Origin of the sequence: uncultured Arthrobacter sp. (assembly GCF_947493765.1) — a bacterium.
In the GTDB taxonomy this organism is placed as follows: Bacteria; Actinomycetota; Actinomycetes; order Actinomycetales; family Micrococcaceae; genus Arthrobacter_D.
This window is the reverse complement of record NZ_CANLSZ010000008.1, coordinates 1-56294: the sequence shown is the minus strand read 5'-3', so window position 1 is coordinate 56294 and position 56294 is coordinate 1. Positions and strand designations below refer to the sequence as shown.

At 69.8% G+C, this 56294-nt stretch carries 54 protein-coding genes, 3 tRNA genes and 1 pseudogene; 30 read left to right on the top strand and 28 right to left on the bottom strand.

From position 1 onward, the window contains the following. Positions 1 to 31: 31 nt before the first annotated feature. The 4 genes from rplK to Q0747_RS11665 form a co-directional block, all read right to left on the bottom strand. The gene (gene rplK, locus Q0747_RS11680; protein ID WP_298254820.1) at positions 32 to 463 is read right to left on the bottom strand and encodes a 50S ribosomal protein L11; all 432 of its coding nucleotides are present in this window, start codon (positions 461 to 463) and stop codon (positions 32 to 34) included. Between the two features lie 120 nt (positions 464 to 583). Continuing rightward, a complete protein-coding gene (nusG, locus tag Q0747_RS11675; protein ID WP_298254819.1) occupies positions 584 to 1483 on the bottom strand; it encodes a transcription termination/antitermination protein NusG in 900 nt (299 codons plus the stop codon). 79 nt (positions 1484 to 1562) lie between these two features. Next, complete coding sequence (gene secE, locus Q0747_RS11670) at positions 1563 to 1820, bottom strand: preprotein translocase subunit SecE (RefSeq protein WP_298254816.1); 258 nt, start codon at positions 1818 to 1820, stop codon at positions 1563 to 1565. A 145-nt stretch (positions 1821 to 1965) separates the two neighbouring features. Continuing rightward, positions 1966 to 2038 (bottom strand) — tRNA-Trp (locus Q0747_RS11665). Positions 2039 to 2285: 247 nt separating this feature from the next. Between Q0747_RS11665 and Q0747_RS11660 the strand changes: the two genes are divergently transcribed. The 9 genes from Q0747_RS11660 to Q0747_RS11620 all read left to right on the top strand — a co-directional run bounded on the left by Q0747_RS11660 (position 2286) and on the right by Q0747_RS11620 (position 11833). Next, a complete protein-coding gene (locus Q0747_RS11660) occupies positions 2286 to 3521 on the top strand; it encodes a pyridoxal phosphate-dependent aminotransferase (RefSeq protein ID WP_298254814.1) in 1236 nt (411 codons plus the stop codon). Positions 3522 to 3746: 225 nt separating this feature from the next. Continuing rightward, on the top strand, positions 3747 to 4097 hold the full coding sequence (locus Q0747_RS11655; RefSeq protein ID WP_298254812.1) for an NADH-quinone oxidoreductase subunit A: 351 nt from the start codon (positions 3747 to 3749) through the stop codon (positions 4095 to 4097). Next, on the top strand, positions 4088 to 5182 hold the full coding sequence (locus Q0747_RS11650; RefSeq protein WP_298254810.1) for a hypothetical protein: 1095 nt from the start codon (positions 4088 to 4090) through the stop codon (positions 5180 to 5182). The genes Q0747_RS11655 and Q0747_RS11650 overlap by 10 nt, the downstream gene beginning before the upstream one ends. Further along, the gene (locus Q0747_RS11645; protein WP_298254808.1) at positions 5175 to 6107 is read left to right on the top strand and encodes an NADH-quinone oxidoreductase subunit H; all 933 of its coding nucleotides are present in this window, start codon (positions 5175 to 5177) and stop codon (positions 6105 to 6107) included. Before Q0747_RS11650 ends, Q0747_RS11645 begins: the two co-directional genes overlap by 8 nt. Next, entirely contained in the window at positions 6104 to 6673 is a 570-nt protein-coding gene (locus Q0747_RS11640; RefSeq protein WP_298254806.1) for an NADH-quinone oxidoreductase subunit J, read from the top strand. Before Q0747_RS11645 ends, Q0747_RS11640 begins: the two co-directional genes overlap by 4 nt. Continuing rightward, entirely contained in the window at positions 6670 to 6972 is a 303-nt protein-coding gene (locus Q0747_RS11635; RefSeq protein WP_298254804.1) for an NADH-quinone oxidoreductase subunit K, read from the top strand. Before Q0747_RS11640 ends, Q0747_RS11635 begins: the two co-directional genes overlap by 4 nt. Continuing rightward, positions 6969 to 8900, top strand: coding sequence for an NADH-quinone oxidoreductase subunit L (locus Q0747_RS11630; RefSeq protein WP_298254802.1), 1932 nt, complete (start codon positions 6969 to 6971; stop codon positions 8898 to 8900). Before Q0747_RS11635 ends, Q0747_RS11630 begins: the two co-directional genes overlap by 4 nt. Then, positions 8897 to 10393, top strand: a complete 1497-nt coding sequence (locus tag Q0747_RS11625; RefSeq protein WP_298254800.1) for a NuoM family protein — start codon at positions 8897 to 8899, stop codon at positions 10391 to 10393. Before Q0747_RS11630 ends, Q0747_RS11625 begins: the two co-directional genes overlap by 4 nt. Before the next feature lie 15 nt (positions 10394 to 10408). After that, complete coding sequence (locus Q0747_RS11620; RefSeq protein ID WP_298254798.1) at positions 10409 to 11833, top strand: NADH-quinone oxidoreductase subunit N; 1425 nt, start codon at positions 10409 to 10411, stop codon at positions 11831 to 11833. 53 nt (positions 11834 to 11886) lie between these two features. Here Q0747_RS11620 and Q0747_RS11615 read toward each other — a convergent pair whose 3' ends face one another. Further along, positions 11887 to 12561 (bottom strand): response regulator transcription factor, encoded by a 675-nt coding sequence (locus Q0747_RS11615; protein ID WP_298254796.1) that lies wholly within the window; start codon positions 12559 to 12561, stop codon positions 11887 to 11889. Then, positions 12558 to 13949, bottom strand: coding sequence for an ATP-binding protein (locus Q0747_RS11610; protein WP_298254794.1), 1392 nt, complete (start codon positions 13947 to 13949; stop codon positions 12558 to 12560). Before Q0747_RS11610 ends, Q0747_RS11615 begins: the two co-directional genes overlap by 4 nt. Positions 13950 to 14073: 124 nt before the next feature. Between Q0747_RS11610 and Q0747_RS11605 the strand changes: the two genes are divergently transcribed. The 4 genes from Q0747_RS11605 to Q0747_RS11590 all read left to right on the top strand — a co-directional run bounded on the left by Q0747_RS11605 (position 14074) and on the right by Q0747_RS11590 (position 16963). Next, a complete protein-coding gene (locus Q0747_RS11605; protein WP_298254792.1) occupies positions 14074 to 15450 on the top strand; it encodes a PspC domain-containing protein in 1377 nt (458 codons plus the stop codon). Then, positions 15447 to 15797, top strand: coding sequence for a hypothetical protein (locus Q0747_RS11600; protein ID WP_298254790.1), 351 nt, complete (start codon positions 15447 to 15449; stop codon positions 15795 to 15797). Before Q0747_RS11605 ends, Q0747_RS11600 begins: the two co-directional genes overlap by 4 nt. A gap of 42 nt (positions 15798 to 15839) precedes the next feature. After that, a complete protein-coding gene (locus tag Q0747_RS11595) occupies positions 15840 to 16079 on the top strand; it encodes a PspC domain-containing protein (RefSeq protein ID WP_298254788.1) in 240 nt (79 codons plus the stop codon). A gap of 77 nt (positions 16080 to 16156) precedes the next feature. Continuing rightward, the gene (locus Q0747_RS11590) at positions 16157 to 16963 is read left to right on the top strand and encodes a carotenoid biosynthesis protein (RefSeq protein ID WP_298254786.1); all 807 of its coding nucleotides are present in this window, start codon (positions 16157 to 16159) and stop codon (positions 16961 to 16963) included. An 11-nt stretch (positions 16964 to 16974) separates the two neighbouring features. On the opposite strand, the gene Q0747_RS11585 is transcribed toward Q0747_RS11590, so the two are convergent. Beyond that, positions 16975 to 18405, bottom strand: coding sequence for an NAD(P)/FAD-dependent oxidoreductase (locus tag Q0747_RS11585; RefSeq protein ID WP_298254784.1), 1431 nt, complete (start codon positions 18403 to 18405; stop codon positions 16975 to 16977). Continuing rightward, complete coding sequence (locus Q0747_RS11580; protein WP_298254782.1) at positions 18402 to 19268, bottom strand: UbiA family prenyltransferase; 867 nt, start codon at positions 19266 to 19268, stop codon at positions 18402 to 18404. The genes Q0747_RS11585 and Q0747_RS11580 overlap by 4 nt, the downstream gene beginning before the upstream one ends. Before the next feature lie 245 nt (positions 19269 to 19513). Here Q0747_RS11580 and Q0747_RS11575 point away from each other — a divergent pair, with 245 nt between their 5' ends. Both Q0747_RS11575 and Q0747_RS11570 read left to right on the top strand, forming a co-directional pair. Beyond that, positions 19514 to 20539 (top strand): 6-phosphofructokinase, encoded by a 1026-nt coding sequence (locus Q0747_RS11575; protein WP_298254780.1) that lies wholly within the window; start codon positions 19514 to 19516, stop codon positions 20537 to 20539. After that, on the top strand, positions 20536 to 21270 hold the full coding sequence (locus Q0747_RS11570; RefSeq protein ID WP_298254778.1) for a GNAT family N-acetyltransferase: 735 nt from the start codon (positions 20536 to 20538) through the stop codon (positions 21268 to 21270). The genes Q0747_RS11575 and Q0747_RS11570 overlap by 4 nt, the downstream gene beginning before the upstream one ends. 300 nt (positions 21271 to 21570) lie before the next feature. Here Q0747_RS11570 and Q0747_RS11565 read toward each other — a convergent pair whose 3' ends face one another. From Q0747_RS11565 to Q0747_RS11550, 4 genes are all read right to left on the bottom strand, one after another. Then, complete coding sequence (locus Q0747_RS11565; protein ID WP_298254776.1) at positions 21571 to 22041, bottom strand: ankyrin repeat domain-containing protein; 471 nt, start codon at positions 22039 to 22041, stop codon at positions 21571 to 21573. Next, the gene (locus tag Q0747_RS11560; protein ID WP_298254774.1) at positions 22038 to 23126 is read right to left on the bottom strand and encodes a folate-binding protein YgfZ; all 1089 of its coding nucleotides are present in this window, start codon (positions 23124 to 23126) and stop codon (positions 22038 to 22040) included. The genes Q0747_RS11565 and Q0747_RS11560 overlap by 4 nt, the downstream gene beginning before the upstream one ends. Before the next feature lie 79 nt (positions 23127 to 23205). Next, positions 23206 to 23805, bottom strand: a complete 600-nt coding sequence (locus Q0747_RS11555) for an FABP family protein (RefSeq protein ID WP_298254772.1) — start codon at positions 23803 to 23805, stop codon at positions 23206 to 23208. A 221-nt stretch (positions 23806 to 24026) separates the two neighbouring features. Further along, on the bottom strand, positions 24027 to 24755 hold the full coding sequence (locus Q0747_RS11550) for a hypothetical protein (RefSeq protein ID WP_298254770.1): 729 nt from the start codon (positions 24753 to 24755) through the stop codon (positions 24027 to 24029). A 220-nt stretch (positions 24756 to 24975) separates the two neighbouring features. Here Q0747_RS11550 and Q0747_RS11545 point away from each other — a divergent pair, with 220 nt between their 5' ends. From Q0747_RS11545 to Q0747_RS11495, 11 genes are all read left to right on the top strand, one after another. Further along, a complete protein-coding gene (locus tag Q0747_RS11545; RefSeq protein ID WP_298254769.1) occupies positions 24976 to 25683 on the top strand; it encodes a response regulator transcription factor in 708 nt (235 codons plus the stop codon). A 266-nt stretch (positions 25684 to 25949) separates the two neighbouring features. Continuing rightward, positions 25950 to 26906, top strand: coding sequence for a mycothiol synthase (gene mshD, locus Q0747_RS11540; protein WP_298254767.1), 957 nt, complete (start codon positions 25950 to 25952; stop codon positions 26904 to 26906). 86 nt (positions 26907 to 26992) lie between these two features. Continuing rightward, the gene (locus tag Q0747_RS11535) at positions 26993 to 29215 is read left to right on the top strand and encodes an RNA degradosome polyphosphate kinase (RefSeq protein WP_298254765.1); all 2223 of its coding nucleotides are present in this window, start codon (positions 26993 to 26995) and stop codon (positions 29213 to 29215) included. Beyond that, entirely contained in the window at positions 29215 to 30180 is a 966-nt protein-coding gene (locus tag Q0747_RS11530) for an NUDIX hydrolase (protein ID WP_298254763.1), read from the top strand. The genes Q0747_RS11535 and Q0747_RS11530 overlap by 1 nt, the downstream gene beginning before the upstream one ends. Before the next feature lie 67 nt (positions 30181 to 30247). Beyond that, the gene (locus tag Q0747_RS11525) at positions 30248 to 31846 is read left to right on the top strand and encodes a hypothetical protein (protein ID WP_298254761.1); all 1599 of its coding nucleotides are present in this window, start codon (positions 30248 to 30250) and stop codon (positions 31844 to 31846) included. A gap of 80 nt (positions 31847 to 31926) precedes the next feature. Continuing rightward, positions 31927 to 32706 carry a thymidylate synthase gene (locus tag Q0747_RS11520; protein ID WP_298254933.1) on the top strand — a complete coding sequence of 260 codons (780 nt, stop codon included), beginning with the start codon at positions 31927 to 31929 and terminating at the stop codon, positions 32704 to 32706. Continuing rightward, the gene (locus tag Q0747_RS11515) at positions 32703 to 33263 is read left to right on the top strand and encodes a dihydrofolate reductase (RefSeq protein WP_298254760.1); all 561 of its coding nucleotides are present in this window, start codon (positions 32703 to 32705) and stop codon (positions 33261 to 33263) included. The genes Q0747_RS11520 and Q0747_RS11515 overlap by 4 nt, the downstream gene beginning before the upstream one ends. 102 nt (positions 33264 to 33365) lie before the next feature. After that, on the top strand, positions 33366 to 34505 hold the full coding sequence (gene asd / locus Q0747_RS11510) for an aspartate-semialdehyde dehydrogenase (protein ID WP_298254758.1): 1140 nt from the start codon (positions 33366 to 33368) through the stop codon (positions 34503 to 34505). A 236-nt stretch (positions 34506 to 34741) separates the two neighbouring features. Next, positions 34742 to 35170: a hypothetical protein gene (locus tag Q0747_RS11505; RefSeq protein WP_298254756.1), complete on the top strand. Its 429-nt coding sequence runs from the start codon at positions 34742 to 34744 to the stop codon at positions 35168 to 35170. 1004 nt (positions 35171 to 36174) lie between these two features. Continuing rightward, positions 36175 to 36654 carry a hypothetical protein gene (locus Q0747_RS11500; RefSeq protein ID WP_298254755.1) on the top strand — a complete coding sequence of 160 codons (480 nt, stop codon included), beginning with the start codon at positions 36175 to 36177 and terminating at the stop codon, positions 36652 to 36654. A gap of 262 nt (positions 36655 to 36916) precedes the next feature. Then, a complete protein-coding gene (locus Q0747_RS11495) occupies positions 36917 to 38035 on the top strand; it encodes a N(5)-(carboxyethyl)ornithine synthase (protein ID WP_298254753.1) in 1119 nt (372 codons plus the stop codon). Between the two features lie 208 nt (positions 38036 to 38243). Here the strand turns inward: Q0747_RS11495 and Q0747_RS11490 are convergent, their stop codons facing one another. The 7 genes from Q0747_RS11490 to Q0747_RS11460 all read right to left on the bottom strand — a co-directional run bounded on the left by Q0747_RS11490 (position 38244) and on the right by Q0747_RS11460 (position 44182). Further along, positions 38244 to 39332: a UDP-N-acetylmuramate dehydrogenase gene (locus Q0747_RS11490; protein WP_298254751.1), complete on the bottom strand. Its 1089-nt coding sequence runs from the start codon at positions 39330 to 39332 to the stop codon at positions 38244 to 38246. Continuing rightward, a complete protein-coding gene (locus tag Q0747_RS11485) occupies positions 39329 to 39769 on the bottom strand; it encodes a MaoC family dehydratase (protein ID WP_298254749.1) in 441 nt (146 codons plus the stop codon). Before Q0747_RS11485 ends, Q0747_RS11490 begins: the two co-directional genes overlap by 4 nt. A 2-nt stretch (positions 39770 to 39771) precedes the next feature. Then, positions 39772 to 40221: a MaoC family dehydratase N-terminal domain-containing protein gene (locus Q0747_RS11480; RefSeq protein ID WP_298254746.1), complete on the bottom strand. Its 450-nt coding sequence runs from the start codon at positions 40219 to 40221 to the stop codon at positions 39772 to 39774. A gap of 77 nt (positions 40222 to 40298) precedes the next feature. Continuing rightward, on the bottom strand, positions 40299 to 40529 hold the full coding sequence (locus Q0747_RS11475) for a hypothetical protein (RefSeq protein ID WP_148599375.1): 231 nt from the start codon (positions 40527 to 40529) through the stop codon (positions 40299 to 40301). 54 nt (positions 40530 to 40583) lie between these two features. Then, positions 40584 to 41600 (bottom strand): DUF2797 domain-containing protein, encoded by a 1017-nt coding sequence (locus Q0747_RS11470; RefSeq protein WP_298254743.1) that lies wholly within the window; start codon positions 41598 to 41600, stop codon positions 40584 to 40586. Positions 41601 to 41647: 47 nt separating this feature from the next. Beyond that, positions 41648 to 42697, bottom strand: coding sequence for an ATP-dependent DNA ligase (locus Q0747_RS11465; protein ID WP_298254741.1), 1050 nt, complete (start codon positions 42695 to 42697; stop codon positions 41648 to 41650). Between the two features lie 156 nt (positions 42698 to 42853). Continuing rightward, the gene (locus tag Q0747_RS11460) at positions 42854 to 44182 is read right to left on the bottom strand and encodes an ATPase (RefSeq protein WP_298254739.1); all 1329 of its coding nucleotides are present in this window, start codon (positions 44180 to 44182) and stop codon (positions 42854 to 42856) included. A gap of 201 nt (positions 44183 to 44383) precedes the next feature. On the opposite strand from Q0747_RS11460, the gene Q0747_RS11455 reads away from it, so the two are divergent. Further along, positions 44384 to 45013 (top strand): bifunctional 2-polyprenyl-6-hydroxyphenol methylase/3-demethylubiquinol 3-O-methyltransferase UbiG, encoded by a 630-nt coding sequence (locus tag Q0747_RS11455; RefSeq protein WP_298254737.1) that lies wholly within the window; start codon positions 44384 to 44386, stop codon positions 45011 to 45013. Between the two features lie 45 nt (positions 45014 to 45058). After that, positions 45059 to 45727, top strand: coding sequence for a hypothetical protein (locus Q0747_RS11450; RefSeq protein WP_298254735.1), 669 nt, complete (start codon positions 45059 to 45061; stop codon positions 45725 to 45727). A gap of 136 nt (positions 45728 to 45863) precedes the next feature. Here Q0747_RS11450 and Q0747_RS11445 read toward each other — a convergent pair. The 5 genes from Q0747_RS11445 to Q0747_RS11425 form a co-directional block, all read right to left on the bottom strand. After that, positions 45864 to 45937, bottom strand: a tRNA-Met gene (locus Q0747_RS11445). A gap of 54 nt (positions 45938 to 45991) precedes the next feature. Beyond that, positions 45992 to 46063 (bottom strand) — tRNA-Thr (locus tag Q0747_RS11440). A 131-nt stretch (positions 46064 to 46194) separates the two neighbouring features. Then, positions 46195 to 48123, bottom strand: a complete 1929-nt coding sequence (locus Q0747_RS11435) for a DEAD/DEAH box helicase (protein WP_298254733.1) — start codon at positions 48121 to 48123, stop codon at positions 46195 to 46197. Positions 48124 to 48482: 359 nt separating this feature from the next. Further along, positions 48483 to 49139 (bottom strand): MOSC domain-containing protein, encoded by a 657-nt coding sequence (locus Q0747_RS11430; protein WP_298254731.1) that lies wholly within the window; start codon positions 49137 to 49139, stop codon positions 48483 to 48485. Next, the gene (locus Q0747_RS11425; RefSeq protein WP_298254729.1) at positions 49136 to 50446 is read right to left on the bottom strand and encodes a glycosyltransferase 87 family protein; all 1311 of its coding nucleotides are present in this window, start codon (positions 50444 to 50446) and stop codon (positions 49136 to 49138) included. The genes Q0747_RS11430 and Q0747_RS11425 overlap by 4 nt, the downstream gene beginning before the upstream one ends. 173 nt (positions 50447 to 50619) lie before the next feature. Here Q0747_RS11425 and Q0747_RS11420 point away from each other — a divergent pair, with 173 nt between their 5' ends. Together Q0747_RS11420 and Q0747_RS11415 are read left to right on the top strand one after the other, a co-directional pair. Then, positions 50620 to 51789, top strand: coding sequence for an amidohydrolase (locus Q0747_RS11420; protein ID WP_298254727.1), 1170 nt, complete (start codon positions 50620 to 50622; stop codon positions 51787 to 51789). Between the two features lie 7 nt (positions 51790 to 51796). After that, positions 51797 to 52213: a hypothetical protein gene (locus Q0747_RS11415; protein WP_298254725.1), complete on the top strand. Its 417-nt coding sequence runs from the start codon at positions 51797 to 51799 to the stop codon at positions 52211 to 52213. Positions 52214 to 52310: 97 nt separating this feature from the next. On the opposite strand, the gene Q0747_RS11410 is transcribed toward Q0747_RS11415, so the two are convergent. From Q0747_RS11410 to Q0747_RS11395, 4 genes and pseudogenes are all read right to left on the bottom strand, one after another. Continuing rightward, entirely contained in the window at positions 52311 to 53900 is a 1590-nt protein-coding gene (locus Q0747_RS11410; RefSeq protein WP_298254723.1) for a type I restriction-modification enzyme R subunit C-terminal domain-containing protein, read from the bottom strand. Positions 53901 to 53939: 39 nt separating this feature from the next. Then, positions 53940 to 54776: a LuxR C-terminal-related transcriptional regulator gene (locus Q0747_RS11405; protein ID WP_298254721.1), complete on the bottom strand. Its 837-nt coding sequence runs from the start codon at positions 54774 to 54776 to the stop codon at positions 53940 to 53942. Positions 54777 to 54856: 80 nt separating this feature from the next. Next, complete coding sequence (locus Q0747_RS11400) at positions 54857 to 56023, bottom strand: toll/interleukin-1 receptor domain-containing protein (RefSeq protein ID WP_298254719.1); 1167 nt, start codon at positions 56021 to 56023, stop codon at positions 54857 to 54859. Positions 56024 to 56103: 80 nt separating this feature from the next. Beyond that, positions 56104 to 56294, bottom strand: a pseudogene (locus Q0747_RS11395) (transposase); the annotation flags it as partial.

Here is a 56294-nt window from a genome sequence, read left to right as displayed (position 1 = left end):
CGATGTCACGGCCCGCGCAGGTGAGGGTCTGTCAGCCCTCGACGGTGATGCCCATGGAGCGGGCCGTACCGGCGATGATCTTCGCCGCACCCTCGACGTCGTTGGCGTTGAGGTCCTCCATCTTCATGGTGGCGATCTCCTCGACCTGGGCGCTGGTGAGCTTCGCGACCTTGACGGTGTGCGGCGTACCCGAACCCTTGGCGACTCCCGCTGCCTTCTTGATCAGCTCGGCCGCCGGAGGCGTCTTGGTGATGAAGGTGAACGAGCGGTCCTCGTACACCGTGATCTCGACCGGGATGACATTCCCGCGCTGGGATTCCGTGGCCGCGTTGTAGGCCTTGCAGAATTCCATGATGTTGACACCGTGCTGTCCAAGGGCAGGACCGATGGGAGGAGCCGGGTTGGCGGCGCCCGCATTGATCTGCAGCTTGATGAGTCCGGTGACCTTTTTCTTGGGGGCCATGAAAGGGTCCTTCTCTTGCAGTGTGGTTCGCCGGGACAGGAGCGTCCCGACGGTGGTGGCCGTCATGGCGTGACGGCCCTTGCGACGCTCCCGGCCGAGGAGGCCGGAGGCGTCGAAGCTTTACTGGATCTTGGTGACCTGGCTGTAGGACAGCGTGACCGGGGTCTCGCGCTCGAAGATCGACACGAGCACCACGAGCTGCTGGGACTCGTGCTTGATCTCGGAGATGGACGCCGGGAGGGTCTCGAACGGCCCCTCGTTGACGGTCACGGACTCCCCGACCTCGAAGTTCACCGTTGCCGGCGTGAACTGGGGCTGGACGGGCTTGCCCGACTCGGCGTCCATGTGCACGATGGTGTGCTCGAGCATCGAGAACACCTCGGCCAGGCTCAGCGGGACCGGGTTGTGCGCGTTGCCCACGAAGCCTGTGACGCCGGGGGTGTGCCGCACGGCTCCCCACGACTCGTCGGTGAGCTCCATGCGGACCAGGACGTAGCCGGGGATGCGCACGCGGTTGACGATCTTCCGGGTGGTGTTCTTGATCTCCACCACTTCTTCCATCGGCACCTGGATCTCGAAGATGAAATCCTCCATGTCCAGCGTCTGGATGCGGGTCTCCAGGTTCGCCTTCACACGATTCTCGTACCCGGCGTAGGAGTGGATGACGAACCAGTCGCCCTCCTGGCGGCGGAGCTTGGCCCGGAAGTCCGCGACCGGATCCGCAGCGGGCTCCTCGTCGGTGACTGCGTCGGCGTCCGAGCTGTCGGTGGGGTCGTCGTCCGTTCCGTCGACCTCGTCCGAGCTGTCGGTGGAGTCGTCGTCGCCCTCCGGTTCGGCCGGCGTTGCCGCACCGTCCTCGTCCGCACCGTCGTCGTCCGCACCGTCGTTGAATGCTGCCCCGGAGTCGTCAGCAGGCACGCCGGGCTCGGAGGCCGCCGCGACGGTCCCTTCCCCTGCGTGCTCCTCGTTCTCCAGACCGTCCTCGGAAGTGATCTGCTGTTCGAGTTCTTGCTCGGACACCTAGCCCTGCTTTCTGACATTCTTCGGAAGTTGTCTTGCTTGTCTGTTCCGGGCTCCTGACGGGCGGCCGGAACCGTGATCAGCCGTCGCCGAACACCCAGACCGCGCCGGCTCCGAACAACAGGTCCAGGCCGGTGACGAGAAGCATCATGATGACCAGGAAGATGAGGACCGTGATGGTGAATCGCACCAGTTCGCGGCGCGTCGGCGTGACGACCTTCCCGAGCTCCGCGAACACCTGGCGGACGAACAGGATGATGCGTCCGAAGAAGCCGCGTCGGGGAGCCTTGCTGTCCCGAGACCCGCCCCTGGAGCTGCTCGCAGCCGTGTCGGTCACCGTCAACCTCATCAATCTGTGTGGGTGCCAGCGGGACCACCGCGCGGCGCCCCAGCTGATCATGTCTACCGCCGACCGCGGACGCGCCGGATCTTCGTGATCTGTTTCTGCCGCGTCCCCACGACTCTTCCGTGGGGACCACGCGCAGGGCAGACAGGACTCGAACCTGCAACCTGCGGTTTTGGAGACCGCTGCGCTACCAATTGCGCCACTACCCTTCGATGCCGGACCGTACCCACTCGGGACCACCCTGTCCGGGCACGATCCATCATGGTGTCCAACACCAAGGGTCAAGTCTACGCATTGCGCCGCTGAACGTCGAACCCGACGGCGCGCGCGGCCGCCGGGCGCCCGTGCCCGGTGCTGACCCCGAGCCCGGGCCCGCGCGATCGCGCGGATATGAGGTCCCGCGGCATGCACCGCATAAGCTGGACGCATCCATGGAACCTCACTGAACGGGGCACGATGAACGCGACGACCGACGACTCCCTCCGCGCAGCGCTCCCCCGGATCTCGGAGCGGATCGGCTCCATCGCCGAGTCCGCGACCCTGGCCGTCGATGCGAAGGCGAAAGCCCTGAAAGCCGCCGGTCGTCCGGTCATCGGCTTCGGGGCCGGGGAGCCCGACTTCCCCACCCCGGACTACATCGTCGAGGCGGCCGTCGACGCGGCCCGGCAACCGCGCTTCCACCGCTACTCGCCCGCGGGCGGACTCCCGGAGCTCAAGCAGGCCATCGCGGAGAAGACACTGCGTGACTCGGGATACGCGGTCGATCCGGCCCAGGTCCTCGTGACCAACGGCGGCAAGCAGGCCGTGTACGAGTCCTTCGCCGCTCTCCTCGACCCGGGGGACGAGGTGCTCCTCCCCACCCCGTTCTGGACCACCTATCCCGAGGCCATCCGTCTCGCGGGCGGCGTGCCCGTCGAGGTGTTCGCCGGCCCCGAGCAGGGATATCTCGTCACCGTCGACCAGCTCGAGGCGGCGCTGACCCCCCGCACGAAGGTGCTTCTCTTCGTCTCCCCCTCCAACCCGACGGGAGCGGTCCATGCCGCGGAGGCAGTGCGCGAGATCGGCGAATGGGCGGCCGCACGCGGTCTCTGGGTCGTCACGGACGAGATCTACGAGCACCTCACGTACGACGACGTCCCCTTCACCTCCATCGCGACCGCCGCGCCGTCGCTGGGGGACAAGGTGGTGATCCTCAACGGCGTCGCGAAGACGTACGCCATGACCGGCTGGCGCGTCGGCTGGATGATCGGCCCGCAGGACCTCGTCGGGGCGGCCACCAATCTGCAGTCCCATGCCACCTCGAACGTCTCCAACGTGCCGCAGATGGCGGCCCTCGCGGCGGTGTCCGGACCGCTCACCGCGGTGGACGAGATGAAGGTGGCGTTCGACCGCCGCCGCCGCGCCATGGTTGCCGGGCTGAATGCCATCGACGGCGTCGAGTGTCCCACCCCGCACGGCGCCTTCTACGCCTATGCCGATATCCGGGGCCTCCTCGGCCGCAGCTTCGACGGCGTCCGGCCGGGGTCCTCGGCCGAGCTCGCCGCGCTGATCCTGGAGAAGGCCGAGGTCGCCGTCGTCCCCGGTGAGGCCTTCGGGCCCAGCGGCTACCTCCGGCTCTCGTACGCGCTCGGCGACGAGGATCTCGCGACGGGTGTGGCCCGGTTGCAGGAGTTCCTCGGCTCCACCCGCTGAAGCAGCACCCGCGCGTCCGGCGGCCCGGTCGGGCGACCGAGGGATCCCGGGAGGAACCCCTTCACGTATACCCCCATAGGGTATAGTCTCGACGATCTGTAGCCCTTCCTCGCGGAGCCACCGGGCGGCGGCGCGTTCGGGTCGCGCGGCGGGTCGTGGACCTGTGCGGGACGGGACCGATCAGCACAGCCGTCGTTGCAGCTCGTCGACCAGCAGGAGGCCGTCGTGTCCGGATATCTGAACATCCTCGTCATGCTCCTCGTCGCGCTCCTCGTCGCGGGGTGCCTGTACGGCGTGGCACGGCTCGTCACCGTGGCGCGGGACCCGCTGACGAGCCTGCCCTTCCAGTCCGGCTGGGAACCGTCCGAGCACGCGCTGTCCCGCTACCACGCGCGGTACTATCCCCTGGCCATGCTCTTCCTGGCCTTCGACGTGGAGATGCTCTTCATGTATCCGTGGGCGGTCATCGTCGCCGATACCGGGATCGGCGCCGTCATCGAGATGTTCGTCTTCCTGGGCGTCCTGATGGCCGGCGTCGTCTGGGCCTGGCGCGAAGGGGCACTCCGGTGGACCTGACGGCCGTCGTCGCCCGCATGGCTGTCCGGCGCCCCCATGTCCTCGTCGTCGAGGTCCCGGGATGGGGCCGTACCCGGATGACCGCCGAGCGTGAACTCCGCCGGCGGGGCTGGGTACCCGCGAACTCACCGGCCGACGCCGACATCCTGCTCACCTGCGGGACACCGGGCCCGGAGTTCAGCGAGATCGTCGACCCGGTCTGGGACCAGCTGCCCGGTCCGAGAGTGCGCATCGGTGCGACGGAAGGGGATCAGGTGCCCGGGCTGCTCGACGGGTCCCGGCGAGCGCTGCTCGACGGCACGGTTCAGCGCGAGGACGCCGAGGCCCGGACCGCAGCAGCCGGTGGGACTCCCGACGAGCACGGGGACATGGACCACGAGGACATGGACCACGAGGACATGGACGACGGGGACATCGACATGCCGATGCCCGGGGGGATCGGTCTGGCCGAGGGAGGAACCGACCGGGACGGCCTCGACCTGGATGTGCTGCAGGTCCGGCTGGGTCCGGTCCTGCAGCACTGGCCCGCGGGACTCGTGGTGCGCTGCTCGCTCCAGGGCGACGTCGTCACCGACGCCGCCGTGGAGGTCCTCCCTGCCGCCGGGTGGCACCTGGACCGGACCCATGACGGTGCAGGGGCACTGCATGGCACCGCGCGGTCCGAGAGCGCACGGTACTGCGATCAGGCGGCCGGCGTGCTGGCTCTGCTGGATCTCGAACGGCTGTCGCTGCGGGCGATCCGCCTTCGGGACGCGGTGCTGGACGACGTGCCGATCGGGAAGGTGGCGGCGGAGGTGGAGCGTCTCGGTGAGCGGCTCCGCCGATCCCGGACGCTGAGCTGGTCCGTCCAGGATCTGCCGGGTGTCCACGAACGGCTGATCGCCCTGCTGGACGGCGCCAGGACCGCACTGCTCGGCGATGCCGACACCGCGGCTCCCCTCCGCTCCCCCGCTGCCGAGACCGAACGCCTGGAGCGGATACCGGGGTTGATCACGGGTCTCGACGTCGCGGGCGCACGGCTCGTGATCGCGTCCCTCGGACTGGACACGGCGGTTGTCGCCGCGGAGGGTTCCGATCGTGGCTGACGGCATCCTCCAGGTGGGTCCGCTGGGCACCGTCATCGCCACCGTGCTCCTCGGGGTCGTCGCTGTGCTGGCCGCGGGCTTCGACGGCGCCGTGGGTGCGCGGCTCCAGGGTCGACGTGCCCTCCCGGGAGCAGCTGCACCGGTGTGGGAGGGTGCCCGGCTGCTCAGGCAGCGGCGCCGGACGATCGTGGCCGCCGACTCCCTGCTGTGGCGGATCGGCGTCGTGGGCCTGCTCGTGGTGGCACTGCTGAAGGTCGCGGTCGTCCCCCTCGGCGCCTGGACCGTCGCCGATCTCTCCGTGGGCGTGGTGTGGTTCAACGCCATGGACGTCATGGTGTGGGCTTTGGTGTGGCTCGTGGGGTGGGGAGCGAACAGCGCCCACGCACTGATCGGCGGGTACCGCTTCCTCGGACAGGCGCTCTCGTACGAACTGCCGCTGATGTTCGCCCTGACCGGCCCGGCCATTGCCGCCGGGAGCCTGCGGGTGGGTGAGGTGGTCGCGGCCCAGGAGGAGCTCTGGTTCGTGGTCTGGATGCCGGTGGCCTTCCTCGTCTTCTGTGCAGGAGTGGTGGCCTTCTCCGTCTGGGGGCCCTTCGGTGCGGCCGCGGGCGGGGACATCGCGGGCGGTGTCCTCGCCGAGCTGTCGGGCGTCGACCGCCTCCTGCTGCTGGCGGGCCGGTACGCGCTGCTGAGCGCCGGGGCCGGATTCGCCGTCGCCCTGTTCCTCGGGGGCGGATCCGGTCCGTTCGCCCCCGCGTGGGTGTGGACGCTCGTGAAGACCCTCGCCGTCCTGGCGATCCTCGTCGGGGTGCGGCGGCTCCTGCCCGTCGTACGGCCCGACCGTCTGGCGGAGGTCGCCTGGATCGTCGTGCTGCCCGCAGTCCTGCTCCAGCTCCTTCTCGTCAGTGTGGTGGTGGTCCGATGAGTCCCGTGCTCGATGCCGTCTTCTGGGTCCTCGCCGTGATCTCCGTCGCCGCGGGCATCGCCGTGTTCCGGGTGGATTCGATGGCCCGGGCCACCTATGCCCTGGCGGTCTCCTTCGTGGCCGTCGGCGCCATGCTGTTGCTGCTGAACCTCGAGTACATCGGGGTGATCACCATCCTGATGATGGTCATGGAGATGGCGGTGATGGCCATCTTCATGATCATGTTCATGGGCATGAACCCGGCCCTCATGCCCATGAGCATGGTGCACAACAGGGTGGGATCGCTGGTCCTCGCCCTCGGGGTGTTCGTCGTCCTGGCGGGGGGCGCGCTGCTCGTCGACTGGCCCGAACGCCGCGGTGAACCGGCCGGGGAGCTGACCCGGTCGCTGGGGGAGGCCGTCATGGGCTCGAAGATGCTGGTCATGCTCACCGTCAGCCCGCTCCTGTTCGCCACGCTCGTGGCCGCGCTGGTCCTGGCCAACCCGCGCGGACGCTACGACAGATTCGGCGACGACCTGCGTGCGACGACGCCGAGGGGTCCCGGCGAGCGGGGTGAGCAGGCATGACGCTCGATACCGTCCTGGTGATCGCGGCCGCCCTGTTCTCCGTCGGCGTCTACGGGGCGCTGTCCCAGCAGGTCGTCGTCATGGTGATGATGGGCCTGGAGCTGATGCTCAACGGCGTGATCCTCGCCGCGGCGGGTCTGTGGTGGTTCCTCTCGCCGGCCCCCGACGGTCAGGTCCTCCTGCTGGTGGTCATCGCGGCGATGACCGTGGAGATGGCCATGGGCTTCGCCGTCGCGACGCTGCTCAACCGGTCCAGGAAGTCCGACATGACGGACATGGCGACGGACCTGAGCGGATGAGCGTGCTGCTGTGGTCCCTCGTCGGCCTGCCGGCGCTGGCCGGAGCGGTGCTCTGCCTGGGCGGGCGCCGCCTGGCGACGTCGGCCGCCCCCGTGTCCGTGTCGGTGGTCTCGCTGGTCCTCGTGCTGTCCGTGGTGGCGGGGGCGCGCCGTCCGGCGCTGGAGCTCCCCTTCATCGGCGGCGCCGGCTTCGGCCTGGCCGTCGATGCCCTCTCGGCCCTCGTCCTCCCGTCGGTGGCGCTCGTGGCCCTGCTGGTCCTGATCTTCGCCTCGGCCTCGGGCACGGCGGCGGAGGTCTCGCCGCCGGCAGGGTTCCACGGACTGATGCTCCTCTTCGTCGCCGCGGTGGTGGTGACGGTGACCGCGACCACCCTCCCGGCCCTCCTCTTCGCCTGGGAGCTCATGGGCGCCATGTCCTACGCCCTCATCGGTTTCCGGTGGCAGGACCAGCACCGGGTGTCGGCGGGACTGACCGCTTTCCTGACCACCCGGGCGGCCGATCTCGGGCTCTACGTGGCGGCAGGAGCAGCGCTCGCCGCAGGGACAGGTGCCGCCTTCCGGGAGCTGTCCGCCGCCCCCGAGGGCTGGAGGACCGTCATCACCGCCGGGATCCTCCTGGCAGCCCTGGGCAAGGCGGCCCAGCTGCCGTTCAGCTTCTGGCTCTCGCGGGCCATGGAGGGCCCGAGTCCGGTGAGCGCCCTGCTCCATTCGGCGGCCATGGTCGCCATGGGCGGCTACCTGCTGCTGCGTGTGGCGCCCCTGCTCCAGGCGACGGGATGGGCCGGCCCGGTCACCTCGTGGGTGGGCGTCACGACGGCGCTGGTCCTGGGGGTCGTCGCCGTGGCGCAGAAGGACCTCAAGCAGTTGCTGGCCGCGTCGACGGCGGCGCAGCTCGGTTTCGTGGTGCTGGGCGCGGGCCTCGGCGCGGTGGCCGGCGGGACGGCGCACCTGATCGCCCATGCGGCGACGAAGGCCCTCCTGTTCCTGGTCGCGGGCGCCTGGCTCTCCGCGCTCGGGACGAAGAAGCTGAGGGGCCTGCGCGGGGCGGGGCGCCACTGGCCCCTGGTGGGCGTCGCCTTCAGCCTCGGTGCGCTGAGCCTGGCCGGGGTGGCTCCGCTCGCCCTGTGGGCGACCAAGGACGGGGTACTCGCGGCTGCACTGGAAGCATCACCGGCACTGTACGGCGTGGGACTCGTGGCGTCGGCGCTCTCCGCGGCGTACGCGGGCAAGGCCCTGGTCCTCGTGTGGCGTCGCCCCGGGCCGGGTACTTCCGGCACCTGGGACACCGAGGAACGGGGCACCCGCCGGATCGGCCTCCGGCAGCGGATCCCCCTGGTCGTCCTGGCCGTCGGTGCGGTGGGTCTCGGCGTCCTGGCACTCCCCCCGCTGGCCGACTCCGTCCGTGCCGCCCTCGGGGACGGGGGCTCCCCCGCAGCCTCCCGGGGAGAACTGATCCTCTCCGCCGTGCTGGCGCTGATCGTGCTCGCCGTCGTGGCCCGGTTCGGCGTGGTGGAGCCGCGGTGGGCCCTCCGGTGGTTCGGCCTCGAGACCGCGGTGCACGCGCTCGTGGTCCGTCCCGTCCTCTCGCTCTCGGTGGCCCTGGCACGCTTCGACGACCGCGTGGTGGATCGCGGCGTACTGGCCGGCGCACTCCTCGCTGCACGAGCGGGACGGGGGGCCGCCCGCTTCGACGACGCCGGGCTCGACCGGGCCGTGGCGGCGGCCTCGCGCGGTGGGCGCCGGAGCGCCACGGCGACGGCACGGATCGATGCCGATGGCGTCGACGCCGTGGTGCGGGCGACGGGTCGGGGCGCGCGCCGCTTCGGCGGTCTGGTCCGCCGGCCCCAGACCGGTCAGGTCCACCACTACTATGCCCAGGCCACCGCGTTCCTCGTGGCGGCGCTCGTCCTCCTGCTCCTCGTGAGGTGACCGTGCTCAGTCTCGTCGTTTTCCTGCCCCTTGCCGCCGCCCTCGTCCTGGCGGCCCTCCCGCGGATCCCGGACGCTGCGGCACGGTGGGCGTGGGTGGCGGTCACGGCCGTGGAGGCGGTTCTCGTCACTGCGCTGTGGGCGGCGTTCGAGCCTCCGGGCGACGGCGGTGTGGCGTTCGAGGAGCAGGTGGCGTGGATCCCGACGGTGGGCAGCAGCTATCACGTGGGGGTGGACGGACTGTCCCTGCCCTTGCTGGCCCTCACCGCCGTGGTGTTCCTCGCCTGCGCCGTCTACGCGGTCCGGGAACAGGACAGGCCACGTCCGCAGGCCGCCCTGTTCCTGTTCCTGCAGACCTCGTGCCTGGGGGTGTTCGCCGCACAGGACCTCATCCTGTTCTTCCTCTTCTTCGACCTGTCGATCGTGGGGATGTACTTCGTGATCGCGGGCTGGGGGCACGACAATGCCGCCTCCTCCGCCCTGAAGTTCTTCCTGTACACCTTCCTGGGATCCCTCGCCCTGCTCCTGGGCTTCATCGGGCTCTACCTCGCCTCGGAACCGCGGACCTTCGACATGGTCGAGCTGGCCGCAGCGGCACCGCTGGACGGCAGTCCCCTGGCAGGCGGGCTCGTCCTCGGGGCGATCCTGCTCGGGCTGGCCATCAAGACCCCCACCTTCCCCTTCCACACCTGGCTCCCACCCGCCCACACGGACGCACCGGCGATCGGATCCGCGGTCCTCGCCGGGATCCTGCTGAAGCTCGGCACGTACGGCTTCGTCCGGATCGCGATGCCCATGCTCCCCGAGGCCTGGCGGGACTGGGCCTGGGTCATCATCGTCGTCGGGATCGTCTCCGTGCTCTACGGAGCCCTGGTGGCCCTGGCCCAGACCGATCTCAAGCGGATGATCGCCTACACCTCGGTGAACCACATGGGCTACGTGGTCCTCGCGGTCGGAGCCGCCGGGGTGGCCGGAGGGACCGATGCGCAGGCGCGGCAGGTGGCGGTCACGGGGGCACTCACCCAGATGGTGAGCCACGGACTCATCACGGCCGCCCTGTTCCTGCTGGCCGGGGTGCTGCGGGGCAGGGCGGGGACCTACCACATGGGGTCGTTCGGCGGGATCGCCGCGGTGGCACCGAAGTTCTCCGTCCTCTTCGCCGTCGGGGCGTTCGCCTCCCTGGGCCTGCCGGGTTTCAGCGGGTTCATCGCGGAGTTCCAGATCTTCGCCGGGGCGATCGGTACGGTTCCCTGGACCGCACTCGCGCTGCCCGGCATCCTGGTCACGGCCGCCCTGTTCCTCCTCGCCACGCAACGCCTCCTGACCGGGCCGGTGCGCGGCAAGGCCTTCGACGTCACGGATCTGCGGGCACCGGAGCTGCTGTCCATCGGCCCCCTCCTGCTCCTGTCACTGCTCATCGGCATCTTCCCGCGCCCGCTGCTGGACCTCGTCGAGCCGGCGGCGGCAGCCGTCGTCGAGCTCGTGGGACGCTGACCCGTGGATGCCGGCATGAGCATGGACGCGGACTTCGCGGCCCTCCTCCCGGAGATGATCGTGCTCGCCGGGGCGATCACCGCCCTGCTCGCGGGCTCCTTCCTGCCCCGGACCCGGCAGGGCCTCACCCGCCTGATCGCGCTCACCGCGCTGGCCGGGGGTGCGGTCAGCGCCGGGGCCGGACTGTCCGGGACGGCGCGGACGGTGTTCGAGGGCAGCTTCGCGCTCGACACCCCCACCGCCGTCGCGCGCCTGGTCATCTGCTCGGCGACGCTCCTGGTCATCTGCCTGGGAGGTGACGAACTCGGCGGCACCCCGAGGGAGAGCGAGACGTACGCGCTGATGCTCCTCTCCGCGCTGGGCGCCATGGTGCTGGCAGGGACCGACGACCTGCTGATCCTCGCAGTGGCCTATCTGCTCGCCAGCATCCCCCTCTACGCCCTGATCGGCATGGGCCGCTCACCCGGCGCCGCCGAGGCCGCCCTGAAGACCTATCTCCTGGGCGCCTTCCTCGGGATCGCCCTGCTCCTCGGCGCCACCATCCTGTACGCCCTCGCCGGGGCGAGCGCCTACGACCAGCTGCGTGCCGGGCTGGTCGACGTACCGTCGGGCGCCGTCGCCGCGGGTCTCCTCGGAGTGCTGGCCGGGATCGCCTTCAAGGCCGGTGCGGTGCCGGGCCACTTCTGGGTCCCCGATGCCGCGCAGGGCGCGGGGGTCGCCGTGGCCGCGTTCCTGACCACCGTGCCGAAGATCGGGGCACTCGTCGCGGCCTACCGGCTCCTCACCACGATCCCTGCCACCGTGGACGCAGCCCTGCTGATCGCCGTCCTGGCTGCCGCCAGCATGACCATCGGCAACTTCGCCGCCTTCTCCCAGACCGACGTCCGCCGCCTGCTGGGCTGGTCCACGGTCAGCCAGGCGGGCTACCTGCTGGTCCCCGTGGCCGTCGTCGGGACCGGTGCGCTGGCGCTTCCCTCCCTGCTCTTCTACCTGGCCGCCTACGCCGTGTCGAACCTCGGCGCCTTCGCCGTCGTCGCCGCCACCGGACACGACGAGCTCGGGCGGTACCGGGGCCTCGCGCGGAGGAGCCCGTGGCTGGCCGGCGTCCTGGTGGTCTGCCTCCTGAGCCTCGTCGGCACGCCACCCACCGTCGTGTTCGTCGGGAAACTCACCACCTTCACCGCGGGCTGGGACGGCGGTTTCGCCTGGCTGGTCGTGGTGGCGGCGCTCAATACGGCAGCGAGCCTGTTCTACTACCTGCGCTGGCTCGCCCCCGTCTTCCGGCCCGCGGAGTGCGATCAGGACGCGCCCGGGCCCGGTCCGGCGCCTCGGCGATGGCCGGCCACCGTGGCCCTCGTCGCGGGAGGCGTCGTCCTGGTGGGCGGTGTGGGGGCCGGCGCTGCCTGGCCGGCCCTCGAGGGGGCCCTGGCCGGCCTGTAGTCACGCAGGATCGGCACGATGCGCCGCCGGGGTCCGGGCGCACGGACCCCGGCTCAGAGGAGCCGTCGCTCCGAGGCCCAGCGGGTCAGCTCGTGGCGCGAGGAGAGCTGGAGTTTGCGGAGCACGGCGGACACATGGGTCTCGACCGTCTTGATCGAGATGAACAGTTCCTGCGCCGTCTCCCTGTAGGTGTAGCCGCGGGCGATCAGGCGCATGACCTCGAGTTCGCGTGCGGAGAGGCGGTCGAGTTCGTCGTCGACGGCGACCGCTGCGGTGCCGAACGCATCGAGGACGAACCCCGCGAGTCGGGGTGAGAAGACGGCATCGCCCGTGGCGACCCGGTGGACGGCGGCCGTGATGTCCGGCCCGGAGATGGTCTTCGTGACGTAGCCGCGAGCGCCGGCCCGGATCACGGCGACCACGTCCTCCGCGGCGTCCGAGACGCTCAGGGCCAGGAAGCGGGACCCCGCACCGGACGCGGCGCACCGGAGGATGACCTCCGCCCCGCCTCCCCCGCGTCCGCCCGGCAGGTGGACGTCGAGGAGCACGACGTCGGGCTCGGTGGCCCGGACGACCGCCTCGGCCTCCTCCACCGTGGACGCCTCACCGAGCACGTCGATCGTCGCGCCCAGCGTGGCGCGCAGGCCGGACCGGAAGATGCCGTGGTCGTCGACGATCACCACGGAGACGCGCGCGCCGCCTGCCGGGCCCGTCGGTTCCCGGGTCATCCGGCGTCCCTCCCGCTCCCCGCCCCGGAGGCTCCGCTCCGGTCGGTACCGGCGGCGGTCCGCGGGAGCCGGAGGTGCACCTCGGTGCCGTCGGGACCGGTCCTGAGCTCTGTCGAGCCGCCGTAGCGCAGCATCCGGCTGCGGATGGAGTCGCGGATCCCGGCGCGGTCGGCCGGCACCTGGTCGGGATCGAAGCCGCGACCACGGTCCCGGACGAACACCTCGATACTGTCCGGGCCGGCCTCGAGGTACACCGAGACGGCCACGTCCGCGTGCTTCGCGGCGTTCAGCACGGCCTCCCTCGCCGCCTGGGAGAGGGCGTCCTCGGCGGGTCCGAGGGCGGCATCGCCCACGGCGACCACCGAGACGGGATGGCCGTAGAGATCCTCGATCTCGCCGGCCGTCGCGCGGAGGCGCTCGGACAGGCTGCCCGGGTCCCGGGAAGGATCGGCGAACAGCCATCGACGGAGTTCCCGCTCCTGGGCCCGGGCGAGGCGCAGCACGTCGGTCTCGGAGTCCGCCCTGTTCTGGATCAGGGCGAGCGTCTGCAGCACCGAGTCGTGCAGATGGGCGGCGATCTCGGCCCGCTCCGCCTCCCGCACCCGCGATGCCCGTTCACTCTCCAGATCGCGCCAGAACTTCAGGCCCCAGGGGGCGAGGACCAGGCCCACGCCGGCGAGGACGGCGACGACGGCGATCAGGGTGGTCATCGTCAGGGACAGCGACGTGCTGCTGGACAGTGCCACGAGGACACCGGCGACGACGAGGACGATGCCCGCCCCGAGGCGCACGCCCCAGCCGGGCCTCCCGGCGCGGGCCTGGCTGACCAGCCGGGCCCGCCGGGCGTCGTCGAGCTGGGACCAGGCGAGCGCCGCGCCGATGACGACCACGGAGACCGGGACGAGGAACGCCCAGTCCACCTGCACGCCGAGCACCTGCGCCAGGAGCACCGCGGCCGCGATGAGCAGTCCCGCGCCGAACAGGATCTCCCGCCGACCGGCCCGGCGCGCCCGCTCACCCCAGGATTCCGGCTCGCCCGGACCGGGCTGGGTCGGCGTCGGGCGTGATTGCGGCGGCCCCGGTGCTGTCGCGCCGGCGCCGGCGTCCCGTCCCGCGACCTGCCGCCCACCCGGAGGCGTGACTGCGGCGGGGCCGGCGTCGCGCATGTACGAGGCAGGGCCGCTCCGGCGGTCGAGGTCCGCCCGGTCGGCGGTGGTGGGGACGAAGAGCCACAGCCAGCCGTAGAGGACCACGCCTGCCCCGGACGCGAGGGTGAGCAGGACCATGGCGAGGCGGATCCAGCCCGCGGCGATCCCCAGGTGGACGGCGAGTCCGGCGCACACTCCGGCGATCACGCCGTCGCGCCCGCGCACCAGGGGTGGTCTCATCACTCCATGAGACCACGCGGGCACGCAGGCGGCACGGCACCCGGAGCAGAATCAGGGGCAGCTCAGGGTCCACTCAGGGCAGTCCCCGATGGCACCCGCGCGCTCCCGGCGGAAGGATGGAGGCATGAACCCATCACCGGGCGGGCCGGCCGAGCAACGGGAACCGGACCACGCCGATCAGCACCACCCTCCCGCCTCGTCCGCGTTCTTCCGCTGGATCCGGGGCCTGCACGTCGTCCGGACGCAGGATCGCTGGGTGGGAGGTGTCGCCGGTGGCGTGGCCCGCCGCACCGGCCTCGATCTGGCCCTGGTTCGCGGGCTGATCGTGGTCCTCGTGATCTTCGGCGGCATCGGCGTGCTCCTGTACGGCCTCGCGTGGGCGCTGCTGCCCGAACCGGACGGGCGGATCCACGTGGAGCAGGCGGGGCGTGGTTCCTGGACCACCGGCCTGACGGGAGCCTCCGTCCTGGTGGCCCTGGGGCTGCTGCGGCCCGACCTCCCCGGCCTCGGGGACGACGGGAGCGGGCTGCTGTGGGCCCTGTTCTGGATCGGCGCCGTCGTGCTCTTCGTGTACTGGGTCGTCAACCGCTCGGGCAGGTCCGGGCCCCGGCCGGGAGTGCCGGACCGGGCGGACGCGGCGCCGGAGGACCGGCCGGCGCCGCCGGAGGACCTGCCCTATCCGCTGCCCTACCAGCCCGGTCAGGGCGCCTGGGCCGGCTCGTCGTTCGCATCCTCCGCCGGCAGCCCGGGTGGACCGCTGCGACAACGGACCGATCCGCTGCCGCAGCGGCGGCGTCCCCTCCGTCCGTCCGGGCCCGTCACCGCGCTGCTCGTCGGTGGAGCGATCACCGTCGCCGCCCTCGTGCTCGCCCTGGACCACACCGGTGTCCTCCGCTTCGCCGACGCCCCGGTCGTGGCGCTCGCCACCGCCGCGATCATCCTGGCGCTCGCCGTGATCGCCCTCGGGGTGCGGGGCCGGACCTCCGGCCTCGTCGGCGCCACGGCGGCCGTGGCGGCGATCGGCGCACTCGTCGCCTCCTTCGCGGTCGTCGGCGGGACCCTCGCCCTGGCCCAGCAGACCATCGCCCGGCCGGGGTCCCCCGAGACGGCGGCGCAGGGGTACGGCAATGTCGCGGCAGCGAGCACCATCGATCTCACCGGCCTCCCCGCTCCCGAACGGGACCTCGTCGTGCCGGTGAACTCCCTCGCCAGCGAGGTCACCGTGCGGGTCCCCGAGGACGTGGCGGTCGAACTGCGGGGAGGCATGCCGTTGAGCAGCGTGAGCGTCCGCGGGCCCGACACCACCGCACGTTTCGCCGACGGCGACGTCGGAGCCCTCGATCTGGGCCGGGACGAGGTGACACCCGATACCGCCGGTCCCGCGATCGTCCTCGACCTGGGCGGCGCGCTGAGCGACGTGACGCTCGTCAGGGTGCCGGCCCCCGTGGATCCCGGACCCCCCGCGACCGTCGACCCGACCCCGACAGGAGAGACCCCATGAGCACCTCCCTCACCCCGCCGGAACCCAGCCCACGCGTGACGACCGTCGTGTGGGGGACGGTGCTCCTGATCATCGCCGCCCTGGTCCTCGCCGGGCAGTTCTTCGCCCTCTCCATCGATCCGGTGATCCTCACGCTCGGCCTGCTCGTGGGCGTCGGGCTGTCCCTCGTGATCGGCGGCATCCTCTCGCTCCGCTCGCGCCACCTCTCCGGGGCGGACCGGGACGGCGCCGACCGGGACCGCTCGGACCCGGACCACGCCGACTGGGATCGCTCGTACCTGGACCACTCGGACCCGGACCGTTCAGACACTGGGACCGACGGGAGTCCGGGATACTGGAAGGGCTAGCTCCCCTCCCGTCCCGGGCACCCCCTCATCGAAAGGCAGACCATGCAGACCTTCTACCGCGTCCTGCGCTCCTCCCCCCTCAAACGGGCTCCGGGAGGTCTCCTCGGCGGCATAGCCTCCGGTATCGCCCAGCAGTTCGGCTGGCGCGTCTCCTACGTGCGGATCGGGATGCTGCTCAGCTTCCTCCTCCCCTTCATCAGCCTCCCGCTCTACGGGGTGCTGTGGCTCCTGCTCCCAAAGACCGACGGGACGATCGCCCTCGAGACGCTGCTGAACCGCTGACACGCGAGCCCGGCGCATACGGAGTGCTCCAGCGCCGGATGCGCCCTCGCCTCCGGGCACCTGAGAGGATGGGTGCCGTGCCGAAGACCCCAGCCGCCCGTCGCTTCCCCCGCCTGCTCATCGCGGCTGGCGTGTTCCTGTTCGTCTCCGGCTTCTTCCTGGTCCGGTTCCCGGATGTCGAGGGGGCGAGCTACGCGTCCTACGGCTTCAATCTGCTTATCGCCCTGCCCGCCTTCGTCGCGATCGTCCGGCAGTTCGGCCCCGCCCGCGGTGTGGGTGCGCTGGCCGCCGTGTCCGTCTTCGGGTATCTCATCGAGGGATTCGGCGTCGCGACCCACATGCCGTACGGCGAGTTCTACTACGGGGACCCGCTCGGTCCCACCATCCTCGGACTCGTTCCCTATCTGCTGCCGCTGTCCTACGTGCCGCTCGTCATCGGGGCCGTCGCCGTCGTGTCCGGCAGCGGTACCGCGCTGCGCAGGATCGTGCTCGGCGGGCTGCTGCTGGTCGTGATCGACGGCGTCCTCGACCCGGGAGCCGCGGCCCTCGGGTTCTGGATCTGGCCGGGCGGCGGACCGTACTACGGGGTCCCGCTCTCCAACTACGGCGGATGGCTGATCTCCGGGCTGATCGCGTCCGCCCTCGTGACGTGGATCGGAGGGCGGCACCTCACCGAGGTACCCCTTCGCCCGGGACTGCTCGACAGCCTGCTCGTCTCCATGGTCCTGTGGCTGAGCGTGTGCATCTTCTCCGGCCTCGTGGTCCCCGCCGTGCTCGCTGCGGCGCTGATCGTCCTGATCGCTCGCCGCCGGCTGCAGCTGACCCGGTCCCGGACCGCACCCACCGGTGCGGTCGAGGCGCAGGACGCCGTCCGCAACCCCTGAGCCGCTCGCGCTCAGCGCACGGCGGGGCCGAGCCCGGCCAGGAGCTTCTGCGTGGACATCATCGCTCCGCCGAGCACCGCGGGCAGGCCCCCACCCGGATGCACCGAGGCTCCGACCCGCCAGAGCCAGGGGCGCAGCGGGTCCGCGTAGGGCGGCACGTGGAACGGGCCACTCATCCACACCGGGTGCACCGCCCCGTACAGGGCACCTCCGGCGGAGCCGCGCTCGCCGAAATACCCGGGGTCGAGGATCTCGTGGGACGCGAAATGGTCCTCGAGGGGCTCCTGCAGCCCCAGCACGCGTGTGGTCCGCTCGAGTTCGCGCCGCACGAACGGGTCCTCGAGGGAGTAGGTCCGGCCGTTGCCCGGAGCGGTGAGGAGCAGCGCCAGGGTGGCCGACGCGTTCGGATACACCTCGTGGGCCGGGTAGTAGTTGGCGAAGGCCATGGTCTGCTCGGGCTCCCTGCCCGCCTCGAGGGCCGCGTAGAGCTCCGCGGGGTCGTCGGGCATGATCACGCCGTGACGCGCCGTGCCCGCCGGCAGGGGCCGGGACAGCACCGCGTAGATCCCGACGGCGGAGCAGGTGAGCTTCCGCGGCGTCCTGGACGCGCGGCCACCCAGCAGGCCTGCCAGGCGGTGCGCGTCGAGGCCACTGACAACGGCGTCCGCCGGGTAGGTGCCCCGGTGCGTCACCACCCGGTGCCGCCCGATGCGCTGCGCCGATTCCGAGGTCCGGATCTCCACACCGGCGTCGAGCGCGATCCGTTCGAGGGCCAGCACCAGTTCGAAGATGCCACCCTCCGGGATCCAGACGCCGTCGTGGGCCATGATCGCCGGCATGCTGGCATAGAGCGCCGGTGTGCGGGTGGGGCTGACCCCGGCGTTGAGGGTGTGGATGGCGATGACCTCCCGCAGCCCGTCGGGCAGCCAGGCGAGGCTGTCCAGGTAGCTGCGCGTGGTCAGCCGCGGACCGTACAGGCCCGCCAGCCGTGCGAGCGCCGGGTACGAGCCCGCCTCCAGCGGGCCGGTGGTCAGCAACCGGGCCACGTCCGGACCGAGGATGCCGTGCTCGGCGGCGAAACGGGTCCAGGCCGCGTGCCAGGGGTGGCCCTCGGGGACGGGCAGCGAGCACTGCTCGCCACGGTAGAAGTAGGTCCCGACCTCCGCGAGCCGTTCCAGGCGCAGATCCGCGACCTCCGCGGCGCTCCGTGCGCCCCGCGGCCCTGCGGCATCGAGCCGGCGCAGGAGCTCGTCCCAGACGCCCGGGAACGTGAACAGGGACGGACCGGTGTCGGCCCGCTGCCCCGCCAGGTCGATGCGGCGACTCTTGCCGCCCACGCGGTCCGCTGCCTCCAGCACGGTCACGCGGTGCCCGGCACGTCCCAGCAGCGCGGCGGCCGTGAGACCGCCGATCCCCCCGCCGACGACGACGACGCGGCTCACGGCAGCAGATCCAGGGTGAGGGCGACGACGAGCTGGACCCCGGCGACCGTCCCGGCCACGTACGGGAACGCGATGGAGTACCGGTACAGGCGGTGCCCGGTCTCGGGCCGGGGATCCCGGGACAGGGCGAGCAGCAGGCCTCCGGCGATCACCGCGTTGACCACGGCGACCGGGATGTTGACGAGCGCGAAGCAGACGGTGGACGCGAGCCACCATGCACCGCTCCAGGCGACGACGCCGCGGGCGCCCAGCCGGACCGCCGTCGTCGTGATCCCCACCGATCTGTCCTCGTCGATGTCCTGGACGGCGTCGAACGTGTGCTTCGCGGCACTCCAGGCCATGAGGCCGAGGGCAGCCGCCCACACCGGAGCGTCCCCGAGCGCGTAGGGCACGATGACGAGCGGGAAGGCGTAGGCCGCGTTGCTGATCGAATCGAGATAGGGGCGGGCCTTGAAGCGCAGGGGCGGTGCGGAGTAGAAGACGAAGACGAGAGCGTAGGCCGCGATCCAGGCCAGGGCCGCCGGGGGCAGCGTCAGGGCGAACCAGACCAGGAACGGCACGTTGGCCACGAGCACCGAGATCCAGATGGCGCGCACCTCGGTGGCCCTGATCAGGGCGCCCTCGAGGGAGCCCTTGCGGGGGTTGAGGGCGTCGGTGTCCTGGTCGAAGATGTCGTTCACGCCGTAGATGAGCAGGTTGAACGGCAGCGTCAGCCAGATCAGGAGCACCAGGGCGTCGGCCCGCCACAGGCTCCCGGTGAGCCAGAGCCCGATCACGCCGGTCCCCAGGGCGTTGATCCACAGCACCGGCCTGGAGATGTGGACCATGCGCAGCGCTGCCGGCGCGGAACCTGCCTGGGGCACGGTCGATGTCCTCCTCGGACGGGCTGGGCACGCGCGCGTGGGGACCTCGGTCCCCCGTGCGCAGGATGGCACCAGCCTACGTGCTCCCGCCGACGCCGGAGCACCCGCAGGACGCCGCCGGTGCGGTCGGTCCGCACCGGCGGCCGGGCCCCCGGGGAGCGCGGCGACCGCTGAGTCTAGACTCGTGGGTGGGCCCGACGGCGTGCTCGCGATGGACCCAACCTCGTCGTAAGGAACCAGGACACATGAAGATCGGAATCCTCACCAGCGGGGGCGACTGCCCCGGACTGAACGCCGTCATCCGCGGCGCCGTGCTCAAGGGCATCAAGGTGCACGACCAGGAGTTCGTCGGCTTCCGCGACGGCTGGCGGGGCGTGGTCGAGGGCGACGTCATCGACCTGCCCCGTCACGCGGTGCGCGGTATCTCCAAGCAGGGCGGCACCATCCTCGGCACGTCCAGGACCAACCCCTTCGAGGGGAACGGCGGCGCAGAGGCCATCGCCGCGAACCTGGAGCGCCTGGGCATCGACGCGATCATCGCGATCGGTGGTGAGGGGACCCTGGCTGCGGCGAAGCGCCTCACGGATCTCGGGCTGAAGATCGTGGGCGTGCCCAAGACCGTCGACAACGACCTCGACGCCACCGACTACACGTTCGGGTTCGACACCGCCGTGCAGATCGCCACCGAGGCGATCGACAGGCTGCGCACCACGGGTGAGTCCCACAGCCGCTGCATGATCGCCGAGGTCATGGGCCGCCATGTCGGCTGGATCGCCCTGCACGCGGGCATGGCCTCCGGCGCCCACGCCATCCTGATGCCCGAGCAGCGGACCAGCATCGAGCAGATCACCGAGTGGGTGTCCATGGCGAACTCCCGCGGGCGCGCTCCCCTCGTCGTCGTCGCCGAGGGGTTCGTGCCCTCGCACCTGGAGCAGGCGCACTCCGAGCGCGGGCTCGACACCTTCGGCCGCCCCCGGCTGGGCGGTATCGCGGAGCAGCTCGCCCCCGAGATCGAGGCCCGTACCGGTATCGAGACCCGCGCCACGATCCTGGGCCACATCCAGCGCGGCGGCGTGCCGTCGTCGTTCGACCGCGTCCTGGCCACGCGCCTGGGCATGGCGGCGGTCGACTCCGTCATGGACGGACTCTGGGGCACCATGGTTGCGCTGGAGGGCACCGAGATCGTCCACGTGGGCTTCGAGGCGGCGCTCGGGAACCTCAAGCGGGTCCCGCAGCACCGCTACGACGAAGCCGCGATCCTGTTCGGATGAGCGAGCTGGAGCTCGAGACCGGCACGGTGGCCATCGTCCGCTTCGCCTGGGCCAGGCTGCTGGGGCTCGACGACGACGCGCTCGGCGACGGCAGCACGGACCGGCTCCGGCATGCCGACGACGACGCCACGGTGCTGACCTTCGTGACCCTCTTCGGCCGGGAGATCCTCTCCGGCCCCGGCTGGGCCGTGGACGCCGCCCGGGACCTCCCGGGAGCCGAGCTGAGGCAGCACTCCACGCTGCTCGCCCTCAGCCGCGACCACGGGGGCCGGGGACTCGGGGAGGCCCAGCTCTATTTCTGCGACACACTGCCTCACCTGGAGGGGGCGCCGGCCGTCGTGTCCTCCGAGGCGGCCCTCGTCCGTGCGCTCGAGCAGCGGTGCCCGCCCGACGACGTCGCCGAGGCGAACCTCGCGCGGATGGAGAACGCCGTCGTCCTCCTGGGCGAGGACACTCCGGAGGACGACGCCTCACCGACGCCGCTGGCCGGCGCGGGGTACGACCTCTGGGAAGGCATCCTGGCACACATGGCAGTCCTCACGCCGCCGGACAAGCGGGGCAGGGGTTACGCGCAACGCATCACCGCCGTCGCGGTCGAGGAGGCGATGGCCGCCGGGCTCGTGCCCCAGTGGCGTGCCCGCACCGACAACACCGCATCCCAGCGGACGGCGCGCAGGGCGGGCTTCGCGTACGCGGGCACCCAGACGTCGGTGGCCCTGCCCCGGGACTGAGCCCGGTACGGGATGCGCCGGTCCGGAGTCTTCGGTGCCGGTGCGGGGTCTTCGGTGCCCTGGAGCGTCATAGATCCGGGGTCTTCGGTGCCCTCAAGCGCGTGTCGGGACGCGACACACCGGGCATTGGCATCCCTGCTCGGGCAATCTCCCCGGATGTGTACCGTTCGACGCCGTATCGGTTCGAGGTCGCAGCAGTTCGAGGTCGCACCAATTCGAGGCCGCAGCAGTTCGAGGCCGCACCCGCGGCGGAACAATCACCACGACGGCGGCACAGACCCCGCGCGGCAGACGTGAGAGCTACCGGTCGAAGAGCTCCACCATCTCGGTCCGGCCGAACATCTCCGCCGTGGCGCGGGCAGAAGGCGTCCCCGCGTCGGGGTCCGCCCCGGCCGCCGCCAGCAGCTCCACCACGTCCGTGTAGCCCTTGAACACCGCGCCGGCGAGGGGCGTCTGACCGCGGTCGTTCGCCTGATCGACGGCGGAGCCGCGGCGGAGGAGGTCCTCGACGATCGCCGCATGTCCGTTGTAGGCCGCGAGCATGAGGAGGCTGTCCCCGGCCGCCGTCGTCAGGGTGATCGGCACCCCGGCGTCGAGATACCGCACCAGCATGCCGCTGTCCCCGTTCCGGGCGGCATCGAAGAGGGCGTGGGCCAGGGCGATGGCCGCTGCGGCGTCGTCGTTCTCGGTCGTGCTGGTGGTCCCGGTCGCGCGGTTTCTCCCGGCCGCGCCGTTGTCCTCGCCGGTCACGCCGTCGTTCCCGGCGCTCATCGCGGTGCCCGCAGGAAGCCGGTGGCCCGGCCCACGACCTGGCCGGCATCCGGGGTGACGATGACCTCCTGCGCGGCGGCGTAGGTCTCCTCGCCGTCCTGCACGAGCAGTGCGGCCGCCGGATCGACGGACCGCTTGAGGACGGCGAGAGCGATCGGGCCCATCTCGTAGTGGTGCGCCACGGAGGTGACCCTGCCCACGGTGCGTCCCTCGACGACGACGGCACTCCCTCCGGCGGGCAGGGTGTGCTGGCTGCCGTCGAGGTGGAGGAACGTCAGGCGGCGGGGTGGATGCCCCAGGTTGTGGACCCGCGCGATGGTCTCCTGCCCCTTGTAGCAGCCCTTCGCGAGGTGGACCGCGGTGCGCATCAGATCGAGTTCGTGCGGGATGGTCTTCTCGTCGGTCTCGAAGCCCGGACGGGGGCGCCATGCGGCGACCCGGAGGGCCTCGGCCGCGAGGGTACCGGCGAGCGCCAGACCCGTCGAGCTCACGGCGTCCTCGACGCCGTCGCGGGGTACGAGGTACTCGAACCACGGCCGCTCCGCACCGGGGTGCTCGTCGTCGGCGACGCCCGAGTAGGCGTATCCACCCACCCCGACGGACGGCCACGGGTCCTCCCACACGACCGTGTCGCCGAGACCGGGCAGGGCGCGCGTGGCACCGAGCACCGACCAGTCCTGCGACACATCGGTCACCTCGACGCGCAGCGTGAACTTCATCCTGTCCAGCCAGCCGGCCATCGGGGCTGCCTCGCCGCCCTCGGTGATCAGCCAGGTGGTGGCGCCGTCGTCCACCACGTGGGCCCAGTGCTCGATCCTGCCCTGCACGGTGAGCAGCAGCGTCTCCGAGCCCTGCCCCGGCTGCAGGCCGAGGAGCAGCTGGGAGGAGAGGGTGTTGAGCCAGCTGAGCCGGTCAGGACCGGAGATGGTGACCACGCCGCGCTGGGAGAGATCCACCACCGCCTGTCCGTCGGCGAGGAGCCGCTGCTCTCGGAAGGGGTCGCCGTAGTGGGAGGCGACGCCGGAATCGGCCCCACCGCCGGCCACGGCGCCGGGACGTTCCAGGAATGGGCTCTGTGAGGTCATATCCGTATAACGCCTTATGGGAGGGACTATTCCTCCGGCCGCCGGCCCGGGAGCCCGGGAGGTCCTGCGCCCGCTGCGGTCAGGAGGCCTTGCGCAGGATCGCGGAGGCGTGGGCCTCGAGGGATCCGCCGTCGGCCGCGACGTCCCAGCGCCAGTAGAGATCGCCCTCCACGAGGCCGAACAGGCGGGTGGCGGCGGTGTACTCCTTGGACTGCTGTCCGCGCATCACGAGGTCGGTGCTGAGCTGGACCTGCGGACCCTTGATGCTCCCGTAGTACAGCTCCGCGATACCGCCGGGGTGGACGACGGTGGCCGTGATGTCGAAGCCCCCGGCATCGTTGCGGAACTGCTCCACCTCGTCGGCCGTCTTCAGGGCCGGCACCATGTCGGCGGGCCTCAGCCCCGGTCCGACGTCGGCGTCGTTCAGCTTGCGGTCGAGCGCCCAGAAGCCCGTCTCGACGGACAGCGGCCGCAGGTGTACGTCGTGCTCGTCCACGAGCCATGATTCGGCGCTGTACCGGAGATAGGGCAGGCCGTTCTGGGTGAATTCGACCCGCTGGAAGAAGCGTTCCGATCCTGCGGTCCCTTCACCGAGCATGCCCGTACCCTCCCAGGTCCCGAGCAGCCAGGACAGGGGGACGAGCTCGGGCGTGAGGTCGGTGGGTAGATCGATCGACATGGGGAGTCCGGGCCGACCGGCTACTTCTGGCCCTTGTACAGGCGGGCGATCACGAGGGCTGCGAAACCCGCCATGCCGAGACCGGCGACGACCAGCAGCGAGATGAAGAAGATTTCAAGAGCGAGGATGGACATGCTGTCATCCTAACGTGCACCTCCGACAGCGCGGCAACGGATGTCCCGGGCGCCGCCCTCCCCCGGTGCGGGCCACGCGGGAGCTCCTCAGGCGAGGAAGAGACCGTCGAGGAAGTAGACGACGGCGCCGACGGCGAGCACGGGGGTGAGACCCGCGGAGACCGCGGCCAGCACCGGCAGCGGCGTCCCTCGCGCCACGAGGAGCCGCCGGGTCGCGGCGATCACCGCACCGCAGACCAGACCCACGACGGCCGCGGCGAGCGCCGGCACATCGGTGAAGAGCAGGGCACCCAGGGGGCCCGCGAGAGCGGCGAGGGCGACGGCGGCAGGAGCGATGAGGCGGTCCGGGAACGGCAGGAGGGACACGGCGATGGCCACCAGGATGCTGACGCCGGTCACGAGCGTCATGCCTGAATCGGTGGCGTTGGCGGTCAGTCGCTCGGTGGCGACCCAGCCCGAGCCCATCCCCACGGCGACCACCCCGGAGCTGGCCCCGAGCGTCGACTCGAGGCGGAAACTCTGGCCCGTACCCCGCACGAGCTGGATCATGAAGACGGCCCCGACGCCGAGCGCCACGCAGGCGGGGAACCATGCCAGGAAGGACGGAGCCGGGACGAGAGCGGTGAGGCTCACGGCGAGGAGTGCGCTGAGCCCGATCGCCGCGGACTGGCTCTTGCGCGCCGGCACGCCGAGGAGATGGGTCCAACCGATGGCGGCGAGGACGCACAGGGCTCCCACCGAGAGCGCCACAGCGGTCAGCGAGAGGTACGACGCCGCAACCACCAGGGCGGTGGCTCCGGCTGCCGCGACTGCCACACTCGTCCTCTTCACCCTGCAATACTGCCCTACGCGCAGGGGGCAAGGGACCATCCGCTCCCCGCCGGCGGACTGCGGCGTGGGGTACGTCACACGCCGGCGTCTATACTCGTGGGAGCGTGTCCCGCTTCTCACCGGGCAGGACGACGCCGTTGCCCGATGATGCGCACTCCTGATCCCTGCACACCCGACCCGTGCACTCCTGATCCATGGAGGACCCATGCCGCACATCCTCATGCTCACCAACAGCACCGGATCCTCCGTCGACGTCCTCCCCGCGCTCGAACTGCTCGACCACAGGGTGCACATCCTTCCCGCGGAGCCCGCGGCGCTCCTGACCACCGAACCCTGCGACGTCGTGCTGGTGGACGCCCGCGAGGACCTGCGCGGTGCGCGGTCCCTGACACTGCTCCTCCGGGCCACGGGACCGGGCGCACCGCTCGTCCTCGTGCTCACCGAGGGCGGCCTGGCTGCGGTGACGGCGGCCTGGGAAGCGGACGACGTCGTGCTGGACTCGGCCGGTCCGGCCGAGGTGGAGGCCCGGCTGCGGCTGGCCATCGGGCGCTCCCGGGCCGCGGTGAGGGAGACCGACACCGCCATCCGTGCCTCCGGCGTCGTGGTCGACGACGTCGGCTACACCGCGAAGGTGGACGGGGAACCCCTGAATCTGACGTACAAGGAGTTCGAGCTCCTGAAGTACCTCGTGCAGCATCCGGGACGGGTGTTCACGCGCGACCAGCTTCTCCAGGAGGTCTGGGGCTATGACTACTACGGCGGCTCACGCACGGTCGATGTGCACGTGCGGCGCCTGCGCGCGAAGCTCGGAGCCGACCACGAGCAGCTGATCGGCACCGTGCGCAACGTCGGGTACAGGTTCACGCGCAACCGCTCGGGCGAGGAACGCACGGCGGTGGGGCAGGACGCCTGACAAACGTCGGTCCGCTCACGGATGGGGCTTCACCGACCGGGCCCGGACACGGGCCGGAATCCGAACACCCACCCCGGACACGACGAAGCCCCCGCCGGCGGGCGGGGGCTTCATGACCGGACGAACCGGTTTCGTGGTGGAGGACATACGGGTCGAACGTATCGCGGGCACCCCACTGGTGCATCCCCCTCGAGCAGTTCACGACACTACCGCAGCCGCGGCCACGGGCCAAACCGGTGCCGCGGCGCGGGGACTAGGCTGGGCGCATGACGACCGCGCAGCATGCTCACACCTGGTCCATCGACAGGATCTCCGGCGCACCGGAGCAGGCCGTCCTCGGGGAGATCCTGGATCTCGCCTCCGCGGCCGCCGAGTCGGACGGCAATCGTCCCTTGTCCGAGCAGACACTCGTGACGCTCCGCGACCGTGAGGCCGGGGAGCGGCTGCTGGTCCTGACCGCGCGCGTCGCGGGCCACGAGGACAGCGACCTCGCAGGGGTCGCCGTGATCACCCGGGGCGAGGACGCAGCGGTCCTCGAACTCGTCGTCGGGCCGGACTGCCGCGGCGAGGGAGCCGGGACGGCGCTCATCGAGGGGGTCCTCGGGGAGGGCATCAGCGATCTGCGCGGCTGGTCGCACGGCAACCACTCGGCCGCGGCGGACCTCGCCGAGCGCTTCGGCTTCGAGCCGGTCCGCGAGCTGTGGCGCATGCGCCTGACCCGCGCCGCCGTCGAGGAATCGGTGCCCGCGCTCCGGTTGCCCGCGGGCGTGGCCCTCAGGTCCTTCGTCCGCGGGCAGGACGAGGACGCGTGGCTGGCCACCAATGCGGCCGCCTTCGCGGACCATCCGGAACAGGGCGCCACCACCCGCGCGGACCTCGAGGCACGCATGGACGAGGACTGGTTCGACGCCGACGGCTTCCTGCTCGCCGTCAGCGAGGAGGACGGACGGCTGCTGGGCTTCCACTGGACGAAGATCCACGCGGGAACCGGTGACCGGGCGGCGATGGGTGAGGTCTACGTGGTGGGCGTGGCGCCGGACGCGCAGGGCACGGGACTCGGCAAGGCCCTCACGATCGCGGGCATCGAGCATCTGCACGGCGCCGGGCTGCAGGCGATCATGCTGTACGTGGACGCGGACAACACGGCCGCCGTCGCGCTGTACCGGAAGCTCGGGTTCACGCGCTGGGACGTGGACGTGATGTACGCCGGCAAGGCGGCCTGAGCCACCTTGTAGTGTTTCATCGGGGCGCCCCTGCCGTTCGGAGCAGGAGACCCGCCCTGCCCGTGCCCGCTGCTGGAGGAGACGCAATGGATTCGAAGACCACCCGCCGCACCGCGTCGCTGTACGGCTCGTCCGAATCGACCCCCGCGCGGGCCACCCAGGACCGCATCGACATCCCGGACTTCCCGCCGAGCCTCGTGCCCGAGGGAGAGGTCGGCCCGGACCGTTTCCTGGACCGCGAGATCAGCTGGCTGGACTTCAACGCCCGGGTCCTCGAACTGGCCGAGGACCCGAATCTCTATCTGCTCGAGCGCATCAACTTCCTGTCCATCTTCGCGTCGAACCTCGACGAGTTCTTCATGGTGCGCGTGGCAGGGCTGAAGCGGCGCATCGCCACCGGACTCGCCGTGCCCTCGGCCGCCGGGCTCAGCCCCATCGAGCAGCTCGAGAAGATCATGCACGACGGCTACGTGCTGCAGCAGCGCCACGCCGCCGTGTTCACCGAGCACATCCGCCCCGCCCTCGCCCAGGAGCAGATCCACCTCACCTCGTGGGACGAGCTGGACGACGCAGCGCGGGCCGATCTGCACACGATGTTCGCCGAGAAGGTCTTCCCGATCCTCACGCCGCTCGCCGTGGACCCTGCGCACCCCTTCCCCTACATCTCCGGACTGTCGCTGAATCTCGCCGTCGTGGTGCGCAACCCGATCAGCGAGAAGGAGCTCTTCGCGCGCCTGAAGGTCCCCGACCAGCTCCCGCGCCTGGTGTCCGTCGACGGGCCCCGTGCGGGGAACGTCGCCGGACGGATCGCGCGCTTCATCCCGCTCGAGGAGGTCATCGCCGTCCACCTCGACCAGCTCTTCCCCGGGATGGAGGTGCTCGAGCACCACCTGTTCCGGGTCACGCGCAACGAGGACCTCGAGGTCGAGGAGGACGACGCCGAGAACCTGCTCCAGGCCCTCGAGAAGGAACTGCTGCGCCGCCGGTTCGGCCCGCCGGTCCGCCTCGAGGTGACGACGGACATCAACCCGAGCATCCGCGCGCTGCTCTCCCGCGAGCTCGGGGTGGAGGAGGACGAGGTCTACGCCCTCCCGGCCCCGCTGGACCTGCGCGGTCTCAGCGTCATCGCCGCGATCGACCGCGGCGACCTGCACTACCCCAAGCACGTCCCGCACACGAGCCGGCACCTGAACGAGAGCGAGACCTCCAAGGCCGCCAACGTCTTCGCCGCCATGCGCCGCCGGGACATCCTGCTGCACCACCCGTACGACTCCTTCTCGACGTCGGTCCAGGCCTTCCTCGAGCAGGCCGCAGCCGACCCCAAGGTCCAGGCCATCAAGCAGACGCTCTACCGGACGTCGGGCGACTCCCCCATCGTCGACGCGCTGATCGACGCCGCCGAGGCGGGCAAGCAGGTCCTGGCCCTGGTGGAGATCAAGGCGCGCTTCGACGAGCAGGCCAACATCTCCTGGGCACGGAAGCTCGAGCAGGCCGGCGTCCACGTGGTGTACGGGATCGTGGGCCTGAAGACGCACTGCAAGCTCTCGCTCGTGGTGCGGCAGGAGATCAACGGGCTGCGGCGGTACTGCCACATCGGCACGGGCAACTACCACCCGCGCACCGCGAGGTACTACGAGGACCTGGGCCTGCTCACCGCGAACGACCAGGTGGGCCTGGACCTGTCGCGCCTGTTCAACCAGCTCTCCGGGTACGCACCGAAGTCCACCTTCAAGCGGCTCCTCGTGGCGCCGCGGTCCGTCCGCTCGGGCCTGATGGAGCGGATCGAGCAGGAGATCACGAACAGCCGGGCGGGTCTGCCGGCGCGTGTGGTGATCAAGGTCAACTCCATCGTGGACGAGGCGATCATCGATTCGCTGTACCGCGCCTCGCAGGCCGGCGTCGCGGTGGACGTGATCGTGCGCGGCATCTGCTCCGTGCGCCCCGGTGTTCCCGGCCTGAGCGAGAACGTGACGGTACGCTCAGTCCTCGGCCGCTTCCTGGAGCACTCACGGGTCTTCGCCTTCGCGAACGGGGGTGAGCCGGCGGTCTTCATCGGCTCGGCCGACATGATGCACCGCAACCTGGACCGCCGGGTCGAGGCCCTGGTACAGCTCAGCGCCCCGGAGGACATCTCCTACCTGATGAATCTCATGGACCGCTACATGGATCCGTCCGTCTCCAGCTGGCACCTCGACGAGACCGGGTGCTGGACCCGTCACCACCGCGACGACGAGGGCGTGCCCCTCGAGGACATCCAGTCGTGGCTGCTCGCCTCCAGGACCCGTCAGCAAGCGGTGTCGCGCCGCTGATGGCCTCCTCGACGAAAGACCCGGCCTCCGGCATGCCGTCGGGCGACCCCGCCGTGATCGCTGCCGGCACCCTGTGCTGGCGGATCGAGAAGAGTCGGCTCGAGGTCCTGCTCATCCACCGGCCGCGCTACGGGGACTGGTCCTGGCCCAAGGGCAAGCTCGACGAGGGCGAGACCACGCCGGAGTGCGCGGTCCGCGAGACCTTCGAGGAGGTGGGTCTCCAGGTCGAGCTTGGGATCCCGCTCGCGACGATCCGGTATGCGGTGAACTCGGGGGAGAAGGTCGTCCAGTACTGGGCGGCAGGCATCCGGCGCCTCTCCCCCGTCCCGGACGGCAAGGAGGTCGACCGCGTGGAGTGGGTGACCCCGCAGAAGGCCCGCACCATGCTGAGCAACCCCTCCGACGTCGAACCCCTGGACGCCCTCGTCGAGGCGCACGACTCCGACGACCTCCAGACGTGGCCGGTGATCGTGGTGCGGCACGCGAAGGCGAAACCCCGCTCCTCCTGGAGCCTGGCCGAGGGCGACCGCCCGCTCGCAGCCACCGGCAGGCGGCAGTCCGTCGCGGTGAGCCGCCTGCTGCAGGCGTGGAATCCGGAGCGGGTGATCAGCAGTCCGTGGGTGCGCTGCGTCCAGACCGTCTCGCCCTATGTGAACCGGCGCAGCGCCAAGCTCAAGCTCGTGGACGCCCTGACCGAGCGCGACGCCGCGCGGAAGCCCGGACGGACCAGGGCCGCCGTCGAGCGCGTGCTCGACAAGCGCCGTCCCGTGGCGATCTGCACGCACCGCCCCGTCCTGCCGCTGGTCTTCGACGTCCTGGAGGACCACCTGACGAAGCGCCTGCGGGCCCTCCTTCCCACCGAGGACCCCTATCTGGCGCCCGGCGAGGCCCTGATCTGCCAGGTCAGCAGCGCCGACCCCGGGCGGATCGTGTCCGTGGAGCAGTACCGGGCGTACGACGACTAGAGCCTCGGGGCTTGACGCCGCACTGCCGGTGTCGAAAGCTTGGGGGAGCATCCGGGGGGGAGAGACGATGACCACAACCGGGATTGTCGTGTCGACGGGCGTGGATCTCCTCATAGGCGCCCTCCCGGTGTACGCGGTGCTTCGCCTGGCGCTCCGCACCGGCCGACCGGAGAGACCCCCGATGCGCGCGGCCAGGCGCCATGCGATGGTGGCGGCCTTCCTCGCCCTCGCGGCCGGTGGCGTCCTCGGGCCCCCACCCCTGCACGCGTTGGCCACGCCCTGGCCGCCTGCGTCCGGGGCAGCCCGGGGTGCAGTGTTCTCCCTGGACCTGACCGACACCCTGACGCCCCTCCTCTCGATCGTCGGCATCTATCTGATCGCGCAGTTCACCGGTCCGCGATGCGCCGGAGATCACGACGCCGACCGGAGGGCGAGGCACGTGCGCGAGTACCTGCCGCGCTACCTGACGGCGTTCACGGGGATGCTGGTGCTGGTCGGCTTCGCCGCGATCGCCCTGACGGTGCCCGTTTCCCCCCTCGACCCGCAGGACGCTCCGGTCGGGGGGTTCGCCCCCTCCACCTCGCGCGTCCCGGGACCCTACTTCGCCTCGATCGCCGGCATCTCCTACACCATGCTGATCGTCGGCGTGGTCCTGACCCTGCAGGTGATCGTGCGCCGTCGGCGTGTGGCCGCCCTCACGCAGATGGAGGACATCATCATGCGCGGCGTGTTCGTCAACCGCCTGCTGCGGACCACGGCCCTGGTCACGGTGCTGGTGGTGGGCGCCTGCCTGGAGTTCGCGGCTCCGCCGAGCGCAGGGCCGGCCTGGGACCCTCTCCGCTTCGGAGTGGGACTTCTCTCGGTGACGACCCTCCTCATGGTCATCGCGGCCCGGCCACGCTTCGAGCCTCCCCACCTCCCCGACGCGGACCGGCCCCCGGCACCCGCCGGGTCGCTCCCACGAGCCCGGAGCCTGGTCGGCAGCGGGCAACGCATCGGCTACGCGGTGTGGTGTCTCGGCGTCGTGCCGCTGCTGTTCTCCCTCGGTGTGCCACTGGGTGGCCCGCTGCAGCTCGGCATGCTGACCGTTGCCTATCTCGCGTTCCTCGGTGTCCAGCTGTGGGCCGAGGTGATCCTGCTGCGGAACCACGGGCTGCCGTCGGCTCAGCGCGTCCGGCCGCGACTGCCGGCGGCGCTCCTTGCGCTCGGCGTCCCGGCACTCGTGATGGTGATCGGCACGGCCTGGCTGGCGCTCTGGGTGGGGTCGCTGCCGGGTGCGTCGACCCTGACCGCTCCCTGGTGGGTGTCCTTCGCCCTGCTCCTGACCGGCTCCGTCGCCGTGCTGTTTCTCACGCTGACCCGGCCTCGGCTGCGTCTAGCTTCCGAGACCGAGGACCGGTCCCTGCGCGCGGCGGTGGCGGCGCGCACCCTGCTCATGACCGTCTCCGGCATGCTCGCCCTCGCTGCCTTCGTCCTCTCGGACAATCGTGCGGCCCTGGTGCCGGACGACGCCCTCATGCAGGCAGTGCCCTATTCTCCGGGAGCGGGCCAGCTCAGCGCCCTCGTGATCGCCCTGTTCCTCGCCGCCGTCGTCGTCGCGGTGCTGCCCGTGAGGTCACCCGGAGCCAGGCGCCCGGTGGCTCCGGAGCAGGTGTCGGCGTCGTGAGCACCTGTCCCGCCGATCGCTAGACTGTCCGGGTGAACACTCCCCTCCCCACGCCGTACGAGGACCTGCTGCGCGACGTCATGGACAACGGCATCGCCAAGAGTGACCGGACGGGCACCGGCACGCGGAGTGTCTTCGGGCGCCAGCTGCGCTTCGACCTGACCGAGTCCTTCCCCCTGATCACCACCAAGCGCGTGCACTTCAAGTCCGTGGCGCTCGAGCTGCTCTGGTTCCTCCGCGGCGACTCGAATGTCCGTTGGCTCCAGGAACGCGGTGTCTCCATCTGGAACGAGTGGGCGGACGACGACGGCGAGCTCGGCCCGGTCTACGGCGTCCAGTGGCGCTCGTGGCCCACGCCCGACGGCGGCCACATCGACCAGATCGCGCAGGTGGTCGAGGCGCTGAAGGACACACCCGATTCGCGGCGCCACCTCGTCTCGGCATGGAACGTGTCCGAACTGGAGTCCATGGCCCTGCCCCCGTGCCACGTCTTCTTCCAGTTCTACGTGAGCCCCGGCGTCGACGGCGCGCCCGGCAGGCTCTCCTGCCAGCTGTACCAGCGCTCCGCCGACACCTTCCTCGGCGTACCGTTCAACATCGCCTCCTACGCCCTGCTGACCCTCATGGTGGCCCAGCAGACCGGTCTGGAGCCCGGCGAGTTCATCTGGACCGGCGGCGACGTGCACGTGTACGACAACCACGTGGAGCAGGTCCGCGAGCAGCTCTCCCGCACGCCCTACCCCTACCCGCGCCTGGAGCTGGCCCGGAAACCCGCGAGCATCTTCGACTACACCCTGGAGGACTTCGCCGTGATCGACTACCGGCACCACCCCACCATCAAGGCACCGGTGGCCGTATGAGTGCAGCGGCCGACAGCCTGAGCGTGCCCGACGCCGTCGGGTCCTCCCCCGTGATCGGCATGATCTGGGCGCAGACCGAGGCCGGCGTGATCGGTCGGGACGGCGGAATCCCCTGGCACGTGCCCGAGGACATGGCGCACTTCAAGGCCACCACCATCGGCCATCCCGTGATCATGGGCCGCCGTACGTGGGAGTCCTTTCCGGAGAGATTCCGGCCGCTGCCCGACCGCACCAATATCGTCATCTCCGGCTCCGAACCCGGTGCGTTCCCGGGCGCCGTCGTCGTCGGATCCCTCGAGGCCGCCATCGAGGCCGCCGGGGCGAGCCCGGGAGCGGAGGAGATCTGGATCATCGGGGGCGGACAGGTCTACGCCGACGCCATGGCGCTGGCCAACGCCGCACTCGTCACCGTCATCGAGTCAGCCGAGGACGGCGACACGATGGCGCCGTCCCTCGACGCCGACTGGGCGCTCGCCGCACTCACCCCCGAGACGGGCTGGCTGGAGTCCTCGAGCGGCTCCCGGTACCGCATCAGCCTCTGGACCCGCCGGCCGTAGCCGCGCCGTCGTCCGGCCCCGGTCGAAATCCGTCAGTGCCCGGCCCTCCGTCCCTCCGTCATAAGGAGGGTAGGACCGGGCGTCACGCCTAAGCTGGTGCCCATGACTTCAGTACCCGCGACCTCCGCCCTGCCGTCCGTCGGGTTCGTCGGCTGGCGCGGCATGGTGGGCTCCGTCCTCATGCAGCGCCTCCAGGACGAGAACGACTTCGACCGCATCAACCCGATCTTCTTCTCCACGTCCGCTGCCGGTGGTGCCCCGCCGTCGTTCGCCGACGGTGCCGGGGTGCTGCAGGACGCGTACGACGTCGAGACCCTGGCCACCCTGCCGATCATCGTGACCGCCCAGGGCGGCGACTACACCGCAGAGGTCCATCCCCGGCTGCGTGCCGCCGGGTGGGACGGGCTCTGGCTCGATGCCGCGTCGACGCTGCGGATGGACGAGCAGAGCGTGATCGTGCTCGACCCGGTCAACCGGTCCGTCATCGACGCAGGCCTCGCAGGCGGTGTCCGCGATTTCGTCGGCGGGAACTGCACCGTCTCCTGCATGCTCATGGGTCTGGGCGGGCTCTTCCGCAACGGCCTCGTGGAGTGGGGCACCTCCATGACCTACCAGGCGGCGTCGGGTGGAGGCGCCCGGCACATGCGTGAGCTGCTGAGCCAGTTCGGCGCCCTCCACAGCAGTGTGGCCGTGAATCTCGACGACCCCGCCTCGGCGATCCTCGACATCGACCGGGCCATCCTCGCGAAACAGCGCCACCCGAGCCTCGACGCCACGCAGTTCGGGGTGCCGCTCGCCGGGTCCGTGATCCCGTGGATCGATGCGGATCTCGGCAACGGGCAGTCGAAGGAGGAATGGAAGGCCGGAGCGGAGACGAACAAGATCCTCGGGACGGACACGCGCATCCCCTTCGACGGCCTGTGCGTCCGCGTCGGCTCCATGCGCTCGCACTCCCAGGCCCTGACCCTGAAGCTCACGCAGGATCTGCCCGTCGACGAGATCGAGGAGATCATCGCGGCCGACAACGAATGGGTCCGGGTCATCCCGAACACGAAGGTCGATACCGTGGCCGGTCTCACCCCCATTGCGGCCACGGGCTCGCTGGAGATCCCGGTGGGCCGCATCCGCAAGCTCGAGATGGGGCCGGAGTACATCAGCGCCTTCACCGTGGGGGACCAGCTGCTGTGGGGAGCGGCAGAACCGCTGCGCCGCATGCTGCTGATCGCGACCGGGAACCTCTAGGCGGCCGGACCGACGGAACGCGGGCCGGTCCGTACTTCGAGGCAGCCGGGCCGGCACGGGACTGTGCACCGAGGCCCGCAGGGCGATGACGTCATCCGGGCGGCCGTGGACCCGAAGCTGCAGGGCCGCCGAGGATGCGGCGTCGGCGCCTCGCACCGGTCCTGGTGGCCCGGCCACCTGAAGTTCCGCCACGGCTCCTGGAGCAAAAGGTCGGTGGGCAGCGGCAGGATGACCGCATGGATCCCGTGAACGCAGACACCATCCTTCGGCGCTTCTTCGCGTCGAGTTCCCACGTCCGTCATCCGGAGAGTCTGCTGCGCTACGAACGGGTCCAGGACCACCTCCGGGTATATCTCGAGGACAGCGCCCGGACCCGGTTGACCGTCGAGGACCAGGACCTGCTCGCCCTCGAACGCCAGTTCGGGACGGCCTGCCCCTTCTCCCAGGTCATGGGTGCACCGGCGCTGCTGCATGCGTTGCCCGATTTCCTCGCACAGCCGCACCTCCTGCCCGACTTCCACGATCGGCTCGCCCAGATCAGCGTCGCTTCGCGCCTGGCCCAGTGGTTGTGCTCCCGCCAGCTCGTCGAGCGCGAGTTGAGCTGGGACGACGTCGTCCTCACCCGGGCCGCCGCTGAGCAGGCCCGCCGCACCCCCGCGATCTAGCCCTACGGCCGGTCCGTCGGAGTGCGGGTGGCGTATTCCGTGCGGTGGCGCGCCTGTCGGAGCTCTCGTTCCCCCCTGCACGACCCCCGATGCCGGGGTGGGGTGATGGAGGGGCTCCGATCCCACCCATCGACGCCCATCGCTGGGGAGGACCAGTGGGAGGGCGCTCCTTCCCACTGCACAACCCCGAACGCTGGGATAGAGCGCTCACCCCCACCCAATGGCCTCGACCAGTGGGAGGGAGCGGCGGAAGGAACAGCGGAGGACCTTCGATCCCACCGCAGGGTCCCCAACGCTGGGAGGGAGCGGTGAAGGACCTTCGATCCCACTGCACAACCCCGAATGCTGGGATTGAACGCTCACCCCCACCCCATGGCCGCGACCAGTGGGAGGGAGCGGCGGAAGGAACAGCGGAGGACCTTCGATCCCACTGCAGGACCCCGAGCGCTGGGAGGGAGCGGTGAAGGACCTCTGATCCCACTGCACAACCCCGAACGCTGGGAGGAAGGGGCGGTAGCGGAGGAAGGGGCGGTGGAGAACCGCCGATCCCACCAACCGACGCCCATCGCTGGGAAAGAGCAGAGAGAGCAGCGTCTATCCCACTGCAGGACCCCGAACGCTGGGATTGAACGCTCACCCCCACACCAGGACGCCGAACAGTGGGAGGGAGCGGCCGGCGGAAGGGGTGTGGAACAGCGGAGGACCTTCGATCCCACTGCACAACCCCGAACGCTGGGAGGGAGCGGTGAAGGACCTCTGATCCCACTGCACAACCCCGAACGCTGGGATAGAGCGCTCACCCCCACATCAGGACGCCGAACAGTGGGAGGGAGCGGCCGGCGGAAGGGGTGTGGAACAGCGGAGGACCTTCGATCCCACTGCAGGACCCCGAACTCTGGGAGGGAGCAGCAGCAGGCCGGGAGGGAGCAGCAGGAGCGACACGCACACACGACCACGAGGCCTTCCTGGTGGACGCGGCAGGAGTCCGTCACCAGAATGAACACATGGACCAGGACCAGCAGAGGGCCGCCGAGACGTTCCACGTCGGAATGCCGCTCAAGTATCGGATAGGGTTCCTGGTCCTGGGGGCCGCGTCCACCATCTCGGTCACCGCAGGCATGATGGCGGGCGGACTGAACGGGATCGGACTGATCCTCGGGGCCCTCATGGCACTGCTCTTCGTCGCGACGGTCATGATGCAGGCGGTGGTCCGCCTGGACGCCGAGGAGCTGAGCATCAGCGTTGCGCGCACCTTCAGGACCTCCATCCCCTACCACCGGATCGACGGCGTGCAGCCGGCGAAGGCGACCGGACTGGGCTCGGGCATGGGGCTGCGCATCATGCCGAACAGCACCACCGGCTATCTGGTCGGCGGACCGGCAGTGCGCATCTCGACCGGTAGCACCAGTGTCCTCGTCTCCACCGACGCCCCCACGGAACTCGCCGCGGCCATCGAACGACGTCGGTCTCGCCGGGTCAGCTGACGGCCGTCGAGCCGCCGACGACCGCAACAGCTCACCGGCAGCTCCCCGGTACCCACCCGGGCAGCCCGATACCCCGCCGGTACCCACCCGGGCAGCCCGGTACCCCCCCCCCGATACCCACCCGGGCAGCCCGATACCCCGCCGGTACCCGCCCGGGCCGCCCAGGCAGTCCGACGCATGAGACGCTCGTCTGCTTCGCCCCGACGTGCTAGACAGGGGGTAACCAGAAGGAGCACGCGTGAATCAGCTCAGCCTCGGAATTATGGCGCATTCAAGCAAGACCAATGAGCGCCGGCTGCCCATCCACCCGCACCACTTCTCCCGGATCGACGACGATCTGCAGCAGCGGATCCGGCTGGAGCACGGGTACGGCGATCGTTTCGGGGTGCCGGACGAGCAACTCGCGCCCTTCGTGGGCGGCTTCGCGACGCGCGAGGAGCTCATCGCGGAGAGCGACGTGATCCTGCTGCCCAAGCCCCTGGCGTCGGACGTCGCGCAGCTGCGGGAGGGCCAGGTGCTGTGGGGGTGGCCGCACTGTGTCCAGGACGCCGAACTCACCCAGCACGCGATCGACCGCCACCTGACCCTCATCGCCTTCGAGGCCATGAACCACTGGACCGCAGCAGGCGCGTTCAGCCTCCATGTCTTCCACAAGAACAACGAGCTGGCCGGCTACTCCTCCGTGCTGCACGCCCTGCAGCTCGTGGGCTCCACGGGCGATTACGGCCGGAAGCTGAACGCCGTGGTGATCGGCTTCGGCGCCACGGCGCGCGGCGCGGTCACGGCGCTGAACGCCCAGGGCATCCACGACGTCGACGTCCTCACCGGACGCGGGGTCACGGCGGTCGGGTCCCCCATCCATTCGGCCAGGATGCTGCAGGTGGAGCACGACGCCGCGGACTCCCGCAACAGCGTGGTGCTCGAGGAGAACGGCCCGGTACCGCTGGCCGGCTTCCTCGCCGGGCACGACCTGATCGTGAACTGCATCCTGCAGGATCCCAACGAACCGGTCATGTTCCTCGTCGACTCCGACCTGCCGTCCCTCGCCCCGGGCACGCTCATCGTGGACGTCTCCTGCGACGAGGGGATGGGGTTCAGCTGGGCGCGGCCCACGTCGTTCGACGATCCGATGTTCCGGGTCGGCAACAACGTCCGTTACTACGGCGTGGACCACAGCCCGTCGTACCTGTGGGACTCCGCCACCTGGGAGGTCAGCGAAGCGCTCCTGCCCTATCTCCGGACGGTCCTCGACGGACCCACGGCGTGGGAGAACGACGACGTCCTCCGGTACGCGGTGGAGATCAGTGAGGGTGTCATCCGCAACCCGAGCATCCTCGCCTTCCAGGGCCGGACTGCGGAGTATCCCCACCCGCGGAGCTAGCTCCTGCGGCACGACCCCCGTATCCGGCGAAGATGGGCCCGACCACCCAGCAGCGCGCAAGTCCACGGACACCGTGCCGGTCAGCAGCAAGCCCCGGCCGGCGGGCGCCGGCCAGCGAAGGACCGCGCCAGTACACGGGCGCCGCGCCGGCCAGCGGCAGGCCCCGGCCGGCAGCAGGCTCCGAGCGGCGGGCGCCGCCGACGGGTGGCTACAGCGCGCAGTTGATGAGCAGCGGCTCCGGCTCCAGCCGGATCCCGAAGACCCGTTCGACGCCGTCCCTGACGAGCCGTCCGACAGCCAGCAGATCGTCGGTGGACGCGCCGCCGCGGTTGGTCAGGGCGAGCGTGTGCTTCGTGGACAGTGCTGCCCGCCCGTCCGCGGCGGCATAGCCGTCGTCGTCGGCCAGGCCGAAGCCCCTGCCGAAGCCCGCGTGCTCGATCAGCCAGGCGGCGCTGAGTTTCACCCGGTGCTCCCCGGCGGGGAATCGCGGTGCATCCGCCGACAGTCCGGCAGCCACGTCCTCGGCGACGATGGGATTCGTGAAGAAGGAACCCGTGCTCCAGGTGTCCGGGTCGGGGGCGTCCAGCACCATACCCTTGCCCCCGCGCAGGCGCAGCACCTCGCGGCGCACGTCGTTGGAGTAGGCCCGCTTGCCCGCCTCGACGCCGAGTACCCGCGCCAGTTCCGCGTACCGGATGGGTGCGCTCATGCGGCCCAGTGCCAGCTGGAACTCGACCGAGAGCACCACGTAGCGCGGTGACCCCTCGACGGTGCTGCGCTTGAGGAGGGAGTCCCGGTAGCCGAAGCCCAGTTCGAAGTTCGTGAAGCTCTTGATCCGGTCGGTCCGGCGGTCGAACGTGCGCACCGTCGCGATGGTCTGGGACACGTCGGATCCGTAGGCGCCGACGTTCTGGACGGGGGTGGCACCGGTGGAGCCTGGAATGCCGGAGAGCGCCTCGAGCCCGGAGAAGGCGTGCAGCACGGTGTACTCCACGAGCTCGTCCCAGTCCTGGCCGGCCTGCACCTTCACCATGACGCCGCCGCACGTCGCGTCGTCGTCGTTGACGGTGAAGCCCGTCGAGGTGATGTGGACCACCGTGCCGTTGAAGCCGTCGTCGCCGATCAGCAGATTCGACCCGCCGCTGATGATCAGCAGGGGGCTGCCGGCGGCATCGGCGGCGCGGACGGCGTCGACGATCTCCTGCTCGGTCGAGGCCTCCACGAGCGTGCCCGCGGGACCGCCGACACGGGCGGTGGTGAGATCGGCGAGCCGCGTCCCGGTCGTCGAGGCACTCATGGCAGCCTCACCACGGCCTGCGCCTTCACGAGCACCTTCTGGCCGGCCGCGGTCACCGTGAGGTCGATGCGCGCCGTCGACGCGTCCGTGTCGATCGCACCCACCGTCCCGGCCACCTCCACGACGGCTCCCGGCTCGCCCGGTTCGGCGGTGGTGTCCTCGACCACCACCGGCTTGGTGAACCGCGTCTGGTAGTCGACGACGGCGGCAGGGTCGCCGGCCCAGTCGGTGACGAGCTGGACGGCGGCGCCCATGGTGAACATGCCATGGGCGATCACCCCGGGAAGGCCGACCCCCTCGGCGAAGGACTGGTTCCAGTGGATCGGGTTGAAGTCCCCCGACGCACCGGCGTAGCGCACGAGATCCTGCCGGGTGACGTGGACGGTGGTGGAGCCGATCGACTGACCCACCTCGAGCGTGGTGACTGACACGGTCATGACTACTGGCCCTCTCCGCGGACGAGGATGGATGAGGTGGACGTGGCCACGGGCGCGCCGTCCACGGTGGAGATCTCGGCGCGCGTGGTGATCATCGCTCCCCCGCCCATCGCGCGCACATGGTCCACGTGGAGCTCGGCGACGAGCTCGTCGCCGGCGAGGATGGGGCGGTGGTGGATGAAGCGCTGGTCGGCGTGGACCACGCGGGTGAAGTCGATCCCGGCGTCGGGATCGGCGATGAGCTGCGCATCGGCGCGCTGGGCGACGATGATCGCGAAGGTCGGGGGTGCGACGAGGTCCGCGTGGCCGAGGGCCGCGGCGGCAGCGACGTCGAAGTGTGCGGGGTGGGTGGCCTTCACCGCGCGGGCGAAGTCGCGGACGGATTCCCGTCCCACCGAGTAGGGCTCTGCCGCCGGGTAGCTTCGTCCCTGCAGGTCCGGGGCGATGGTCATGGGTCCTCCGATGGGAACGATGTGATGCTGGGATCGATGGTGGTGCTGTGAATGATGGTGCGGCGTCCGACGCGGGGTCAGCCCCGGTTCTTCATGCGGCGCCTGAGGTCGCGGGACCGGATGACCATGCCGGCCACATGACAGCTCATACCCACCACGATCACCGCGATACCCGTGTAGACCAGGTTGTTCCGGGCTGTCCCGGCACCGACGACGGCGACGAGGATGCCGACGGCCGTCGTGACGAGTGCGGAGACCACGAGTTTGCGGTACAGGTCCGAGCCGGTCTCCCAGGGCGTATTCAGCATGGCCCGATTCTACCGTCGTCGTCCCGCGACCGTCCCGGACCTTGCGCGTGCTGCTCAGAACAGCGACTCCTGGACGGCGGGAACCCCGGTGGCGAAATCTCCGAAGGCCAGACGCCGCCCCTTGAGCTGGGCGAGATCGGCGACGAACACGAGCGCGGAGCCGTCGATCGAGACCAGGGCGGAGGGGCCGAGCACCTCGCGGATCGTGAAGCCATGGCGACCCGTTCCCAGCGGCTCGGGGTAGGGCTGCAGTCCGCTGTGGCCGAGGACGACGTCGGCCACCGGCGGCACGAACTCCTCCCGGACCACCTCGAAGCCGTCCACGTCGATGCCTCCCGCGAGCAGTCCGCGGGCGGCGAGCGCGAAACCGTCGTTGATGTCCTGGAGCTGGGCGGCGGGTAGCGGCGCGCAGAGCGCTGCGGCCTTCGCCCCGGAACGCACAGCCTGCTGCAGCCCGACGGAGCGCGTCACCTCGTCCTCCAGGATCCGCACCACGCGGCCGTCTCGCGCATAGGCCACGTACTGCGCGAGGACCGCGCCCTGCTCCACGAGCCGTGCCTGCTTCCGCAGGTGCGACGCCGTGCCCACCTTCGACGCCCCGTCGGCGAAGGTCGCGACATAGAGCCAGTGCGGCTGGTCCAGGTAGCGCTTGAGACCCGCCGGTGCGATCCCGGAGCGGTGGAAGTCGTGCATGAAGCGGAGGTCGTCCTGCGCGAAGCAGCGCCCGCACTGGTAGCCGCGCTCGGCCGGCAGCTGGTCCTCGCACGGCACCTGGGTTCGCTCGTCCCGGTCGTGGACCCGGTGGAACCCGAGGCAGAATCTGCCCTCGGCCGCGATCTCGAACGCCACTCTGACGCCCGGTGCGAGCGACAGACCGGCCGCGGTCCGCTCACCCGCGGTGTGCCCGGCCGCGGTCCGCTCACCCGCGGTCGGACCGGCCGCGGTCTGCTCATCCCCGGGCTGCCCGGCCGCACCCGTCGGGGCGGTGCGGGCCGGCAGGATCTGGTGCAGGGAGAGGACGGGGGCGTCGGCACGCCAGTCCACGCCGCTGCAGAGGTACGTCTGTTCCATGTCCCCAGCGTAGGGGCGCCCTCCCCCGTCCGGACTCCGCGTGGGGTTCAGGCCAGCACCTCGCTGAGGTCGTACGCTGCGGGGATCTCCAGCTGCTCGAAGGTGCACGAGCGCGCCTCGCGGTCCGGGCGCCACCGCTCGAACTGCACGGTGTGCCGGAAGCGGGCGCCCTCCATCTGGTCGTAGCGCACCTCGACGACGCGGCGCGGCTGCAGCCGGACGAAGGAGACGTCCTTCGCGGACGCGAAACGATTGCGCTCCGTGGCCCCGCGGACCACCTCGCCGTCGTCGTCGCGCATCACGTCGGGCTCGAGCTCCTCGATCAGGGCGAGCCTCCGCGCGTCCGGGAACGCCGAAATACCGCCCACGTTGCGCAGTTCGCCGTCGTCGTCGTACAGGCCGAGCAGCAGCGACCCGACACCCCGCCCGGAGGTGTGCACACGGTAGCCGAGCACCACCGTGTCGGCGCTGCGGTGGTGCTTGATCTTGAGCATGAGCCGCTTGTTCGCCTCGTACGCCGCGCCGAGCGGCTTGGCCACCACTCCGTCCAGGCCGGCTCCCTCGAACTCGACCAGCCAGCGCCGCGCCAGCCCGACGTCGCGCGTGGTCTGCGACAGGTGGACCGGCGCGGAGAACGCCGCACCCACGCGTTCCAACGCCTTTCGCCGCTCGGCAAAAGGGACTGCGGTCAGATCGTCGTCACCGAGGGCCGGGAGATCGAAGGCCACGAACGACGCCGGCGTCTGCTCGGCGAGCAGGCTGATCCTGCTCGCCGCGGGGTGGATGCGCTGGGACAGGGCCTCCCAGTCGAGCCGCTCGGCTCCCGGGTCGCCCTGCCGGATGACGATCTCGCCGTCGACGACGCACCGGTCCGGAAGATTCCGGAGCAACGCCCCGACGAGTTCGGGGAAGTACCGGGTGAGCAGCTTCGAGCCTCGGCTGCCGATCTCGCAGGTGCCGTCCTCGATCTTCACGATCGCCCGGAACCCGTCCCACTTCGGCTCGTACACCAGACCGCCCGCAACGCCGTCCGGCTCGGGGACGTCGCGGACGGCCTTGGCGAGCATGGGTCTGAGGGGGAAGGGCAGATCGGTCATGTGCTGATCCTGCCGCATCCCCGCTCCCTCCGGGCCCGACCCTCGTGCGGACCCTCCGCGATCTCCGCACGGAGCCTGTCGTTCCAGGCCTCGAGGTCACCGGGATCGCGGCTGGTGAGCAGCCCGTGTCCAGGATCGCGCAAGCCGGGGACCGCGTCAGAGTCCCTCCGCCACGGCGGCCCCGGCCTGCAGCCAGGCCCGCTGCGTGACCGGCCTCAGGGCGCTGAAGCGGATGCGCCCCTTGAGCAGCGCGACGTCGAACGGGATGATCACCGAGCGCCGCGCGAGCTCGTCGAACCCGTCCGCCATGGCCCGGCTCCGGGCCGGACTGCCGTTCTTGTCCGACTGGCTGACGATCACCACGGCCTGCCGTGCCAGGTCGCCGTAGCGACCTCCGCGATCCCGCAGGGCCTCGAGCAGGAGCGCTCCTGCCTCTGCATGCTCCTCGAGCGTGGTGGTCGCGATCACCAGCTGATCCGTGTGATGGATCATGCGCAGCCACCGCTCGGCCGTCTCGTCGTTGCCGGAGTCGACGACGTTGAGGCGGAAGTACTTGGAGGCGACCTCGTGCAGGGCATCGAAGTCCGCTGCCGTGATCTTCTGCTCGGAGGCCAGCACGGCGGGCTTGGACCGGAGCACGTCGAACTTGTCGGCCGTCTGATGATGCACGTACCGCGCCAGGAGGGCCGACTGGGCGGACGGGGCCAGCAGGGCGTCGGTCTGCGGCAGGAGATCGAGGACGGTGGCCTCGTGCGGCCCCTGCTCGGTACGCCAGCCGAGGGTCCCCCGGGTCTCGTTGTTGTCCCAGGCCAGCACCGGTCCACCACCGTTGCGGGCGAAGACCGCCGCGAGCAGCACCGCGGTGGGGGTCTTGTTGGCCCCTCCCTTGCCGTTCACCACCGCGATGGTGCGCGGACCCGGCCAGTGCCGACTCACCGCGGCGATGTCCGCCCTCACCGCACGCTCCCTCGCCGAGGGTTGCAGCCGGATGCCGAGCCCCGCCAGGAAGCCGCGCAGGCCCGTCTCGGCGGGGACGACGACGTCGTCGGGGGCGAGGAACGACCGCCGCCCCTCCCTGGGGCGCAGGCCGGTCGGGGCTGTGGCCGGAGCCGTCGAAGGTGGATCGTCAGGGTGCGCTCGAAGCGCAGGGTCGGGCTGCAGCGGTGCCACGACGTGCAGGGAGCCGGCGGTCCGGGTGTCAGGGGACGGTGCCTCTCGGCCCGGCGTATCGGCCGTCGGTGGCGCTCCGGCCGGCGTATCCCGGACCGGCGGAGCATCGGCCGTCTGCCGGCCAGCGAACGGTGCAGCATCGGCGGGTACGACGGCGCGTACGACCTCGGGCACGTCGTCGGGCACGGGACTCCTCCCGCCCTCCCCGTCCGTGAAGCGATCCGCGAAGCGTGGCGGATCGCCGTCGTGGCTCCTCCGTCGCCGTGCGGCGCCAGGTGGGTCCTCGGTCGTGCGGACGGACTCGTCGTAGGTCATCGCGGCTGCTTCCCCGTCGGGGCCCGTGCACCGGGCGCGCATCGATAGTCCGCTCATCCTAGGTGGCAGCATCGGGCTACGTGTAGGGGTGGAGGGGAAACTTCTCCGCGGATCCCCCGACGCACCGCGGAGGGGCCATGATGGAGCGGAGCAGGCCGCGGAGGGTTCCTGCGGACGGGGACCGCCGAGGAAGGACACACCATGCAGCTCGGAGCCACACAGGAGTTCTGGGACGACCGCTATCGGCAGCGCCCGCAGGTGTGGAGCGGTGAGCCCAACGGGCAGCTCGTCGCGGTGGCGGGAGATCTTAGGCCGGGGACGGCGCTCGACGTCGGGTGTGGAGAGGGAGCGGACGCGATCTGGCTCGCCACGCGCGGCTGGGACGTCCTCGGCATCGATGTCTCCGACGTGGCGCTCTCCCGTGCCCGTGCGCACACCGGGGAGCTGGACCCGGCCGTCGCCGACCGCCTCACCTGGCGCCGTGTGGATCTGTCGGCCTCCCCCGACCTCCCGACCGACCTCGATCTGGTGTCCGCGCAGTTCCTGCACCTCGCGGATCCGGAACGCTCGAGCGTCTTCGGCGCGCTCGCCACCCTCGTGGGAGTGGGCGGCTCGCTCCTGGTGGTCGCCCACCATCCCTCGGATCTCGAGACCGGCATCGGAAGGCCGGCGCGGGTCGAGCTGTTCTACACTCCGGACCAGATCGCCGGGCTCCTCGACGACGCCTGGGACATCAGGATCAGCGAGTCCCGGGCGCGCACGGAACGGGGGCCGGACGGGCAGGCCGTGGACGTCCGCGACACAGTGCTGCACGCCGTCCGCCTACGGTGAGCGCCGCACCGTCGGAGCAGGAGGACCGGCCGCTAGGCTGGCGCCATGGACGTCCTGACCGCCACCCTGCCGCCCGATCCGATCACCGTGGAGATCGTCACCGGGGGCCCGCAGTGGTGGGAGATCGTCGGAGCCCTGGCGCCCCTGGCCGTCCTGCTCGCCGCGGTGCTGGCTGCGATCACCGCCTTCGCGACACTGCGCCAGCGGGCCATGGCGGATCGCGCGGCACTCGAGCAGAGGAGGCGGGCCGACGACCGCGCCGAGTGGTGGCGACGCACGCAGTGGGGTATCGACGCGGCGACCTCCCTCGATCCGGTACGGCAGGAAGCAGGTGTGGAGGCCCTCCTCCGGCTGTCCCACAGCGAGCTCGCCACGGAGGAGGACCGCCTGATCCTCGATGCCATCTGGGCGCGCGACCCGCTGGCCGATCCCGTCGCCGTGCTGGACGGCCCGACGACGGTGCCGGACACCGGGGGCGGCACGCAACAGCCGAAGGGCATGGCGATGACCGACACAGCGCATGCACGACCAGCGCCGAACGGGCAGCCCGGCTACCGACGACCGGCCGACACCCCGCGCGTCAGCGCCGCCAAGGCGCGGCTGCGCGTGGCACTCGACGAGCAGCTCGGTCGCGAGACACCGCAGTCCGTCAGGGAAGCGGCAACGTCAACGTCGACGTCGAAGAGCAAGCCCGCTGCGACGAGCGATCGGTAGCGGGTTCCCCCGCACCCGATACAAGGCACCCGATACAACGCACACCGTGGAACACTCACCATGGAAGACTCACCGTGGAACACTCATCATGGAACGCGGAAGGCCCCGGAGCACGAGCTCCGGGGCCTTCCCTCTGTAGCGGTGCCGGGACTCGATCCCGGGACCTCACGATTATGAGTCGTGCGCTCTAACCAGCTGAGCTACACCGCCGTAAATGAGGGTGCCCGCACCGATCCGAGGATCGTCACGGGCCTCTCATTCATGAGCCCCCCACCGGAATCGATCCGGTGACCTCGTTCTTACCAAGAACGCGCTCTACCACTGAGCTAGGGGGGCAACAGCACGTTACGTTACCAGTTCTCCGCCGGTGGAGCGAAATCGCGGGCCGCTCCGAGGGAGGGGCCCGCGGGCCGTGCGGAAGCTGCGTCTCTCACGGCTTCCGCACGGCCCAGCCGGCGTCGTTCCTGCTACTGCTCGGACTGCGCGCTGGAGCGGCCCGTGCCGGCGCCGGCACCCTTGCCCTGACGCGGCTTGCGGGTGGCGTCGCCCGAGAACCGGGTGTCGCCGTCGCGCTTCGGGTAGTCCTTCCGAAAAGGCTTCTTGAACTCGCCCGCACCGCGCCCGGCGGCGGGCTTGCGGCCCTTGTCGAGCTCGAGGTGGATGAGTTCGCCGCCGATGCGCGTGCGGGACAGGGCGCGCAGCTGGTCCTTGGACAGATCGGCCGGGAGCTCCACCAGGCTGTGGTCGGCGCGGATGTCGATCCCGCCGATCTGCGCCGAGGAGAGCCCGCCCTCGTTGGCGATGGCGCCCACGATGGATCCGGGCATCACGCGCTGGCGACGTCCCACCGCGATGCGGTAGGTGGCGTTGCCCTCGGTGAGCGTCCGCGTGGGGCCCCGCGACCCGAAGCCGTCCTTGCGCCCCTCGGCCCGCTCACGCTGACCTGCCGGGGCAACCGGGATGTCCTGGACGAGGATCGGCTGGCCGCCCTGCGCCATGACCGCGAGCGCCGCGGCGATCTCGCTGGCCGGAACGTCGTGCTCCTGCTCGTAGTTCGCGATCAGCTCGCGGAACAGGGAGACGTCCTCACCGGACAGGGTCTGGGTGATCCTGTCGGCGAACTTGCCCAGGCGCAGCTCGTTGATCTTCGCGGTGGACGGGAGCTGCATCTGCTCGACGGGCTGGCGCGTGGCCTTCTCGATGGAGCGGAGCAGGTACTTCTCCCGCGGCGTGATGAACAGGATCGCGTCCCCCGAGCGGCCCGCGCGGCCGGTGCGGCCGATGCGGTGCACGTAGGACTCCGTGTCGTGCGGGATGTCGTAGTTCACGACGAGCGAGATGCGGTCCACGTCGAGACCGCGGGCTGCGACGTCCGTGGCCACGAGGATGTCGATCTTGCCGTCACGCAGGGCCTCGACGGTGCGCTCGCGCTGCTGCTGGGGGATGTCTCCGTTGATGGCTGCGGCCGAGAAGCCCCGTGAACGCAACTTGTCCGCCAGGTCTTCGGTCGCCATCTTGGTGCGGACGAAGGCGATGATGCCGTCGTAGTCCTCCACCTCGAGGATCCTCGTCAGCGCGTCCAGCTTGTGCGGGCCCATGACCTGCAGGTAGCGCTGGCGCGTGTTCGTACCCGTCGTCGTCTTGCCCTTGACCGAGATCTCGGCCGGATCGTTCAGGTACTTCTTGGCGATGCGCCGGATGGCCGGGGGCATCGTCGCGGAGAACAGGGCCACCTGCTTCTCGTCCGGGGTGGAGGAGAGGATCTGCTCCACGTCCTCGGCGAAGCCCATGCGCAGCATCTCGTCCGCTTCGTCGAGCACCACGTACTCGAGATTGGACAGATCCAGCGAGCCCTTGGAGATGTGGTCGATCACGCGGCCCGGGGTGCCGACGACAACCTGCGCGCCGCGGCGGAGGCCGTTGAGCTGCGGGCCGTAGGGCGAGCCGCCGTAGACGGGAAGCACGGTGAACCCGTCCATGTGCTTGGCGTAGGACGTGAAGGCTTCCGCCACCTGGAGCGCGAGCTCGCGGGTCGGTGCGAGCACCAGGACCTGCGTGTTCTTGCTGGGCCCGCCGTTGATGTCGGCGAGTTCGGCCATCTTCGACAGCGCGGGGATGGCGAAGGCCGCCGTCTTGCCGGTTCCGGTCTGCGCGAGGCCGACGACGTCGCGGCCGTCGAGCAGCGCGGGAATCGTTGCCGCCTGGATGGGAGAGGGCTTCTCGTAGCCGACGTCGGACAGCGCCGCGAGCACGCGGCCGTCGAGCTTGAGGTCGGTGAAGAGGATGTCGACGCCGTCATCGACGGCTGCGGCACCCGTCGTCGGGGCGGAGTCCGCCGGTGCCGCTTCGGCTGCTGATGTGGTGTCGGTGATCTGCTCGGTCAGGTTTTCAGGCACGGGAATGAGTCCTCCAGGTAGGTGCCGGCCGGCCCTGCGGGAGGAAGCCCGAAGCGCCGGATGAACATGGAAGTCCGGCGCTGTTTCAATCCCGCGCCGGGACTCCTCGTCCCACATCGATGCGAGTCCGTGTGACTCGCGATGTGCGACTTTTCTCTAGCCGGCGCTCCCTGATGAATCTGCTCGCGAGTCTGCGCTCCGAGCCCCAACACAACGAATCCTGACCTACTGGTCGGACATGACGGGAATACCGGTGTGGGGGATGATCCTAGTCTACGGCACGTCCGTCCGCCTGGTCCGCACACGGGCGTCCTCCGGGGGTGACGTTGCGCACGTGCCCCTGGGCGGCCCCGGATACGTCAGGTGGAGGACGGCAGCCTCAGGGCGCGCTGCGCGGACCGGCGGACCTGTGGGGTGAGCGTCACGAGATCGTCCGCCGCTGCGGCGAGGAGAGCCTCGGCCTGTTCCCGGTCGAGCCCGGTGTAGACCTGCGCCGCCGTGACGCCGTGCGCGGGGACATCCTCCACGCGGATGGCGTCCCCCGCCGTGATGCTGCCCGTGGACACCACGGAGAGGTAGGCGCCCACCCGGTTCGCCTCGGAGAACCGCCTCACCCAGGCCCTCTCGCCGAGGAACCGGGCGAAGTTGCTGCAGGGTGTGCGGGGCATGGTCACCTGGAGGACCACCTGCTCCCCGATGCTCCAGCGCTCGCCGATGACCGCCCCGGAGGCATCGATCCCGGCGACCCGCAGGTTCTCGCCGAACAGGCCGGGGCTCACGTCCCGTCCCAGCTGCTGCGTCCAGAAGTCGGCGTCGTCCTGTCCGTAGGCGTAGACGGCTTTCAGCGGCCCGCCGTGATGCTTCCTGCTGGCCTGGACGTCGCCGCTGAGGCCCAGCGGGTGCACGGTGACAGGCCCCTCGACCGCGCGCTTGTCGATGGCGGTCACGCCGGTGGCGTCCTTCGTGGGGCGCAGATCATGGACGCGGCAGACGGCCAGCAGGGTGCCGGAGGTCATCGCGCCACCCCGGGTACGGCCGCGTGCGCTCCGGCTGCCACCGGTCCACCGTCCACCCCGGCGTCGGGAAGACCCCCGGGCCGCAGCGCGCGGGTCAGGAGCACCCAGAACACCGTGATGGCCAGCGCGCAGAGCACACCGGCACTGGAGGCGACGAGCCAGCCGGTGGTGGCCTGGGAGTTCAGGTCCTCCGCCCCGAGGAGCAGGCCGATGGTCTTCGGCGAGTAGACGAAGACCACGAGGGCGATGACGAACAGGGCCGCCGCCGCGGTCCGGTAGGCGCGCAGTGCCACCGGCAGTCCGGCGGCCTGACCCGCGAGCACCGCCAGGACGACGGCGATCCAGACCCAGTGGTGGGACCAGGAGATCGGGGAGATCAGCAGCATGAGCAGCGCCGTCATCGCGATCGGCGTGAACCGGTCACCACGACGACGGCCGGACCGGATGACGTAGGCGGCGCCCGCCACGAGCAGCAGCGAGATCAGCAGCCACGGGACGGTGGCGGGGAAATCGGGGCCCATGACGTGCAGGATGGCGCCCCGGACGGAGAGATTGTCCACGTAGCCCTCACCTCCGATCCGCCCGGTGTCCCGGAGCATCTGCAGCCAGTAGGTGCGGGACTCGGACGGCAGGAAGAGGAAGCCGGCCGCGATGGTGCCGAAGAAGCCAGCGGCCATGGTGAACAGCTGTTTCCATTCCCCGCGCACCAGGAAGTACAGGCCGAAGACCAGCGGCGTCAGTTTGATGCCCGCGGCGATCCCCGTCAGCAGCCCGGTGGGCACCCGGCGGTGCGGGCCCGAGAGCAGATCCGCGGCGATCATGGCGAAGAGCAGGATGTTGATCTGGGAGAACGCCATCGTCTCGCGCCAGGGGCCGAGCAGGCAGATCAGCCCGGTACCGGCGATGGCGAGCGGCAGCGCCACCGGATGCGCGAGCACCGCGGTGCTGGTGCGGAACCCTCCGAGGTACCGCGTGATGAGCAGGGCGGTCACGGCCGCGACGACCACCGACAGGCCCACGAACAGGGCGGCGCCAGTCTCCGCGCTCACGAGCGTCAGGGCGGTGAAGACCAGCGCCGCGAACGGTGGGTAGGTGAACAGGAGCGAGCCCTCCCCCTCCCCGAAGGACCGCGTGTAGAGCGAGCCGTCGCCGTCGACCACGGACTGTCCGCCCATCCGGTAGACCCTGAAGTCGAGGCCGATCACATCGGCCCAGGCATAGGCCCAGGACATCAGCGCCACCGCCACGGCCAGCGCACCGACGACGCCCAGCGCCCGGACGGCCATCGGGGTACCGCGCTGGCTCATGCTGTCCTTCCGAGGAACCGGTGTCTGTCGCTGTTCCCTCGAAACCCGGGGCCACAGCTCATCCAGTGTAGGCATCCGCCTCAGGGTGGGAGGTCGCGGGCGGATATGGTGGAAATCACCCCACCCCTCCAGGAAAGGCCGATCCACCGATGTCCTCCCCCAACGGCAGCACCATGACAGCCATCACGAACGCCCATGTGGTCCCGATCGACGGGGATGCCTTCGACGGCACGGTCCTCGTCGAGGACGGCCGCATCTCGGCCCTGGGCGCCTCGGTCACCGTGCCCGACGGCGCCACCGTGGTCGACGCCGCAGGCAAATGGCTGCTGCCCGGGTTCGTCGACGCCCACGTGCACCTCGGAACACACGAGGAAGGCGAGGGCTCCGCCGGCGACGACACCAACGAGATGACCGACCCCAACATGGCGGGCGTCCGGGCCATCGACGCCGTCAACCCGTACGATCCGGGGTTCGACGACGCCCTGGCCGGCGGCGTGACCACGGTGAACGTCAATCCCGGGTCCGGCAACCCCATCGGCGGACAGGCCGTGGCCCTCCACACCCACGGGCGCTATCTCGAGGAGATGGTGCTGCGCTCCCCCAGCGGCCTGAAGTCGGCGCTCGGCGAGAACCCGAAGCGCGTCTACGGCGACAAGGGCAAGACGCCCTCCACCCGGCTCGGCACGGCGCTGGTCATCCGTGAGGCGTTCATGAAGGCGCAGAACTACCTGGGCAAGGCCGATGAGAACGCCCGCGACCCGCATCTCGAGGCCCTGGCCATGGTGCTGCGCCGTGAGATCCCCTGGCGCCAGCACGCGCACCGCGCAGACGACATCGCCACCGCGATCCGGCTCGCCGACGAGTTCGGCTACGACCTGGTGCTCGACCACGGCACCGAGGCGCATCTGCTGGCCGACGTCCTGGCGGAGCGCGGTACCCCGGTGCTGATCGGTCCGCTGTTCACCACGAAGTCGAAGGTGGAGCTGCGTGGACGATCGATCGCCAATCCGGGGAAGCTGGCGAAGGCGGGCGTGGAGATCTCGATCATCACCGATCACCCGGTGATCCCGATCAACTTCCTCGTGCACCAGGCCACGCTCGCGGTCAAGGAGGGGCTGGATCGCGAGACGGCCCTGCGGTCCATCACCATCAACCCGGCCAGGGTGCTGGGGCTGGCCGACCGACTGGGTTCGCTCGCCGTCGGGAAGGACGCGGATCTGGTGCTGTGGAGCGGGGACCCGCTCGACGTCATGCAGCGTGCCCTGCAGGTGTGGATCGGCGGCACGGAGGTCTACTCCTACGACACCGGGAGCGGCAGCAGCACCGTCGCTCCGCGGGGCTAGCCTCCCCTTGGCGCGGGTCCTGCCGCCGCGACCCTTCACGCTGCGTGCGGCGGTGATCCTGTGGCTCGCGATCGCGGTGCTCCTGCTCGTCGCCGCCGCGACCTTCGTGGGCTCGGCGGCGGTGCAGGATCTCGACCGGGCGGGATCCATCGGGCTTGGCGCACTCTTCGGCGCGCTCGCCGTCCTGCAGCTGCTTCTCCTGCTCCCGCTGCGCCGGGGCAGGAGGAGCGCCCGCGAGGTCCTGAGCACCATCGGCATCCTCATGGGCGTGCCGATCCTGGTCCGTGGCACGCCGGGCCTGTCCCTGATCGCCGGGGCCATGCTCGTCGCCGTGCTGCTCATGTGGCTGCCGCAGAGCAGCGACTACTTCCAGCTCACCCAGCCGAAGGCGAAGAAGCGGTTCAGACTGCCAGGCTCGCGCTAGCATCCTGCAGGGCGCGGAGGCATTGCTCACGCCCACCTACAAGACGGAGCCGCTGATGGGTGCCAGCAAGCTGGTCGGTTCCCGTCTGCGATTCCGTTCAGCTCACGCGTGCGTGGCTCTCGATGGCTCGCAGGACACCAAAGAGCCTGACGACGCCCTCCTCGCCGAAGAGAACATCGGGGCCTGCCGGAGCCAGTTCATTGTAGGGCGAGTCGAACAACGCGCCCGGGGACACGGTTCCGTTGTCGACGAGGTGGTTCGTGAGGACCTGCAGGAAATCGAGCTGCTGGGCTGTCAGCGTGGTATTCGCAACGAATTCAGCCAGCGCTTCCTCCACGGCGTCGCGGTCCAGGCCCACGAGGGACCGCACGTACAGCCCGAGCCCCTCGGCCGCGGCCCTGTCGAGATCTTCCCGCGAGCCGAGGCCGCTCTCCAGCAGGATGCGTTCCAGCTCCGAGAGGTCCAATGCTGTGAGCTGCCTGTTCCGGCGCAGGCGCTGGATGGCGGCGTGGTCCTGGTGACCGGTAAGGTACAGCCGGATCTTCTCGCGGTAGCGGGCAGGGTCCATATGGCCGTTCGATGCCCCTGCGAGGTCGATTTCTTCGAGCTCGCCGAGTTCATCCAGGAAGTTCGTGTAGACGACGTGCCGCTTGCGTTTCTCGATCAGGTGAACGAGTTCGCGGAGCCGGAGCCTGATGTCCTCCAGCCACCCCGCTGACACGGACTCCCACTCGGCGTCGTCGAGGATCGCCTCGATCAGCGGCAGTTGCGCTGCGATGGCGGGAACGTCCGGCTGGTCCTGCAATGCGGCGGCTACCGCTTGCACTTTCGTTCGGAACGGACCCATGGGGCTCCCCTGGAGTGCTGCCAGTTCCGTTCGCAATACAAGATAGTCGAAGCGCTTGGCCTCCTCCGTGTCCGGCAGGGCGCCGATGGATGCCAGCCGGGCCACCTCGGTCTCGAGCGCATCGAAGTCCTCGCCGTCCAGGGACGTCCAGGTCGATTCCTCCGTGAACTTCTCCACCCATTTCCGGGCAGGCCTCACCAGGAAGTTCTCCAGCGGCAGCCTGCCCACGGTGTGCTTCAACGACTCCTGCAGCTTGACGACGAAGGGGGAGCCGGAATCCCAGGCGAGGTCCGCCGTCGTACGCAGCAGCCGCACGCGCGTGGCGAAGGTGCTCTCCGCGAGGGACTTGCCGAGGGAGCCTTCATTGCCGGGCATGCCGGCGTTGAAGTATTCGACGTTGCGGCAGAGGTCGAAGATGAGGAAGTCCTCCTTGTCCTCGCCGGGGCCGAAGAGGTCGGGGCACAGGCGCGTGCCGCGGCCCACCATCTGCCAGAACTTGGTCTTGGACCGGACCATCTTGAAGAAGACCAGGTTGACGACTTCGGGGACGTCGATGCCCGTGTCCAGCATGTCCACGGAGATCGCGATGTGAGGGTCGGCGTCGCGGCGCGAGAACTCGTCGATGAGGTTCTGTGCGTAGTTCACCTGATACGTGACCACCCGGGCGAAGTGTCCTTTGAGGTGCGGGTAATTCTTGTCGAAGCGTGTGGCGATGTATTCGGCATGCCGGTTGTTCTTCGCGAACTCTAACGAGCCCCGGGGTGTGTCACTCAGCCCACCAAGACCCCGAAAAATGGCCGAAAAGTCCACCCCGACCGCGACGAAATCATCAAGTGGCACGAGTCAGGTAAGAAGAGCCCGTCTATCAGACCCCAACAGTCAGCGGTCTTCACCGGTATCAGTTGATTCGTGCAACATCATGACCAGTTCGTCCCGCCTATTGACTTCTAGTTTCGTGTAGATTCGGTAGAGGTGTCCCTCAACGACCCGGGAGCTGATGCCCAAGTCAGAAGCTATTTCACGATTAGTGAGTCCCCGGGCGGCCAACTCCGCTATCTCTGTTTCCCGAGGTGTGAGACGACCTGATTCTGAATCAACGTCAGGCTTAGTAATGCTAGTGAGGTTCTTTGGTCGCACGTCCGACTGCTGCTGACTTATGTCTTTGACGTAAGAAAGAATTTCCTGCAGGTAAGCGTTGTCGTTTTTCTCTGGTGGCTTTGGTGCGTGCTCGATGTGGATTGAGCGCACCGCCGTGTCTAGTGCGGGCCAGAATGCCTCAAATGATTCCCGAAGATTTTCGGCTTCGACCATCGTTGCTAGTTGGCGATTGATGGTTTCGACAAGTTTCAACATGTCATCTTTTTTAAATACCAGTGTGTTGAGGGTGGAGAGGGGGCCGGAACCAAGGTCGCCTCTCTCCTCGAATCGGATAAGGAGCGGAACCACGTGACGTTCTGTGTCGCTAATTGCCATCGACAGCGCTCCTGCTTCGAAGTTAAGCCACTCTGAATTCCTGTTTGCCGCCGTGACGCACAAAATTCCAAAATCCGTGACTGCCAATTCCTTAGCGATTCGCTCAGCCCACCGCGTGCCCGGTGCGATGTCTTCATCGCTCATCCACGGGTCGGTGGCCTGCAATACCTTCTTAAGCCAAGGCCGTAATAACTTCGCGACAGCCTTGCTCTGGTCTCCGGACCAACTAATAAAAATCTTCAAATCTCTCCTCCGATACCGCTTGAGGAGATAATATCAGCAAATTTTGCCCGACCGTCAATCTCTTCATTCACCTTGCAGCCTCAGTAAATATCGTCGACCATCTGGGGACCCCACTGCTTGATAATCCGCGCAGCGTCTCTGAACGCTGTTAACCCGGACCTCATGGGCTGTAGTGACCGCCTCACGGCACTGGAGGCCAACTCGGCCTGTCTCATGCTGTTGAGGAGGGCCTCCATCTGCTCATCAACGCCGTTGATGACCTGCAAGTTGTCGGAAATCTCCTGAAGGTCTTTCATCAGTTTTGGTTGGTTATCGAGTTCGACCTGAATCATGATCATCCGGCGGAGGCTGACGTCGATCTTATTCACGCGATCGCGCATCTGCGCGCCTTCCTCCCCAAGTGCACTGCTTGGGCCGGACATCTTCGCTGCTATCGTTCGGAGCTTGACTCCGAGTTCCCGGGGATCGCTGACGTTGTCCAACCTGACACTCGATGCTGCGGTAGTAACAGCGGTCATGTTGGCGGTCATGTTTTCTGCAAGATTAGTCACCTCGGCCAAGTCATCATGGATGTCGAGGATCGCATCCATGATGCCGCGGTCGTCTTCAGAGTCTTCTTCATCGTTGTCATGATCGCTGCTTGTTCCTGTCGCAGCTAATCCCTTCTTAGGCGAAGCAGGCTTCAACTCCGCAGTAGAAGACTCAGCTATAGCGGCTTCCGCCGCTTCTACGACTTCCACGAATCGATGAGCTAGCCTAACCATGGCGTGCTTCCAAGTGGGGGACCCTGGGCCGTCGAGAACTGCATCCTCAATCTGCTCGTACTGAATCTTGGCGATTTCACGAGCAATCGTATCCTCCGCATCAACGTTGAAGACCTTCGGTGCGTTGATTGGCATGATCGGCAGAATCAGGCGCTTGAGATCCTTCGAGCCGCTCGCGTTAGCTGCGTTCAGAAACGTATTGAACTCGTCTCGGCAGTTCTCACTCTCCAGGTACGCCACAGTAGCTATCACGAAGAGGACGCTGGCGCCTGTGAGACCACTCTTGATAGCGTCCTGAAAAGGGTCGCCCCATCTGATGCCGGTCTTGTCCCTGAAGATCTGTACGTCACGGCCATGAGTTGCCTTAATCATCTTCACCAAGCTGATGTGTAGCGGCTCGACGAACTGGAGGTCGTCATCGGTAGCATGGTCATAGCTGATGAAGGCTTGAATCTGGGAGGCGGCGCTCGCGTAACTCGTCATACGCCGAACCTCCCACAAGTACTTAGTGATGTAAAGCAACGGATGAGCTTTGGTGGCTCATCCGATTTCAAGGTGTAGCCGGGTCTGAAACCGCCGGATTCGAGCAGGCTACGGGCGATGTAGTGGGCGAGGTTCCTGAAGCCGAGGGCTGATCCGCGTAGGTGCTCGAGTCGCCCATTGATGGCCTCTGTGGGGCCATTCGAAGTGCCGGGGCGGTCGAAGAACGCGAGGACATCAGTGGCCCGCTGCTTTAAGGTCCGGCCAAGCCGGC

Coding starts and splice junctions, on each gene's coding strand:
- Q0747_RS11575 (WP_298254780.1), top strand. CDS start 19,514: ATGAAGATCGGAATCCTCACCAGCGGGGGCGACTGCCCCGGACTGAAC.
- Q0747_RS11600 (WP_298254790.1), top strand. CDS start 15,447: ATGAGCACCTCCCTCACCCCGCCGGAACCCAGCCCACGCGTGACGACC.
- Q0747_RS11630 (WP_298254802.1), top strand. CDS start 6,969: ATGAGCGTGCTGCTGTGGTCCCTCGTCGGCCTGCCGGCGCTGGCCGGA.
- Q0747_RS11450 (WP_298254735.1), top strand. CDS start 45,059: ATGGACGTCCTGACCGCCACCCTGCCGCCCGATCCGATCACCGTGGAG.
- Q0747_RS11610 (WP_298254794.1), bottom strand. CDS start 13,949: ATGAGACCACCCCTGGTGCGCGGGCGCGACGGCGTGATCGCCGGAGTG.
- Q0747_RS11520 (WP_298254933.1), top strand. CDS start 31,927: ATGGACAACGGCATCGCCAAGAGTGACCGGACGGGCACCGGCACGCGG.
- Q0747_RS11565 (WP_298254776.1), bottom strand. CDS start 22,041: ATGAGCGCCGGGAACGACGGCGTGACCGGCGAGGACAACGGCGCGGCC.
- Q0747_RS11535 (WP_298254765.1), top strand. CDS start 26,993: ATGGATTCGAAGACCACCCGCCGCACCGCGTCGCTGTACGGCTCGTCC.
- Q0747_RS11490 (WP_298254751.1), bottom strand. CDS start 39,332: ATGAGTGCCTCGACGACCGGGACGCGGCTCGCCGATCTCACCACCGCC.
- Q0747_RS11475 (WP_148599375.1), bottom strand. CDS start 40,529: ATGCTGAATACGCCCTGGGAGACCGGCTCGGACCTGTACCGCAAACTC.
- Q0747_RS11530 (WP_298254763.1), top strand. CDS start 29,215: ATGGCCTCCTCGACGAAAGACCCGGCCTCCGGCATGCCGTCGGGCGAC.
- Q0747_RS11430 (WP_298254731.1), bottom strand. CDS start 49,139: ATGACCTCCGGCACCCTGCTGGCCGTCTGCCGCGTCCATGATCTGCGC.
- Q0747_RS11635 (WP_298254804.1), top strand. CDS start 6,670: ATGACGCTCGATACCGTCCTGGTGATCGCGGCCGCCCTGTTCTCCGTC.
- Q0747_RS11615 (WP_298254796.1), bottom strand. CDS start 12,561: ATGACCCGGGAACCGACGGGCCCGGCAGGCGGCGCGCGCGTCTCCGTG.
- Q0747_RS11595 (WP_298254788.1), top strand. CDS start 15,840: ATGCAGACCTTCTACCGCGTCCTGCGCTCCTCCCCCCTCAAACGGGCT.
- Q0747_RS11505 (WP_298254756.1), top strand. CDS start 34,742: ATGGATCCCGTGAACGCAGACACCATCCTTCGGCGCTTCTTCGCGTCG.
- asd (WP_298254758.1), top strand. CDS start 33,366: ATGACTTCAGTACCCGCGACCTCCGCCCTGCCGTCCGTCGGGTTCGTC.
- Q0747_RS11605 (WP_298254792.1), top strand. CDS start 14,074: ATGAACCCATCACCGGGCGGGCCGGCCGAGCAACGGGAACCGGACCAC.
- Q0747_RS11515 (WP_298254760.1), top strand. CDS start 32,703: ATGAGTGCAGCGGCCGACAGCCTGAGCGTGCCCGACGCCGTCGGGTCC.
- Q0747_RS11545 (WP_298254769.1), top strand. CDS start 24,976: ATGCCGCACATCCTCATGCTCACCAACAGCACCGGATCCTCCGTCGAC.
- Q0747_RS11460 (WP_298254739.1), bottom strand. CDS start 44,182: ATGACCTACGACGAGTCCGTCCGCACGACCGAGGACCCACCTGGCGCC.
- Q0747_RS11495 (WP_298254753.1), top strand. CDS start 36,917: ATGGCGCATTCAAGCAAGACCAATGAGCGCCGGCTGCCCATCCACCCG.
- rplK (WP_298254820.1), bottom strand. CDS start 463: ATGGCCCCCAAGAAAAAGGTCACCGGACTCATCAAGCTGCAGATCAAT.
- Q0747_RS11420 (WP_298254727.1), top strand. CDS start 50,620: ATGACAGCCATCACGAACGCCCATGTGGTCCCGATCGACGGGGATGCC.
- mshD (WP_298254767.1), top strand. CDS start 25,950: ATGACGACCGCGCAGCATGCTCACACCTGGTCCATCGACAGGATCTCC.
- Q0747_RS11660 (WP_298254814.1), top strand. CDS start 2,286: ATGAACGCGACGACCGACGACTCCCTCCGCGCAGCGCTCCCCCGGATC.
- Q0747_RS11485 (WP_298254749.1), bottom strand. CDS start 39,769: ATGACCGTGTCAGTCACCACGCTCGAGGTGGGTCAGTCGATCGGCTCC.
- Q0747_RS11555 (WP_298254772.1), bottom strand. CDS start 23,805: ATGTCGATCGATCTACCCACCGACCTCACGCCCGAGCTCGTCCCCCTG.
- Q0747_RS11560 (WP_298254774.1), bottom strand. CDS start 23,126: ATGACCTCACAGAGCCCATTCCTGGAACGTCCCGGCGCCGTGGCCGGC.
- Q0747_RS11500 (WP_298254755.1), top strand. CDS start 36,175: ATGGACCAGGACCAGCAGAGGGCCGCCGAGACGTTCCACGTCGGAATG.
- Q0747_RS11400 (WP_298254719.1), bottom strand. CDS start 56,023: ATGACGAGTTACGCGAGCGCCGCCTCCCAGATTCAAGCCTTCATCAGC.
- Q0747_RS11480 (WP_298254746.1), bottom strand. CDS start 40,221: ATGACCATCGCCCCGGACCTGCAGGGACGAAGCTACCCGGCGGCAGAG.
- Q0747_RS11455 (WP_298254737.1), top strand. CDS start 44,384: ATGCAGCTCGGAGCCACACAGGAGTTCTGGGACGACCGCTATCGGCAG.
- Q0747_RS11465 (WP_298254741.1), bottom strand. CDS start 42,697: ATGACCGATCTGCCCTTCCCCCTCAGACCCATGCTCGCCAAGGCCGTC.
- Q0747_RS11570 (WP_298254778.1), top strand. CDS start 20,536: ATGAGCGAGCTGGAGCTCGAGACCGGCACGGTGGCCATCGTCCGCTTC.
- Q0747_RS11470 (WP_298254743.1), bottom strand. CDS start 41,600: ATGGAACAGACGTACCTCTGCAGCGGCGTGGACTGGCGTGCCGACGCC.
- Q0747_RS11640 (WP_298254806.1), top strand. CDS start 6,104: ATGAGTCCCGTGCTCGATGCCGTCTTCTGGGTCCTCGCCGTGATCTCC.
- Q0747_RS11620 (WP_298254798.1), top strand. CDS start 10,409: ATGAGCATGGACGCGGACTTCGCGGCCCTCCTCCCGGAGATGATCGTG.
- Q0747_RS11525 (WP_298254761.1), top strand. CDS start 30,248: ATGACCACAACCGGGATTGTCGTGTCGACGGGCGTGGATCTCCTCATA.
- Q0747_RS11425 (WP_298254729.1), bottom strand. CDS start 50,446: ATGAGCCAGCGCGGTACCCCGATGGCCGTCCGGGCGCTGGGCGTCGTC.